Annotated in this window: 50 protein-coding genes and 1 pseudogene (2 of these 51 cut by a window edge); 6 read left to right on the top strand and 45 right to left on the bottom strand. The window is 35.7% G+C overall.

Features of this window, described 5'->3' with window-relative positions:
• Both feoB and B5X47_RS13690 read left to right on the top strand, forming a co-directional pair.
• Positions 1–928, top strand: the 3' portion of a protein-coding gene (feoB, locus tag B5X47_RS05120) for a ferrous iron transport protein B (RefSeq protein ID WP_079589120.1). The gene continues 944 nt to the left of window position 1, outside the view; only the last 928 of its 1,872 coding nucleotides appear in the window; its start codon lies off the left edge, out of view; the stop codon is at positions 926–928.
• A 97-nt stretch (positions 929–1,025) separates the two neighbouring features.
• Entirely contained in the window at positions 1,026–1,199 is a 174-nt protein-coding gene (locus B5X47_RS13690) for a FeoB-associated Cys-rich membrane protein (RefSeq protein WP_143215767.1), read from the top strand.
• A gap of 156 nt (positions 1,200–1,355) precedes the next feature.
• Here B5X47_RS13690 and B5X47_RS14025 read toward each other — a convergent pair whose 3' ends face one another.
• Together B5X47_RS14025 and B5X47_RS05110 are read right to left on the bottom strand one after the other, a co-directional pair.
• Positions 1,356–2,138 carry a methyl-accepting chemotaxis protein gene (locus B5X47_RS14025; protein ID WP_079589119.1) on the bottom strand — a complete coding sequence of 261 codons (783 nt, stop codon included), beginning with the start codon at positions 2,136–2,138 and terminating at the stop codon, positions 1,356–1,358.
• Positions 2,139–2,177: 39 nt separating this feature from the next.
• A complete protein-coding gene (locus B5X47_RS05110; protein WP_079589118.1) occupies positions 2,178–3,098 on the bottom strand; it encodes a hemolysin family protein in 921 nt (306 codons plus the stop codon).
• A 250-nt stretch (positions 3,099–3,348) separates the two neighbouring features.
• Between B5X47_RS05110 and tyrS the strand changes: the two genes are divergently transcribed.
• Entirely contained in the window at positions 3,349–4,575 is a 1,227-nt protein-coding gene (gene tyrS, locus B5X47_RS05105; protein WP_079589117.1) for a tyrosine--tRNA ligase, read from the top strand.
• Positions 4,576–4,772: 197 nt separating this feature from the next.
• Here tyrS and B5X47_RS05100 read toward each other — a convergent pair whose 3' ends face one another.
• The 35 genes and pseudogenes from B5X47_RS05100 to addB all read right to left on the bottom strand — a co-directional run bounded on the left by B5X47_RS05100 (position 4,773) and on the right by addB (position 43,624).
• Entirely contained in the window at positions 4,773–5,321 is a 549-nt protein-coding gene (locus B5X47_RS05100) for a BMC domain-containing protein (RefSeq protein WP_041487067.1), read from the bottom strand.
• Positions 5,314–6,651 (bottom strand): 4Fe-4S dicluster domain-containing protein, encoded by a 1,338-nt coding sequence (locus B5X47_RS05095; protein ID WP_079589116.1) that lies wholly within the window; start codon positions 6,649–6,651, stop codon positions 5,314–5,316. Before B5X47_RS05095 ends, B5X47_RS05100 begins: the two co-directional genes overlap by 8 nt.
• 27 nt (positions 6,652–6,678) lie before the next feature.
• Complete coding sequence (locus B5X47_RS05090) at positions 6,679–6,939, bottom strand: EutN/CcmL family microcompartment protein (protein ID WP_013360482.1); 261 nt, start codon at positions 6,937–6,939, stop codon at positions 6,679–6,681.
• 14 nt (positions 6,940–6,953) lie between these two features.
• Positions 6,954–7,799 (bottom strand): ethanolamine utilization protein EutJ, encoded by an 846-nt coding sequence (gene eutJ, locus B5X47_RS05085; RefSeq protein ID WP_079589115.1) that lies wholly within the window; start codon positions 7,797–7,799, stop codon positions 6,954–6,956.
• A 99-nt stretch (positions 7,800–7,898) separates the two neighbouring features.
• On the bottom strand, positions 7,899–8,348 hold the full coding sequence (locus B5X47_RS05080; RefSeq protein WP_079589114.1) for a cupin domain-containing protein: 450 nt from the start codon (positions 8,346–8,348) through the stop codon (positions 7,899–7,901).
• A gap of 19 nt (positions 8,349–8,367) precedes the next feature.
• Complete coding sequence (gene eutH, locus B5X47_RS05075; protein ID WP_079589113.1) at positions 8,368–9,495, bottom strand: ethanolamine utilization protein EutH; 1,128 nt, start codon at positions 9,493–9,495, stop codon at positions 8,368–8,370.
• Positions 9,496–9,540: 45 nt separating this feature from the next.
• Positions 9,541–9,810, bottom strand: coding sequence for a hypothetical protein (locus tag B5X47_RS05070; RefSeq protein WP_013360478.1), 270 nt, complete (start codon positions 9,808–9,810; stop codon positions 9,541–9,543).
• Positions 9,811–9,845: 35 nt separating this feature from the next.
• Entirely contained in the window at positions 9,846–10,748 is a 903-nt protein-coding gene (pduL, locus tag B5X47_RS05065; protein WP_079589112.1) for a phosphate propanoyltransferase, read from the bottom strand.
• A 17-nt stretch (positions 10,749–10,765) separates the two neighbouring features.
• Positions 10,766–11,530 carry a hypothetical protein gene (locus tag B5X47_RS05060; RefSeq protein WP_079589111.1) on the bottom strand — a complete coding sequence of 255 codons (765 nt, stop codon included), beginning with the start codon at positions 11,528–11,530 and terminating at the stop codon, positions 10,766–10,768.
• Between the two features lie 37 nt (positions 11,531–11,567).
• Entirely contained in the window at positions 11,568–11,861 is a 294-nt protein-coding gene (locus B5X47_RS05055) for a BMC domain-containing protein (RefSeq protein ID WP_013360475.1), read from the bottom strand.
• Positions 11,862–11,894: 33 nt separating this feature from the next.
• Positions 11,895–13,379 carry an acetaldehyde dehydrogenase (acetylating) gene (locus B5X47_RS05050; RefSeq protein WP_079589110.1) on the bottom strand — a complete coding sequence of 495 codons (1,485 nt, stop codon included), beginning with the start codon at positions 13,377–13,379 and terminating at the stop codon, positions 11,895–11,897.
• Between the two features lie 340 nt (positions 13,380–13,719).
• Positions 13,720–13,989 (bottom strand): annotated as a pseudogene (locus tag B5X47_RS14060) (BMC domain-containing protein); the annotation flags it as partial.
• Between the two features lie 25 nt (positions 13,990–14,014).
• On the bottom strand, positions 14,015–14,668 hold the full coding sequence (gene eutL / locus B5X47_RS05040; RefSeq protein ID WP_013360472.1) for an ethanolamine utilization microcompartment protein EutL: 654 nt from the start codon (positions 14,666–14,668) through the stop codon (positions 14,015–14,017).
• Positions 14,669–14,683: 15 nt separating this feature from the next.
• Positions 14,684–15,568, bottom strand: a complete 885-nt coding sequence (gene eutC / locus B5X47_RS05035) for an ethanolamine ammonia-lyase subunit EutC (protein ID WP_079589108.1) — start codon at positions 15,566–15,568, stop codon at positions 14,684–14,686.
• Positions 15,569–15,579: 11 nt separating this feature from the next.
• Positions 15,580–16,947 carry an ethanolamine ammonia-lyase subunit EutB gene (locus B5X47_RS05030; protein ID WP_079589107.1) on the bottom strand — a complete coding sequence of 456 codons (1,368 nt, stop codon included), beginning with the start codon at positions 16,945–16,947 and terminating at the stop codon, positions 15,580–15,582.
• Between the two features lie 15 nt (positions 16,948–16,962).
• Positions 16,963–18,408 carry an ethanolamine ammonia-lyase reactivating factor EutA gene (eutA, locus tag B5X47_RS05025; protein ID WP_079589106.1) on the bottom strand — a complete coding sequence of 482 codons (1,446 nt, stop codon included), beginning with the start codon at positions 18,406–18,408 and terminating at the stop codon, positions 16,963–16,965.
• A gap of 18 nt (positions 18,409–18,426) precedes the next feature.
• Complete coding sequence (locus B5X47_RS05020; RefSeq protein ID WP_079589105.1) at positions 18,427–19,845, bottom strand: sensor histidine kinase; 1,419 nt, start codon at positions 19,843–19,845, stop codon at positions 18,427–18,429.
• Between the two features lie 43 nt (positions 19,846–19,888).
• Positions 19,889–20,491 carry an ANTAR domain-containing response regulator gene (locus B5X47_RS05015; RefSeq protein ID WP_013360467.1) on the bottom strand — a complete coding sequence of 201 codons (603 nt, stop codon included), beginning with the start codon at positions 20,489–20,491 and terminating at the stop codon, positions 19,889–19,891.
• A 3-nt stretch (positions 20,492–20,494) separates the two neighbouring features.
• A complete protein-coding gene (locus tag B5X47_RS05010; protein WP_079589104.1) occupies positions 20,495–20,926 on the bottom strand; it encodes a EutP/PduV family microcompartment system protein in 432 nt (143 codons plus the stop codon).
• Positions 20,927–20,951: 25 nt separating this feature from the next.
• Positions 20,952–21,296 carry an ethanolamine utilization microcompartment protein EutS gene (gene eutS / locus B5X47_RS05005; protein ID WP_079589103.1) on the bottom strand — a complete coding sequence of 115 codons (345 nt, stop codon included), beginning with the start codon at positions 21,294–21,296 and terminating at the stop codon, positions 20,952–20,954.
• Positions 21,297–21,603: 307 nt separating this feature from the next.
• On the bottom strand, positions 21,604–23,007 hold the full coding sequence (locus B5X47_RS05000; RefSeq protein WP_041487066.1) for a sensor histidine kinase: 1,404 nt from the start codon (positions 23,005–23,007) through the stop codon (positions 21,604–21,606).
• Positions 22,997–23,692: a response regulator transcription factor gene (locus B5X47_RS04995; protein ID WP_079589102.1), complete on the bottom strand. Its 696-nt coding sequence runs from the start codon at positions 23,690–23,692 to the stop codon at positions 22,997–22,999. The genes B5X47_RS05000 and B5X47_RS04995 overlap by 11 nt, the downstream gene beginning before the upstream one ends.
• Positions 23,693–23,705: 13 nt before the next feature.
• A complete protein-coding gene (locus B5X47_RS04990; RefSeq protein WP_079589101.1) occupies positions 23,706–25,040 on the bottom strand; it encodes a hypothetical protein in 1,335 nt (444 codons plus the stop codon).
• Between the two features lie 114 nt (positions 25,041–25,154).
• Complete coding sequence (locus B5X47_RS04985; protein ID WP_079589100.1) at positions 25,155–25,493, bottom strand: hypothetical protein; 339 nt, start codon at positions 25,491–25,493, stop codon at positions 25,155–25,157.
• Positions 25,494–25,539: 46 nt separating this feature from the next.
• The gene (locus B5X47_RS04980; RefSeq protein WP_079589099.1) at positions 25,540–26,757 is read right to left on the bottom strand and encodes an MFS transporter; all 1,218 of its coding nucleotides are present in this window, start codon (positions 26,755–26,757) and stop codon (positions 25,540–25,542) included.
• 38 nt (positions 26,758–26,795) lie between these two features.
• Positions 26,796–27,095, bottom strand: a complete 300-nt coding sequence (locus B5X47_RS04975; protein ID WP_079589098.1) for a hypothetical protein — start codon at positions 27,093–27,095, stop codon at positions 26,796–26,798.
• A 39-nt stretch (positions 27,096–27,134) separates the two neighbouring features.
• Positions 27,135–28,106 carry an LCP family protein gene (locus tag B5X47_RS04970; RefSeq protein ID WP_079589097.1) on the bottom strand — a complete coding sequence of 324 codons (972 nt, stop codon included), beginning with the start codon at positions 28,104–28,106 and terminating at the stop codon, positions 27,135–27,137.
• Positions 28,107–28,333: 227 nt separating this feature from the next.
• On the bottom strand, positions 28,334–30,334 hold the full coding sequence (locus tag B5X47_RS04965) for a methyl-accepting chemotaxis protein (protein WP_079589096.1): 2,001 nt from the start codon (positions 30,332–30,334) through the stop codon (positions 28,334–28,336).
• Between the two features lie 471 nt (positions 30,335–30,805).
• The gene (locus tag B5X47_RS04960) at positions 30,806–31,291 is read right to left on the bottom strand and encodes a QueT transporter family protein (protein WP_330395735.1); all 486 of its coding nucleotides are present in this window, start codon (positions 31,289–31,291) and stop codon (positions 30,806–30,808) included.
• A 235-nt stretch (positions 31,292–31,526) separates the two neighbouring features.
• Complete coding sequence (locus tag B5X47_RS04955; protein ID WP_079589095.1) at positions 31,527–33,086, bottom strand: bifunctional GNAT family N-acetyltransferase/carbon-nitrogen hydrolase family protein; 1,560 nt, start codon at positions 33,084–33,086, stop codon at positions 31,527–31,529.
• Positions 33,087–33,249: 163 nt separating this feature from the next.
• The gene (gene hcp, locus B5X47_RS04950; protein ID WP_079589094.1) at positions 33,250–34,881 is read right to left on the bottom strand and encodes a hydroxylamine reductase; all 1,632 of its coding nucleotides are present in this window, start codon (positions 34,879–34,881) and stop codon (positions 33,250–33,252) included.
• A gap of 295 nt (positions 34,882–35,176) precedes the next feature.
• On the bottom strand, positions 35,177–35,605 hold the full coding sequence (locus tag B5X47_RS04945) for a DUF6762 family protein (protein ID WP_143215766.1): 429 nt from the start codon (positions 35,603–35,605) through the stop codon (positions 35,177–35,179).
• A gap of 75 nt (positions 35,606–35,680) precedes the next feature.
• A complete protein-coding gene (locus B5X47_RS04940) occupies positions 35,681–36,565 on the bottom strand; it encodes a DegV family protein (protein WP_079589092.1) in 885 nt (294 codons plus the stop codon).
• A gap of 147 nt (positions 36,566–36,712) precedes the next feature.
• Entirely contained in the window at positions 36,713–40,267 is a 3,555-nt protein-coding gene (gene addA / locus B5X47_RS04935) for a helicase-exonuclease AddAB subunit AddA (protein ID WP_079589091.1), read from the bottom strand.
• Positions 40,268–43,624 carry a helicase-exonuclease AddAB subunit AddB gene (gene addB / locus B5X47_RS04930; protein ID WP_159446402.1) on the bottom strand — a complete coding sequence of 1,119 codons (3,357 nt, stop codon included), beginning with the start codon at positions 43,622–43,624 and terminating at the stop codon, positions 40,268–40,270.
• A gap of 348 nt (positions 43,625–43,972) precedes the next feature.
• Here addB and B5X47_RS04925 point away from each other — a divergent pair, with 348 nt between their 5' ends.
• The 3 genes from B5X47_RS04925 to B5X47_RS04915 are packed head-to-tail and all read left to right on the top strand — an operon-like array spanning position 43,973 to position 46,223.
• Entirely contained in the window at positions 43,973–44,548 is a 576-nt protein-coding gene (locus tag B5X47_RS04925) for a LemA family protein (RefSeq protein WP_079589089.1), read from the top strand.
• 16 nt (positions 44,549–44,564) lie between these two features.
• A complete protein-coding gene (locus B5X47_RS04920; protein ID WP_200805085.1) occupies positions 44,565–45,413 on the top strand; it encodes a TPM domain-containing protein in 849 nt (282 codons plus the stop codon).
• Positions 45,414–46,223, top strand: coding sequence for a metallophosphoesterase (locus tag B5X47_RS04915; RefSeq protein ID WP_079589088.1), 810 nt, complete (start codon positions 45,414–45,416; stop codon positions 46,221–46,223). It abuts the gene before it with no gap.
• A gap of 67 nt (positions 46,224–46,290) precedes the next feature.
• On the opposite strand, the gene B5X47_RS04910 is transcribed toward B5X47_RS04915, so the two are convergent.
• The 8 genes from B5X47_RS04910 to B5X47_RS04875 form a co-directional block, all read right to left on the bottom strand.
• Positions 46,291–47,487, bottom strand: a complete 1,197-nt coding sequence (locus tag B5X47_RS04910; RefSeq protein ID WP_079589087.1) for an ATP-binding protein — start codon at positions 47,485–47,487, stop codon at positions 46,291–46,293.
• Between the two features lie 213 nt (positions 47,488–47,700).
• Positions 47,701–49,296: a sodium:solute symporter family transporter gene (locus B5X47_RS04905; RefSeq protein ID WP_079589086.1), complete on the bottom strand. Its 1,596-nt coding sequence runs from the start codon at positions 49,294–49,296 to the stop codon at positions 47,701–47,703.
• 109 nt (positions 49,297–49,405) lie between these two features.
• Positions 49,406–50,692 (bottom strand): MFS transporter, encoded by a 1,287-nt coding sequence (locus B5X47_RS04900; protein ID WP_079589085.1) that lies wholly within the window; start codon positions 50,690–50,692, stop codon positions 49,406–49,408.
• Positions 50,692–51,900 carry an ester cyclase gene (locus B5X47_RS04895; protein WP_079589084.1) on the bottom strand — a complete coding sequence of 403 codons (1,209 nt, stop codon included), beginning with the start codon at positions 51,898–51,900 and terminating at the stop codon, positions 50,692–50,694. The genes B5X47_RS04900 and B5X47_RS04895 overlap by 1 nt, the downstream gene beginning before the upstream one ends.
• Positions 51,901–51,934: 34 nt before the next feature.
• A complete protein-coding gene (locus tag B5X47_RS04890) occupies positions 51,935–52,945 on the bottom strand; it encodes a nuclear transport factor 2 family protein (RefSeq protein WP_079589083.1) in 1,011 nt (336 codons plus the stop codon).
• Between the two features lie 438 nt (positions 52,946–53,383).
• Positions 53,384–54,625, bottom strand: coding sequence for a tetratricopeptide repeat protein (locus B5X47_RS04885; protein WP_079589082.1), 1,242 nt, complete (start codon positions 54,623–54,625; stop codon positions 53,384–53,386).
• 54 nt (positions 54,626–54,679) lie between these two features.
• Positions 54,680–55,438 carry a prepilin peptidase gene (locus tag B5X47_RS04880; RefSeq protein WP_079589081.1) on the bottom strand — a complete coding sequence of 253 codons (759 nt, stop codon included), beginning with the start codon at positions 55,436–55,438 and terminating at the stop codon, positions 54,680–54,682.
• Positions 55,438–57,671: the 3' portion of a helicase C-terminal domain-containing protein gene (locus B5X47_RS04875; RefSeq protein ID WP_079589080.1), read on the bottom strand. Its footprint extends 136 nt past the window's final position; only the last 2,234 of its 2,370 coding nucleotides appear in the window; its start codon lies beyond the right edge, outside the window; its stop codon occupies positions 55,438–55,440. The genes B5X47_RS04880 and B5X47_RS04875 overlap by 1 nt, the downstream gene beginning before the upstream one ends.

Raw genomic sequence — 57,671 nt, 5'->3', positions numbered from 1 at the left:
TTGCTTGTTTCTGATGATATCTCTTATGGAAGATACAGGCTACATGGCTAGAGTTGCCTTTATTATGGATAGAGCTATGAGGGGCATAGGCTTAAGCGGAAAAGCATTTATTCCTATGGTTCTAGGTCTAGGTTGTAGTGTTCCAGCTATCATGAGTACACGTACCCTTGAAAGTCAAAAGGATAGGCTTACAACTACCCTTATCACTCCATTTGTTTCTTGCTCAGCCAGACTTCCAGTTTATACATTGTTTGCTGCAGCTTTCTTTCCAGGAAATGAAAAATACATAGTGTTTTCGCTTTATGTTCTTGGAGTAGTAGTTGCTATCTTAGTAGGCTTAATATTTAAAAAAACTATATTTAAAGCAGATGAGACCCCTTTTATCATGGAGCTTCCTCCTTATAGATTTCCTAGCATAAAAAACCTAGCTCTTCACGTATGGGATAGAGTAAAGGGATATATAGCAAAAGCTGGTACTCTTATCTTTGGAGCCTCTGTTGTACTTTGGTTCTTATTAGGCTTTAATATGTCAGGCCCTAGTGAAATAAATCAAAGTTTTGGAGCTAGTATAGGTAAATTCTTTGCTCCTATGCTATCTACTGCTGGCTTTGGAAACTGGCAGGCTGCACTTTCCCTATTTACAGGTGTAATTGCAAAAGAAATAGTAATATCAAACATGGCTATAATATATGGAATAGGCGAATCAGCTGGAGATTTTGCTTCTGCTCTTTCTGGAACCTTTAGTACTCTTTCAGCCTATGCCTTTATGGTGTTTGTCCTACTATATACACCTTGCGTTGCTGTAATGGGAGTTGTAAAAAGAGAGACAAATTCCTACAAATGGACTGCTTTTTCAATTTTATATCAGCTATTTGTAGCTTGGCTAGTCGCAACTCTAGTATATCAAGTAGGCTCTTTTTTCATATAAATCTAAACTAAAAATGATAAATTTAAAATAATTTTTATTCAAGTATACAGAAATTGGGTAACAATTACTAATAACCCTTTTGAGAGGCGATGATAAAATGATAATATCGTATTTAATAGGTGCAGTTATAGTTTGCCTAGGCATTTTTCTGCTTGTTAGAAGTGTAAAAAGAGAAGCTACCGATGGTTGCTATGCTTGCTCATCAAAAGGCTCCTGCTCAAAAGCTGGCTGTAATGTAATAAGAGATATAAAAACAGATGAAAAAAAGTAAATGATTATAATTGAATATTAAATTCACTAAAAAATCCCTTGGCTATATCGTTTGATATAAACCAAGGGATTTAGTAATTTATACAATAGTATATTCTCTAGATATTGACTTCTGTGCTTTAAATAATAAGTTATTCTTTTTATTTTTAAATATAAACTATATATTTTTCAGCTCATCTGCTATATTTCTAGCTTTATGAGTTATAGTATCTTGATTTTCTGATAATATACCTAGCTTTGATACCTCAGAAGATATCTTTTCATTTTCTGCTCTTAATGAATTAAGAAGGTCTGAAATTTGAGAAGCAAACTCACTAGTGCTGTCAGACATCTTTTGAACCTCAGTCGCTACAACAGAGAATCCTCTTCCATGCTCTCCTGCACGTGCAGCTTCGATATTTGCGTTTAAGCCTAGTATCTTTATCTGCTGAGTTATTTTATTTACTGCCTTAGTCATTTCATCAGTTTTTTCTATGAACTGATTCGATTGCATGGCAGATTGAGCCAAATCCGTATTTATGCCGTTGAGCTTTTCAGTTATTTTTACCATATTATTCATCTCAAAATGAAGACTTTCACTGGTTTTATTTATCTCCTCCAGTTGAAAATTAAGCCTGTCTCTCATTTCAATTTGTTTATCTACAATAAACATCATAAGCTTTGCAGTAATAGAGTCTACAATATGCTTAGTTGAGCCATATCTTTCTCTCAATGACTCTAACACACTCGCATTTCCTGTAGCCTCAATTATCATTTCACAGGCTGAATCGATTTCACTGATATCCGTAGAACAGCGAATGCCCAGCTTTCTTGCATATTCAATTCCCGCAGATTGCATATTTCTATCTATTACCCCAACTATCTCTGTCTCTTTAATGTCGTTAAATAATTCTATGAGCTTCGTCCCACCTGTTCCAGCTCCAACAATTGCAATTTTCATGGGAACACTCCTAAAAGTTATTTGCGAGCCTTACTCTAGTTAAATATCCAAAAATGACTTTGGCTTGAGTTTAACCAGCAAGGTCTCTATTCTTTTGTCGCTTACTTTGATTGCTTTTAATTCTACATCGTCAAAGAAAGCATTTGTTTCTTCATTTTCTTCTTCAAGATTAGGTATCTTGCCAAGGGTTCCCAGAAGTAGTCCCCCGATTGTGTCATTGACATCTGTAGGCAATTCAATTTCCAATAGCTCATTGACATCCGATATACTAGTTAGTCCATCCACTTTATAAGTGTTTTCACTAATCCTAAATATAGGTTCATCTACCTCGTATTCATCATCCTCATCAGAGATATCTCCTACTATTTCTTCTACCAGATCTTCAATGGTAATAATACCTGAAAATCCACCATATTCGTCGATTACAAGAGCCATATGAGTTCTATTTTTCTGCATTTCAAGAAAAATTTCATCTATACTTTTATACTCATGCACAAAATAAGGCTGCTTCATGATTCCTCTCAGATTAATGCAATCTATGTTTCCCTTTCTCATCTGAGCAAAAAGGTCTTTGATATGCACTACTCCTATGATATTGTCTATATCCTTTTCATATACAGGAACTCTAGAATAACGTTCCTCAATGATTTCATCTATGATATCACAGACATCATCCTCAATATTTACTGCAAACACTGAGGTTCTAGGTATCATAATTTCCTTTGCTTTTGTTTCATAAAGCTTAAGAACACGTTTAATCATTTCTTTTTCAAAAAGATTAACAGCTCCTTTGCCCTCTTCTTCATCCAATATAGTGATAAGCTCCTCTTTTAGCGCTTCTTCAGTTTCTTCAGATTGTTCATTTTTAGAAAAAATTCCTTTGAACCCTCTTCCTCCTGAAATAATGCCAAGTGGTGACTTGAGTAAATTTCTCAAGGTACTCCCGACGCCATCTTCCATTAGTTTTTCCCTCCAGTTTCATTCTTTATAATTTTCAATACTTATTATACCATTTTAATTGTTATAATAACAGAATTTAAGCGAAATTATCAGACAAATCTGCACAAATTCACATATCTTATATCGGCAAACATAAATTTTTTGTGAGTATTTTTATTGAAATACCATGTATTATAGTATTATAATAGGTTTAATGCTAAATCAAGGAAGCTTGCTTTTGGCATAAAAATTAAAACAAAGAGGTGAGAAAATGGAGAATGTATTTGATGTTCTAAAGGAGCGCGGATTTATCGCTCAAGCAACACATGAAGATGAAATCAGAGAGTTATTAGGGAAGGAGAAGGTTGTTTTTTATACAGGCTACGACCCTACAGCTGATAGCCTTCATGTAGGACATTTTCTACAGGCTGTAGCGATGCGTCATCTGCAACTTGCTGGTCATACGCCTATCGTTCTAATAGGCGGCGGCACTACAATGATAGGGGACCCGTCTGGCAGAACAGATATGCGTCAAATGATCACCCCTGAAACTATAAAAGAAAATGGAGAGCGCTTTAAAGCTCAGCTAGGCAGATTTATAGATTTCACAGCAGATAACGCAATCATGGCAAACAACGCTGACTGGCTGATGAATTTGGAATATATCCCTTTTTTAAGAGAAATAGGTATGCATTTTTCAGTTAATAGAATGCTTACTGCAGAATGCTTTAAATCTAGAATGGAAAAAGGTCTATCCTTCTTAGAGTTCAACTACATGATTATGCAAGCATATGACTTTTTAGAACTAAATAGAAGGCATGGATGCGTTATGCAGCTAGGTGGAGACGATCAGTGGTCTAATATCATAGCTGGAACTGACCTTATAAGAAGAAAAGAGGGTAAACAGGCATACGGAATGACCTTTAATCTTCTAACTACATCAGACGGCAAAAAAATGGGCAAGACTATGGCTGGTGCAGTATGGCTAGACAGAGAAAAAACTACTCCATATGAGTTCTTCCAATACTGGAGAAATATAGAAGATGCTTCAGTTGAGAAATGCCTAGCACTGCTTACCTTCCTTCCTATGGATGAGGTAAGAAGACTAGGAGCGCTTGAGGGCTCAGAAATAAACCATGCAAAGGAAGTTCTTGCTTACGAGGTTACTAAGCTAGTTCACAGCAAAGAAGATGCTGATGCTGCTATGGAAGCTGCAAGAGCATTATTTACTAACAACAACGCTTCTGCAAATGCTCCTACTACAGAAGTCGAACTATCTAGACTAGAAAGTGGAATAGCTATATTAGAAGTTCTTAAAGAAACTGGCCTAGTTCCATCTTCAAGCGAAGCAAGAAGACTTATCTCTCAAGGAGGTATCTCTGTTAATGATATCAAGGTTGAATCTATAGATTTTAACGTAACTGCTGATATGTTAAACGACGGGGTACTGATGATTAAAAAAGGCAAAAAAACCTACCATCAAGTAAAAGCAATATAATTCTCATCCGTTATTGCAATACAGATTTCAATATAACGAGATTACCTTGCTTTATTCACAATAAAAAAAGAGTTTTGGTCTTAAACCTCCAAAGCTCTTTTTCTATGCTTAGATTTCTCTTAATATCAATCCCACATTAATTTTTACTTATATTAAACTCTGTACGTTAAAACAAACGGATAGGATTCTTAATAATTTTAAAAAAGAGCCTGCCAAAGTTTTTTTGCAGGGGATGGCATTATTGCTACATCAACCAGCAAGCCTTTTTCCATAGCCATTACTTTTCCTGCTTCTACTGCTTCATTTACAGCCGCAACGTCACCTGTGAATGTAAAATACGCCTTTCCTCCAAGCCCACTGCCAAGTCTAAGCTCAAGCGCTTGTATTTCAGCTGTTTTAAGCGCAGCGTCTGCCGCCATAATCATAGAAGCCATAGAAAAGGATTCCATAACCCCTAGGGCTCCGCTTCCATCTGGAAGTGTAGTTGCTGTTATGGCTGGAAATACAGCCGGATGAACATTTGCTAATATAAAGCTATCTACTAAGTATTCCTCAGATGCTCTTACACCAGCATTTATTGAGCTTTCAACCGCCGCTACATCTCCTTGAATTATCGCTATATACTTTCCTGGGCATACTGGAGTTGCACTTACGACTTCAATATTTGCTGCCTTAATCATCATATCAGTTGCATATATGCCTTTCGCAATGCTGGTAAGCTCTATCATTCCAATTGAGTTACTCATAATCTCCCACCTTTATCGCTATAGATTTTTCATCTACCTTTACTACCACCCCGTCTATACTAGCATGAATAGCTGCCCCTAGTGAATTTTCTGGAATCACAGCTATCAGCTGTCCTTTTTTCACTTGCTCTCCAGCGCTTACTATAGGCTGTGATGGCCTTCCTATATGCTGGCTCATAGGTATTTCAACGTACGACGATTTGTATTCATCAAAATCAAGAGGTGCTGGTCTGTCATAATCATGAAGCCCTAGTTTGAAAATGAGGCGTTTTGTAGGTATCAATCTAAAATCCCTTGCCACCCTCGGAGTAAATTCAGTTTTAATAGGCTCATATCTTATTCCCTGCTCCTGAAGCTTCTTTTTATATATTACGTTTACAGCTCTTGGGTGGATGTTTACTGGGCAAGCAAATAGTTCGCATACATTGCACTCACAGCATAGCTGAGAAATATCCTGCTCACTTATATCCTTAAGCTGATAACCCAGAGTTCTCATCATCTTGTGAGGCTGCATATTATGTCCTAGAAGATATCTAGGGCATAAATCAGTACACATTCTGCACTGCTCACAAGCAGTTCTGCTAACAACACTAGCCCTTTCTAAGCTCACTGTTTTTCTTTTTATTAGAAAATGGTCTTTTTTCAAAAGAATATAGCCCTTGCTTTTTTTATTTACAAAGCCATCTATATTTTCCATCACAGGTCCCATCATAGGACCACCATCTATTACTGCGTAGCTATCTATATCCTTTATGCCTGCTTTTTCAAATAAGGCTCTAATTGGCGTGCCTACTGGAACCTTGAGCGTCACAGGATTTTCTATATCTCCAGCTATAGTCAAATAGGTATCTGTTACTGGAACCTGATTTATGGCATTGTAAATATTTAATGCAGTTTCTGAATTTATAACTACGCACCCTACTCTAAGTGGTATTCCTAGCTCTGGCACTATTTTTTTTGTAAGCTCATATACTAGGACATGCTCATCTCCAGCTGGATATACATCCTCAAGAGGAGTTACCTTGACATAATCAGTTAAGTTCAAAGCTTCTATTGCTTCATTTAAAATTTTTATTACTTTTTTATGCTTATTTTTTATTCCTATGATTGCTTGTGACGCTCCTACTTGTTTTCCTGCCGCTTCAAAGCCCAATATGATTTCCTTTGGATAAATCTCCATAAGCTGCTGATCCACTCTTAGCAGTGGCTCGCATTCAGCTGCGTTTAGAAGGATGTACTCAGCTTTTTCTGTGAGCTTTGCATGAGTTGGAAAGCCAGCTCCTCCTGCTCCTACTATCCCTGCATCTTTTACTATTTGCTGTAAGTCCACTTTTTTCACCTCTGCTTTTTTACCTTACTAAAAAATGCAATCCTCATCTATAATCCCAACTATGACAGCATCTACTGGCACATCGTCTTTGCCTAGCATCTTTCTTGCTGAGCTTCCACCACAAATCAACACTCTCTCTCCTATACCCGCTCCTATAGTATCTGCAGCTATGATATACTTGCCAGATTCCTTGCCCCCTATAGCTTCTATGAGCATGAATTTAAGGCCTTTTAGAGAATCCGATTTTCTCGTAGCCCAAATATTATCAATTACTTTTCCGGCTATCATCTTACCAGCTCCTTTTATTCCATTATTTCCTGAGTACAATTAAGTGCAATTCCAAGTGGTGTTACGAATAAAGGATTTTTAGGTTTTATTGTAGGTATCTTAATATAATTCTCAATCATTTCTTCTATATTATTAAAGCAGCATGTTCCTCCAACAAGATATACTTCACTTACATCGTGGTTTTTAATATGGGTATTTATTATGGATGAGACCTTGTCAACCACTGGCTTAATTACAGGAGTGAGCTCTTTGTGATTTTTCTCATCTCTTTTGTAGGTGTCAGCTTCTTCAAAAGGCATTTTATATGCCCCTGCTATTACTAGGGAAAAATGCGTGCCTCCTGTAGGCTCATCAGCCACATATATAACCTTTGAATCCTTAAGTATAGAAATCCCTGTAGTTCCGCCGCCCACATCAACTATTGCTCCATCGCTTATTTTAAGCACTGCATTTGCAGCTGTAGGCTCATCTAAAAGTGCAGTGAGTTCGAATCCCGCTCCCTGAACTACATGCTTTATCGCTCCAGAGTCAAGACTCGTGGTCCCTGGTGGAAGCGCCGCTGCTGCATAAACAAGATCAGTATCTAGCTTTTCTTCTATTTCTTTTTTTAATTCTCTTACTATTTTTATTGCTCCCATGTAGTCTACTACCATACCATCTTTTACTACGGAAGCTCTTCTATAGGCTCCAGCAACTGGTTTTTTATTTTCATCGAGCACTGCAAGCACTACATATGCCGTACCCAAATCCACTCCTGTGTAGTATACAGAGGATTTTTCTTTTTTAGGACAGCTTATAACTTTTTCAAATTCATCTACTAGCTCATCGCAATAGGAAAATATTTTGAGGCAAGAGCTCATAAGCCCTCCTCCTTCCTGATAGGATTTATGAGAAAAAGGCAGGAATTATCCTTTTAATCAGCTAAACGCCAAACCTTTTACTCTATAAATTTTTAAGCTTTACTGCTCACTCCAATTTGCCGGATAGGTTACATACATAAATCTAACAGTGGAAGGAGTAGCAAATACTATCTCTGAATCCTTTGGAATAAATATAATATCTCCCTTTTCCCCTCTTATGGTTTTATCCTTTAACCTGATTTCAAGAACCCCATCTATCACATAATCTATTTCATCGTATTTAAGCGTCCATTCAAAAGCAGAGTGATCCATTTCCATCATGCCACAGCCTAGTCTTGGGCTTTCATCAAGGCTTAGTACATCCTTTAAATAAACCTTGTCATTAATATGGCCTGTATCAAATTTCTCACATACTACTTTTTCTGCTTTAATAGACATTATCCCTGTCTTAGGATCAATATCCTTTTCAAACTCTGGCATTTTGGCTGCCATAAGCTCTCCTACTACCTTTCTAACTAAAGACTCTAGTACCTTTTCATCTAGATTCATAATACCCTCCTGACAGAGTTTACTCTGAAATCACATTTGGCTGCTCTGCTGTAGGCTCTTCTATTTTGCTTTTAGGAGTAATAAAGCTAGCTAGAATTACAGCTGTTATACCTGCTACTAGTTTTCCTGCTACCATAGGGAAAATCATATCCTTGTTAACTCCAGCAGTAAAGCCCAAGTGATCTCCAAATACAAAGGCAGCACTTACTGCAAATGCAACGTTAAGAACCTTCCCTCTTTCATCCATATCCTTCATAAGTCCAAACATAGGTATATTGTTTGCAAGAGTAGCAACCATACCTGCTGCGGCTACTTCTCCCATGCCAAGAAGCTTTCCAACCTGCATTAGAGGCTTATTGAAAACCTTGGTGATAAAATGCACCAGAGGAAAAGCTCCAGCAAGTGTAATCGCAATTGAACCTACAATTAAAATACCATCTTGAATAGGCGCCATTCCAGGGATAAGCACTAGCTTTCCTCCTGTCAAGGTCTCAACTATAATCGCTGCAGTACCTATAGTTATAACTACTACTACGCCCTGTCCAAATACAGTAAAGCCCTTTATCATTTTTTCTGGTATAAACCACAGTCCAACAGCAAGCAGTGCTGAAACTATGATGATTGGTACAAGATTTTTTAGTATCATAGTCAAATCAAAGCCTGCAACTAGTCCTCCAACAAAACATCCTATAGGTATAGTAATCATACCTGCAAGAACACCCTTTGCTAGATATTTATGATCTTCTTTTTTAATTATTCCTAGAGCTACAGGTATTGTAAATACTATTGTAGGCCCCATCATAGCTCCTAAGATCAGTCCTGCAAACAGACCTGCTTCTTCTGTCTTTGCAAGCTGCATAGCTAGAGGATAGCCTCCCATATCGTTTGCAAGAAGCGTAGTTGCAAACATCGCTGGGTCAGCCCCCAAAAATACATACACTGGCTCTACTATAGGTCTTAGTACATTTGCAAGCACAGGAGCAAGAGAAACTACCCCTACCATTGCAATAGCAAGTGAGCCCATAGCCATAAAGCCTTCGTCAAATTTTTCCCCATAACCAAATTTATTTCCAAAAATCTTATCTACTGCTCCTACTACCATGAAAACAATCATGATATACAGGATGATTTCATTAATGCTTGGCATTGCAAAACCTCCCTTACTCATCCGTTTTTATATCTGGTGTTGAGTTTATTTTGCTCCAATTTTTTTAACCAGTAGCTTTAGTAATGCTTCATCTTCCACGTTATAGTCATTTTTTAGTATACATTTTATTCTGTCCTCTAAAGATATTTCGTCTGAAGATTCAGAAATCTCTTTATAGACTATAGCGTAATTTCTTTCTCTGACCTCATCCTTTGCTCCAGGAGTCAGTATCATATCTGGCCCCATCACTAGGCTACAGGTCTTTGCATCTAGGTACTCATTTATATTTTTCTTAGTAATGAGTATTTTTTTCATTTCATCACTCCTTTGCAGTGCCTTAGGAGACTTGATTACACTCTTTTTAGCTCTATCCTTTTTTCTTTAATAAAATCTGCAGCTAGAGGAGTCAATATGCTAGCTTTAGGAATATTGACTATCTTAGGCTCTGATTTTACTAGCTCCTTAATCATTTCCTCAGATATAAGCTTTTTTTCTATAAAGCACTCTTTAAGCTCACTGCTAGTTTCCTCTTTAACTAGAGGCTTATTTTCCAGCTTGATTCTTTCAGAATCAAACACTATTCTTCCTCTGCTATCTGGTCTATGGCCAACAGCATTTGCCTCATCAAAATCTATATGCATAGCAAGGCTGTATTTATCACTGACTCTCACCAGTACATCATCAAATATCAGAGGTCTATCTCCTTCAACTCTTACCTTTACTAAATCCTTGTCCTTCACTCCTCTTAAGACTGCATCTTTAGGAGTCATATGAATATGCCTCTTAGCAATTATAACTCCTTCAGTAAGCTCAATAGCTCTGCCGTTAGCACTGATTATAACTCCTGCACTTCCCTTTGTATCTCCAGAATCACGAACAGGAGGATTAATCCCAAGAACTCTAGCATCTGTAAGAGATAGCTCTATTTGAGTATTATTTCTAGATGGACCAAGAACTGCTATATTTTGAAGCACTCCCTTTGGTCCTATTAGAGTTACTCTAATATCCGCCTGATACTGTCCTGGCTGAGAAAGCTCCTTTTTTATTCCTATTTCCTGATCCTTGAAAAGTGCCTCAAGATGCTCTTTACTAAGGTGGATATGCCTTGCTGAGACTTCTACTTGAAACGAATCATCAAAAGCTCCAGTTTGGACCTTTTCATCAGGTGATGCTTCAAGAATAGAAGAATCTTTATTAAAATCGAGCTCTTTCATAATTTTTAATATGAGCTCCTTCATCATTTCTTCATTCATCGCTTATCACCTTGCTTTCATTTCTCATAGGTTGCTTTTAGCATTAATACATACACAGCACTGCTAAGTCTATTGAGATTCATCATTATATCTTTTCTATCTACAGTATTTTCTTTTCTAAACGCTCTTAGTCCCTCTATCTCAAGCTCTCTTAGCCTAGTTCTTAGAATATTTAAAAGCAGTACATCCTTATCCTCTTCTCCTGTTAAAATAAAATGGCCATTTCCAAAATATTTCTTAGGATTATGAGATAGCTCCCTTAGCTGAGCCTGATCCATTGAGAGCATAGAGAATTCTTCTAAATGCTCTCCTAAAACCTCTGCACGCATCATTTTTCTAAGATGCAGATATATTTCCTTTAGACCTGCCTTAATCTGCTTTTTTGAATCATCTATAAGGCTAAGTGTATAGAGCGCCTGAGCTTCAGTTGAATCCAGCTTACCTCTAAAAGCGATTCTTTGGTGATCTTTGTATACCAGTTTATTTCCTTCAATTTGAGTCATAAATTCTGGTTTTTCAGAAAACCAAGCCCCTGTATAATAACAGACATATTTTTTGGATATTTTATTTTCATCTGCACTTTTTACAGGAGGTTCATCCCCTTTAGAGGCTACTTTATCATTCACTGCTCTTTCATCATCGGAGTAGATTAATTCTATTCCTTTGGTTTTGAGATATTCTGAAGCTGAGGGAGTGAGTTTATCACCTTTATTTACGGCATAGACCGTAGCAGTTTTACTTTTTAACTGAGTCCTTAAGGCAGATTCTGTAATTACTGCCATAAATCCACACCTCCCTTTAGGCTTACCTTATTAAAAGCTATTCAGCTTGAGGTTTAGTCTGAGGAAGGATAGACTCTACTTCCATATGTGGTCTTGGTATTACGTGTACTGATAGTAGCTCTCCTACTCTATCAGCCGCTGCTGCTCCTGCATCTGTAGCTGCCTTTACAGCTCCTACATCTCCTCTTACCATAACTGTAACTAGTCCTCCACCAACAAGCTCTTTTCCTACCAAGGTAACGTTAGCTGCTTTTACCATTGCATCTGCTGCCTCTATTGCTCCAATAAGACCTTTAGTTTCTATCATTCCTAATGCGTTAGCGTTTGCCATTTTAATTTCCTCCTCATCAATTTAAATATAAAATTAGTGACTAAGCTGTTTCATCAACAAATCCACAACTGTCTTAACAAGCTTTTCAGTATCATTTATTTGGCTTATATTTGGTGTCTGGCATGAGCTATTAACAAGCTCTCTTGGCTTTAGATCCTCTGCTTCACTTTTGCCATATGCTAGGCGCCTTATATTTATTAAGTTCATAGGGCTCACATTGTCTGAGGTAGCACTTCCTCCTACAGCACCGCATCCTAGGGTAAGAGCTGGCGCAAGGTTAGTGGTTGCTCCTATTGCTCCGTGAGTAGTAGGAGAGTTTACAATTATTCTAGATGCTGGCTTTCTAAGTGCAAACTCCATGATTATATCCTTGTCGTTTGAATGGATTCCAAGAGTATGTCCCATTCCTCCATAATCAAGTAGCTCTATGCACTTATCACAGCCTTTTTTCCAATCATCCTCTACATAAAAAGCAAGGATAGGCGATAGCTTTTCTCTAGAAAATGGATAACCCTTTCCTACTCCAGTTTCTTCAGCAATTATTATTTTTGTATCCTCTGGCACTTCTATTTTTGCCATATCTGCGAGCTGGCTTGCAGTTTTACCTACTATCTTTGCATTCAGACTTCCATATGGCGTATCTATTATTTTTTCCATTTTGAGCTTTTCTTCTTCATTTACAAAGTAACAGCCTTGATTTATAAATTCTTTCTTAACTTCCTTGTAAATTTCTCTTTCAACTACTACGGCTTGCTCTGAAGCACATATCACGCCGTTGTCAAAGATTTTTCCAGCTATTATTCTGCTAACAGCCATTTTGATATCAGCAGTTTTTTCAATAAAGGCAGGTACGTTTCCAGGACCTACTCCAAGTGCTGGAGTTCCTGAGCTGTACGCTGCTCTTACCATTGCTGAGCCTCCTGTAGCGAGTATAAGAGATACATCCTGATGCTTCATAAGTGCATCTGTCGCCTCCATAGTCGGAACAGATATACAGGATATCAAATCCTCAGGAAATCCATTTTTCTTAAGAGTCTCTCTTAAAATATCTACCACCTCCATAATGCAGCAAAGCGCTGCTGGATGTGGGCTAAAAATAATGGCATTTCCTGCTTTTAGCGATATCAAAGCCTTGTATATAGCTGTAGAGGTTGGATTAGTGGATGGCACGAGTCCTGCAATTACTCCAAAAGGCACACCTATTTCCACAATACCATGCTGCTCATCTTCATGAATCACGCCTATGGTCTTCATATTTTTGATGTATTCATGTAGTATTCTGCTGGCGAAAACATTTTTTGTAGTTTTATCCTTTACGTTTCCATAGCCAGTTTCAGATACTGCCATTTCTGCTAATTTCACTGAATTTTTTTCAGCTGCTTTTGCAAGCTCATCCACTATGAAATCCACATGAATCTGATCATATTCACGAAACATCTTTTGAGCGATTTTTGCTTTTTTTACGAGGTCTCTTACAATCTGCAAAGAACGTAAATCCTTGTCCATTTCATATTCCAAATGATTGTCCTCCTCTCTTTAGCAATTACTATTCTTTTGTCATAGGTTTGGTTTTATAATATTCTATCAATCCGTCAATCAGCTGTTGCTTATTAGCAAATTTGATTTTTTTATTAGGTATTGGAAAATTATCCAGCTTTCTAACATAGTTTCTAAGCAGTACCACCTTCATTGTGTAAAAATGCTTAGGAAGCTTAAATTCTGGTTCTGAAGTTTCAAGCTTGTCAGCCTTCTCATCTTTTTCAATCTTATCGGCTTTTTCGATTTTTTCATCTTCTTTGGCATTTTCATCCTCAAAAGCTATTATCTCTTTTGGCTTGTCAGTTTCCTCAGAGTTCAGCTTAGGAACTATTTTGTAAAGCTCACTGTCTGGTCGAGCTATTACATGAGAAGATACATAGACTCCCAGAGCCTTGCACTTTTGGACTCCTGCATCAACTGCAGCCTTTACCGCACCTACATCTCCTAGAAGCTGAACAGTCACTAGGCCTCCTTTGACCTTTTCAACTGCGCTCAGCTCTACATAGGCTGCTTTTACTGCTGTATCCGCAGCTTCTATGGCTCCTATATATCCATAGGTTTCTATCAGTCCTAAGGCTTTATTTTTCATGGGCCTTCACCGCCTTAAGTTCTTATTAGAACTTTGTAGGATTCTCAGCTACAAACTTCACAGCCTCTGCAAAAGCATCACAAGCAGCTTTACAAGCAGATTGGCTTCCAGTTAACAGTCCTCCTCCAAAGTTAGTTTCAGATGGCGGTCCATAAAAGGCAGCCATTCTTACATCTGCAGCCTTTAGCGCTGCATCAAGAGCGTACATAGCCTCAAGTGGTGGTGCAATAAGGTAAGCTATTGCTTCGCCTTCTTGTATCCCTGCCACTTCAGAAAGATAGCTTCCTGTTCTTGATATGCAATAAGCATAATAAGCTATGGAATCATCGTCATTTGCACTTGTGAAGGATACTCCACTTTCTATAAAATCCACTATGGCATTAAGTCCGCTTTTTACTTCAGCTGGGTTAGGACCTGAAATTATTCCTATTACTTCACCAGCTAGCTTAGTGTTGGCATTTGCAGCCCCTCCATAGAATGATTTTGCATACACTACCTTTACATCAGCTTTTTTAGTAGCTTCATCCAAAGCAGTATAAGACACATCGTCGCAGTCAGCTGTAAACATACCTATACTTTTATGCCCCTGAGGAAGAGTGAATTCTCTTACCATTGATTCATCTACATTTGATATAACTTTCATGCTCAGTATAGTCGTCTTTAGAGCATCATTTTTCATGGTCTTAGCCTCCTTTTACAATTTTAAATCTACACCACTGGCTTTGTTTTCTAATATTTTTTTCAAAATATCAGCTATATGCGCTCCAGCCTCAGAAGATGGTGTTCCACTTTTATGAATATTTGAAACTACTGTTCTCTTTGCCTCTGGTATACCTGGGTATGCTTTATAGGTCATATAGCAGCTCATACTTTCTCCTGTTGCAAGACCAGGTCTTTCTCCTATAAGCACGCAGGTTAATTCTGCTCCTACTGCCTCAGAGATAGCATCCATAGCTCCTACTCTGCCGTATTTTACAAAGAATGGAGTTCCTACATCTATTCCGTAATCTTTAAGCCCTGCCATAATAGCTGGAAGAGTGTTCTTCACATTGGCTTCTATAGCTGTAGAGCTCAGTCCATCTGATACATAAACCTGAACCTTAGGATTTTTCTTGCATTTTTCTTTGATGATATTTATATTTTCTTCATCAAATACTCTGCCTAAATCAGGTCTTGTAAGATATTCATCCTTATCCTTGCATTTGGTTTTTACAGAAAACAATCCAAGCTCTGCTGGAAAATCATCTGGAACATCATTAAACACTGCATCCATAGCCACAGCATGGTCAGCTCTAAATCTGAGCATGGTCTCTGTTGTGTATCTACATCCCGCTCTCCAAACTCCAACTCTAGCAGGAGTCTTTGCTTTTAATTTCATATATTCTTCTTTGTTTTCTGGGTTTGGTACATAAAATATCTCTTGTATAGGCTTTGCTGTTATATCCTTAATATCTGCATCGTCTATATTATCTTCTATCTTTGGAGAAGCAGAAGACATATCATTCAGGTTAGAATTTTCCTTTGCATATTCAGTCATAACCTTTTCAATCAAGCATTTTAAATCTTTTTCTGAAATCATAGTTCCACCTCCTATTTTTTCAAGAATATCGAAGCATCCCCAGCTCTACTGCTGAGTTTTCCATTTTCAGTGATTCCCATCTTTTCCATCCATGCTGCGAATTCCTTTGTAGGAGAAAGATCGAAAAGTTCTCTAAGACTAGGAGCTTCATGGTAACCTGTACACTGATAATTCAGCATGATATCATCGCCAGCAGGTATTCCCATGAAATAGTTACAGCCTGCAGCTGTCAAAAGCACAGAAAGATTTTCAATATCGTTTTGATCTGCTTTCATGTGATTTGTATAGCAAGCGTCTACTCCCATTGATATTCCTGTAAGCTTGCCCATGAAATGGTCCTCAAGTCCAGCTCTAGTAACCTGCTTACTGTCATAAAGGTATTCAGGGCCTATAAATCCAACAACTGTATTTACTAAAAATGGCTTAAATCTTTTAGCAAGTCCGTAGCATCTAGCTTCCATAGTAACCTGGTCTGCTCCATGATGAGCTTCAGATGAAAGCTCAGAGCCTTGACCTGTTTCAAAATACATCACATTTTCACCTGATGCAGTTCCATATTTAAGCGCCAATTCTCTTGCTTCTTGAAGCATATCTGCTGTGATTCCAAAAGCTTCATTTCCCTTTTGAGATCCTGCTATACTTTGGAAGATAAGGTCAGTAGGCGCACCTTTTTTTACACTTTCCATAACAGTAGTAACATGGGCCAAAACACATATTTGAGTTGGAATTTCCCATTTATTTTTTATATCATTAAAGAGATTGAGTATTCTCGATACATTATCCACAGTGTCGTCAACTGGATTTAGACCTATAACCGCATCCCCAGCTCCATAGCTCAAGCCCTCATAAGTAGAGATTGCTATCCCATCTAGGTTGTCCGTAGTGTGGTTAGGCTGAAGCCTAATTGATAATGTGCCTGGAAGTCCTATAGTGGTGTTACAGTGTGCACTTACTCTTATTTTTTTAGCTCCTAAAACGAGGTCCATATTTGACATAAGCTTTGCTACAGCTGCTACAACTTCGCTTGTTAAGCCCTTGCTGATTCGCTTTATCTGCTCTCCTGTAGTGTTGTTATCGAGGATCCACTCTCTAAGCTCGCTAATCGTCCAGTTTTGGATTTCCTTGTAAATGCTTTCATTTACATCATCTTGGATAATTCTCGTAACCTCGTCCTCTTCATAAGGAACCACAGGATTATTTCTGATGTCAGACACCAGAAGATTGGAAAGTACTTCTTTTGCTGCTACTCTCTCAAGATGGTCTGCTGCAGCTACTCCTGCCAGAACGTCGCCTGACTTTTCTTCATTAGCTTTAGCCAGAAGCTCTTTGATAGAGGCAAACTGATATACGCTTCCAAACAGCTTGGTTTTTAATCTCATGCTTTTCACCTCTCATTAATAGTTAAAAACTAAGGTTTTTATAACAACGGGTAGTACAGAACCATTTCCAATGGGCTTACCTATATCTATGTAATCTCCGCTGGAAACTTTGATTCCATCTATACATACTACCTCACGCTGTTTGTTACTAAGCTTTCTAGATATGGATTGACCAAGCACCTTTGCCATGTCATTTTCGATGACCACTATCACTTCTTCGCCATGAGGATAAAATTCCTCCCAAACCTTGGCAATTACTTTTGAAAGTGAAGTCACCTTTTCGAAACTCACATTCCTCTCGCCTTTGAGAAAAAGTGCCACTTTTTGTTTTTGTGTCTCAAGACAGTACCATTGCAGTTTTGCCATGATAGTCTTTTCCAGTTCTTCCTCGTTTACTCTCTCCTCCTTTTCAGTGATTTCTATGATAGGTATATTTTTTAGCGGCAATGCTGCTGATTGTGAATAGCTTATTGTACTGCCGCTTATGTCCATAGTCTGTGTGCCTGCTCCAACTACTGTAGCCATTATAGTTTCCTCAGGCATTATTACCTTTGAAGCAAACTCATTTAAAATAGCTTTTATCTCATAGCCAAGCAGGATTCCAATATCTCCAAATTTATATAAATCTTTTTCGGATTGGTTGTTGTAAATGTAATCTGCAACTCCACCTGTAAAGCTCACTCTATCTATCTTGTAATCCAGTCTGAGAGCCGTGCTCTTTGGACTTAAGGTGAGCTCAAGTAGTCTCGAACTAGGCCTAACTCCTGAAACTTCGAGTAAAATTTCAGCCATGTATCTGCATATCTTTCTAATTACTTCATCTGAATATCTTTTGCCTTTTTCTAGGCTGACATTTATTTCTTTGCAAATATCAGCAAGCTTTGGACTTATGTACTCTACAAGTCCAGATTTATCAAATCTAAGCAGTCTTCCTCCTAAATCTAGGCAAGTAGTATCAATAGGCTCCCCTTGGCTAAACACAGCTATATTTGTAGTGCCTCCTCCTATATCGAAATTCGCAACTATATCGTTGTTTTCATAGGATAGCTTTGCTGCTCCTGAGCCTTTTCCAGCTATTATTCCTTCTAAATCAGGCCCTGCCGTTGCAACTACAAACTCTCCTGCATATCCAGAAAGCACCTTGCTTATATTTTGAGCATTTTCTTTTCTAGCAGTTTCTCCAGTTATTATTACTGCTCCACTATCTATATCATCTGGATTTATTCCAGCGATTTTATATTCTCTTTCTATTATTTCCTTTAAAGCCGTTTCATCTATTTCTGTATTTGAGCGAAGAGGAGTGAAATGAATCTTGCCTTTGTAGAAAATTTCTTTTCCTACAATTTTGAATTCAGGTACTCTAGCTCCTGATGACATATTTTCTATGGTTATATTAGAAAAAATCACCTGAGTAGTCGTAGTCCCTACATCTATTCCCACACTGATTAAGGTCTCCTTCATAACTCCCCTCCTGCTTTATTATCTACATTTATTGATTATTTCTATTTCAACCTGAGTTCCAAAAGGCGAAGATGAAATTCCAAAGCTTCCATCTAGCTTTTCAACCACTAATCCCTCTACTATATTTAGCCCTAAAGACCCTGCAGGTCTTTCAGTTTTGTCAAATCCTACGCCATCATCAGCTACTATAATTTTCGAATACAGCTCATCCTTTTCTATATGTATTCTGATATTTCCTTCTTTTCTGTTTGGGAAAGCGTATTCCATACAGTTTTGAACGAGCTCATTTACAGCTAGAGCTATTGATGTAGCTTTATCTGAATCTATGCTAAAATTATCTCCAGTAATTTCTACTTTTATATTAGTAGAGGGCTTGGAATTATAATAAATTGTATTTTGAACGAGATTTGTAAGAATATCCTTAATATCTACGTCATCCACACCATTTTGAGCTAAGAGCTCGTGAGTAACAGCAATGCTTAGGACTCTATTTATACTCTCCGAGAAAGCTTTTTTTGCTTGGTCATCGGTGATTCTTCTAGACTGCATCCTAAGAAGCGAGGCTATAGTCTGAAGATTATTTTTTACTCTATGGTGAATTTCTCTTATTGCCACTGATTTTAATATCAGCTCTTTTTCTCTATTTCTAAGCTCTGTCATATCTCTAATAAGAACCACTAGGCGCTGGTCATCATCCTTATTTTTTAATACTGAGTACTGAACATTTAAGTTTAGTTTCCCAATGTGAATTTCAGGGACTTCCATATAGGTAGTCTCAGTGACGTCCTTAAAGGTTTTTTCATCTAAGGCAACATTGTCAAAATGCATTCCTATGATGTCATCCTTATAGCCTATCTTTTTATAAATGGATATAGCCATAGGATTGGCATAGATTACTACTCCCTCTTTATCAAAAATCATAATTCCATCAGTTACGTAGTTTGTGATGTAGTCTATCTTGTGCTCTTCTCCTCTATTGTGAAACATAAGAGCTTGAGTAAGCTGCTGAGCTGTCTCAGATAGAATTTCTATATTTCTTCTTTCCGCAAAATCCTTTGTGGCATCTTTTTCCACAATCAAGGTTCCAACTACCTTGTCGCCATTTTTAATAGCAGTTACACTTTGCTCTATAGGTATGTTTTCCTGACTTATACCCTTTAGCTCTCTTGTGGTGAGTCCCGTATCCATAGTTCTAAGTACAGCAGGCTCGTTTTCTCTCAAAGCAAATTCGCCTACTACGTTTTTCTTGTATAATGATTTTTTCTTTTTCGCTTCAGCCACAACTATAGCTGTATCAGGCTCTCTCGTCATACAATCTATAAATACATCTCCATTTGTAACCTGAGATATAAGAGGCAGAAATTCATTTACATTGTAAAGCAGCTGTATATCGCTTTCGTTAAGGGTCGTGAATTTTTCGCATAATTTTCTTATCAAGTCTCATCATCTCTTTTCATCGAATATAGAAGCTATATGCCTGTTAAACTGCAACTGTCTCAGTTTTTACAATAATTTCTGCTAGTGTCCTTAGACTACAGCGTTTTTTCATGCTCATATTTCTGAGCATACAGTAAGCTTCTTCTTCAGAGATTTTTTCTCTATGCATTATTATGCCTTTCGCTTTTTCTATGATTTTTCTATCTTCTAGCTTTTTCTCCAGTTTTTCTACTTCACTTTTCATAGCTCTCATCTCTTCATTTCTGCTAAGAGCTACTTCAATAGCTGGGATTATAGATTTTTCATCAATAGGCTTTATAAGATAATTCATAACCCCTACTTTTTTTGCCTCTTCTACGTATTCCTTGTCGTTATAAGCAGTCAATAGAACTATGCAACCTGCGATATTTTCCTCCATAATTATCTTGGAAGCCTTTATCCCATCTAGTATAGGCATCTTAATATCCATGATTACGAGATCTGGTCTATGCTTTCTACATAACTCAATACAGTCAAACCCATCTGAAGCTTCTCCCACTACATTGTGCTGTGCTTCCTTGATAATTTCTGCTATGTCCATTCTGGTAATAAGCTCATCTTCGGCGATGAGGATATTTTTGGATATCATTTCAGAACTTTCTTTCATGAGTTACACCCCTTCTTCAAGTAAGTAGTTTTTTAACTCTTCAATTGTCGTAAGATCCTTTGAGCTTGTATAGTAGATTTTCTTAACTCCTGCTTTTTCAAGAAATTCCACGGCTCTACAAAAATCCTTCTTTTTGTCTATCTTTGTTACTACCCCAATTACCTCTCTGTTAAAAGCACTTGCGAATTCAGGTGGAAAAATAGATGAATCCTCTTCTGAATCTATGACGAGCACTACAGAGTCAACATCGTAGGAAGTAAGCAAAATAGCTCTATATAGTCTAGGATTTTCTATATATTCTCCTGGAGTATCGATTAAGTTATGTAGTCTTTCTATTGATTGAGTTTTTTTGGCGTTGCTTTTTCCATATAAAATATTATGAATAAGCGTTGTCTTTCCACTTCCGCTTCGTCCTATTATCATTACTTTTTTCAATTTTAAACAACCCTTCCCATATAAATTACGTTCTGGTTATCGTTGTAGGTGCAAAGTTTAAAATATTAAAAAGACCATTTATAATCTCACTAAGTGCTGATTCCACACTTGCTACATCACCTGTGATCAGCAGTGCTCCACTGAATCTATCTATGAATCCAATATCTATTGATGCTGCCTTACTTGCTATATCAGCAGCTATTATCGTTCCCTCGGCTGGAGTTATGGTAAGGATGCCTATAGCTCCTTTTTGATGCTCATCTAGTCCTAATTTTTTATATACCTCTGGTTTGGGATTTGCTATAACGTGAGCTATAGTTATCTGCTTGCCCGGAACATATTCTTGTATTATTCTCGCTTTATCCTGCATGAAAACCCTCCCGCCTTGTTAAATCACAATAAAAAAAGAGACATAAAAACATAAGCTGTTTTTAGCCTCTTTGCTAGTAAACATTGACTTCATGTGCTACACGCCTATGTGGAGCACTCACAAAATTTTACTTACCTAATTTTACCATCACAAAGTCAATTCATCAATACTTAAAAGAAAAGTTTTTTGAATATTTTGATTTATTATATGCTTTTATGCTCAAATTAATTTCCATGTTTTACTATATAGCTATCATGCTCTTTCTATAGTGAAATTTCGTAGTTCTTCTAACAATCTTATTTCATACTTATTCTGTAACTGCTGGTATTATAACTGTTACAGTGGTTCCTTCTCCTAGCTTACTATCTATATAGAATTTTGCATCGTGAAGCTTTAGTATCTCGTCAACTATAGAAAGTCCCAGTCCACTTCCTGCCATGGTTTGATTTCCTTTATAGAATTTTTGAGTTACATTTGGAAGATCTTCTTTTGAAATACCTAGCCCTGTGTCTATAAATCTTATTATGATTTGCTCATCCTGACCTTCCGCTTCTATCTGAACACTTCCGCCAGCTGGAGTAAACTTAATTGCGTTTGCTAGAAGATTTATAAAGACCTGTCTTAATCTATTTTCATCTCCCATAATCATTGTATCTTTACCTATTTTATTGCAGCTTAAGGTTATATGGGCAGCTCTTGGCTGAAGCTGTCTATATACCTGCTCGAGCACGTGTTTTGGATTAATTTTTCTTTTTACTACTTTCATCCTGCTGGATTCTAGTCTAGAAAAATCCAAGAGCTCTTCAACCATATCCTTTAGTCTATCTGCTTCTCCAGATATGATTCCAAGTCCCATACCTAGAGCTTCATTTTGAGATACAGACTCCTCCATCATCAAGGTCTCACTCCATCCTTTTATAGATGTAAGTGGTGTTCGTAGCTCATGTGATATAGATGAAATGAAATCCTTTTTAATTTTATCTGTTTTTAGAATCTCTTCAGCCATATAGTTCATGGTTTCTGTAAGCTGACCTATTTCGTCATCGTAGATTTTCTTGGCTTTTTGGTCGAAATTACCTTCTGCCATGCTCTTTGCTACTACATTTAGCTTCATTATAGGGTTTACTATAGATTTTGAAATAATCAAAGCTAAAAGCATGAAAAATATTATAACCGTTGCTCCGAGCGCTAGTCCACCGAGAATATAGTTTTTTACTTCCCTATCGACCTTTTCCATAGATACAGTATATCGTATCACTCCATCTATCTGGTTATATTTTAGAAGAGGTCTAGATGCAGAGAGCATTCTTTCTCCTGTCATTTCACTGTAGCTTTCATATATAGTTATTTTGTTGTTAAAGGCATCATTTATATCGTCAGTTTCTAAAACTGAAAACTCAGACAAGCCATTTGAATCCATAACTACTATTTTTTCTTTATTTAAAATTTGAACTAAAAATTTATTGTCATAAGAGGATATATTATTTTCAAATAGGAATTTAGCTTTTTCTTCTACTGATGAATAAGTGAAGTATCTGTTTAAAAATTCTGCAGATATATTAACTCTATCCTTTAGAATCTGCTCCACTCCTCCATAGTAGTAGTTTTGGACAAAGGCAACAAATAACACCTCTAAAACCACTACCGTAGCAATTACTATAGCTCCAAAATTTATAATTATCCTACTTCTGATACTGGATTTAAATCCCATCCTCTTCCCACCTATATCCATATCCCCACACTGTCTTTAAAAATCTAGGCTCAGCTGGGTCATCTTCTATTTTCTTTCTGATTCGTCTCATATTTACATCGACTACCTTTAAATCTCCAAAATAGTTTTTCCCCCAGATTTCGTTTAATATCTGGTCTCTGCTTAGAGATTTCTTTGCATTCTTTAAAAATAGCTCTAATATTTCAAACTCCTTAGGAGTCAGCTCAATTTCTTCTTCAGCTTTGTAAAATTTTCTATCAGATAGATTAAGAGTAAAAGGGCCACTTTTTAATATATCCTGCTTTTCATCTATGTGACTGCTTGTAAGTCTTCTGATCAGAGACCTTATTCTAGCAACTAGCTCTGTAGGACTAAACGGCTTGCTAATATAATCGTCTGCTCCATACTCAAGTCCTAGCACCTTATCCTGTTCATGAGTTCTCGCCGTAAGCATAATCACGCCCATCTGGGGATTTTTCTCTCTAAGATACTTAAGCACCTCAAATCCATCTATCCCAGGAAGCATAACGTCAAGAATAGCCACCTTAATATCTGGATTGGCATTATATAGCTCTATAGCCTGCTCTCCAGATTCTGCTTCTATCACTTCATAGCCTTCTCTTTTTAAGTTAAGAGTAACAAAGCTCCTTATTGCATATTCATCCTCTAATACCATTAATTTCATACTCTATATCCTCCTAAATTCCGCTTGGTTTAGTAACATTCGAAAGATTTAAAATGTCAGACCTCATCTTGATATACTGCTCTTTATCTTTTCCAGTGAGCTGATTTGAAAGGTCTTCTACCTTGCCTCCAGTAATATCGTCATTTGTTTCAGAAATTATTTGAAGCACCTCGTCAGTTTCCTGCCATTTTGTTTTGTTTATCATTTTGATTTCAGCTAATTTATAAGCTTTTTTATTGCTAGCTATAAAATTAATTTCAATCTTATCAGAAGTTTCATTGCCAGTTATGCTGTAGTTGTTTCCAAAGCTGTCTGGAATTTCAAACAAAAAGCTCATCTTGTAATCTTCGTATATCTGCTTGACAAGGCTCATAGTAGAATCCTTATTTATCTTATAATAGCTCTTCACCCATGGCTTTAGAGGATCATATAGCTGGTCGTTGTCAGGAGGAGAAAAAGGTATACCAACCTCCATTATCCCATCAGAGTCTACATCCTTAGTCTGAACTGGAAAGGACTTATCACTGAGCTTAAACCCTTTATAATCTTCGATGTCTTTTATTTTTTTATCCTTAAAGAAGAAAATATCCGTACGTCCTTCGTAAATTCCTGAAAAAGAATCTACAAAGATTACTTCCTCATCATCATAGATATTTCCTATAGCTATAGAGTAGGGATCTACCCCTTGAGGAAATATTTTCTCATCTATTCTAGAGACTTTATTTCCAGACACTCTCATCATTCTAAGTCTATTTTCTATCATCTCTTCGTTTTGATATAAAATGGCTATCTCATAGCTATCGTCCTTATCTAAATCTCCTAGCGCCATACCAGCATAAGGCATTTCTAATATAGAAGTGACCTTATTATCTTTAAAGCTCAGTATTGTGAGCTTTTTCCCATAGCTAATGGACTCATCAGAGTAAGTTCCCAGCACTATTTCTTTATTCTTATCATTGTCTAAATCTAGTACCTTAAACTGAAGTATATCAAAAGAGTTTAGCTTGATATCTGAAATTTTTTCCCATTTATCTCTTTTATTAGATAAAATTAGCATTCCCATAAGCTTAGTATTTTTATCCTTATAAAAAGCTATCATCTCTAATTGACCATCATCATTTAAATCTATAGGTGAAAATGCCATCTCCTTATCTACTCCATCTAGATTTGGAAGAGCTGTAATCGTGCTATCTTCAGGCAAAAACTTTTCAAGAGCTTCCTTCATGGATTGCTTTTCCAGATTAAGTTCAGGCGGCTCTATCAATTCCTCTGGCGTGGCTATATTGGTACAGCCAGTGAACACTAGCGCAACTGCCATTGCCAGTAATACGGGCTTTATTTTTTTCACATTCTTTCCTCCATAACATTCGGGGATTGTTTTATCACTTATACCACTATAAGGTTTTTACAAAAAAATGTATTTACAAAAAAATTAAGTCTAAAATCAGACTTAATTTTGAGTTTACTTTTTTGAATTTACACCTAAAGCAACAAGACCGCAAAAAATAACTGGCCTTAATATTGCTTGTTCTAAAGAAAAATTAGTGCCTTGAAGCAAATATATCACCGGAATAAGAGCAGAGGCTCCTAGAAATATATAATAGCCCATTCTAAAGCCTCTGAGCATCATACCTATGGATATTAAAATCATAAGATAGCAGATAAAAAAGACTGTACCATAAATTCCTAAATGATAAGCAATAGAATTCCAAGCCGTAATATAAGGTATCAACGTCACAGTATACATAATGAACATAATGCAAAGAACTATTTTAAACCACAATGGGTTAGCTAGCTTCATAATTTAATTATCCTGCCTTTCTAATATTTTCAGGAAATAGCAATTACTAGGTTACTTTGTCTGGACAAGGTGATTTTTTTAAAAACTCACTCTGATATAATTTTATGAATAATACAGTGGCAACTAAATAAAGAGCTACTGTAAAGTAATAAGGAGTGTTGTAATCATATCTATGCATTATGTAGCCTCCTATTGCGATTCCTATAGCTCTTGTAAGGTTGCTCGAAAGAGACATAAGGCTAGAAAGGTTGGCTCTATCTAGTGGATGCACTAGGTTCATACCTAGATTTTGGATTATAGGAGTTCCCATATTCATAAGAGACGAGCGCATAAAGAAAGAAATCGCAACAAACATTATGCCTTGAGGAAATGCTATGGATATCAAAAATGGTATGGAAAACAGCTGGCATACCACTACTGACTTATGCTCTCCTAGCTTCTTTGCCATCAACGGTATGAGCATGCCACCTAAAACACATCCAAATTGAGAAAAGGACAGTATCCCACCTACTACTGCATCTTGAATATCTAGAGCATATTTAAGATAGATGCTGAAAAAAGGAACTACCATTCCAGCTCCCATTCCTATTACTGCATTAAATATTAGAAAATCTAAAGCACTGCGATTTTCTAAAATATTTTTATATCCGACTAGGTACTGACCTAGGTTTCTTCTTTTTGTTATCTGGTTTTGTTTTATTGTTAAAATCGGAATGAAGGACACTATTGCAAATGCTCCACCTAGTGCTATAACCGCTAAAATCGCTTCTATATACGGTATCTTTATAGAAAGGTAATTCGCCAGTAGCCCTCCAAAAAAATTTGCACTTGTGAAACCCGCATTCATAACAGTAAAGTTAATACTAAAAACAAGCACCCTTTGAGATGCAGAAGAGTTTTCACTCAGAAACATAGCCTCTCCAGTGCTCTTCATCGAAAAACCTAGACCGCTTAGTATACCTGCAAATATAAGCAGATATGGATTTACTGTATTTCCCATAAGCGCAAAACCCAAAAACACAGCTAAAGAGCCTAGCATGAAGCTTTTTTTGCTTCCAATTTGTCCTATCAGAAAAGCTCCTACTAGAGAAAATAGTGCTGTTGATAAAGTATGCACTGAAAGCATATTCCCTACAAAATCCTCTGTATATCCGCTTTCTTTTAGAAAAATACCCACGTACATGCTGAATACTCCAGCAGAAAATGAAAGCAAAAAATTGGCTGTCAAATAACTTTTTATGTTACTGCTGAGTTTTTCCTTCATCACCGATGTCCCCCGTTTTGCACTAGAACCTGTATAGTCTAGTTATCATCATCAGGCAAAATTTTCATATCAAATTCATCTGCTGGCATTACTTCCTGTGGTACTTCCTCTTCAGGCAATATCTGATCTTCCTCTTTATCTTCTTCTTTTTCATCGTCTTCTAAAATAGGCTGAGTTTCATTGTTGCTTTTGTCATCAAGTATTTCCTCAGCAGCTTTTTCATCAGCAAACCCAGCTTCAGGACTGAGAAGCTTGGCACTTTCTATCAGCGATGGCAAAAATAGCACAAATGCAATTACTAGAGTTGCTATAATAAAAATTTTTACATTTTCATTCATGTGCATCATCCTTCTATCTTATTTATATTGTAAGATTCATTAGTCCTGCTGATCATCTGTTATAGGCTTTATCCCAAGGTAAAGGTTTCGAATTAGCTCCTTGGTAGCCTTAGCATCGTGCTTAAAATACCAGATTCCGTCTATTATTTCATCTTCTCCTACCACGCTGTAGGCATTTATATTTTCATCCTTAAGTCCAGCTAGCTTTGTTCCAAAATACATAGCTTCTTTCAAATCCATACTCGTCTTTGTATTTTTAAGCCCTATAGTAATAGCCTTGGTCAAGTTCGAAGGCTGAATCCCTTTTTTTATTGCAGATATAACAAATTCCTGCTGTCTTTTAATCCTGCCTATATCGCCCTCTGCTCCTAGACTTCCACTGTTATTTTTTCTCCATCTTAAAAACTGAATTGCTTTTTCTCCATCTAGTAACTGCTCGCCTTTTTTAAGATTAATATGAAGCGGTGGCTCTGCGTAAGGGTCATCATATCTCATGTTAAATGGAATATCTACCTCTACTCCTCCTATAGCATCGACCACGTCCTCTACCCCATCGTAATCAACAGTAATATACTCATGAATAGGTACGGATAAAACCTTGGAAACCGCATTTGCAGTCGCTTTGATTCCACCTTTACCGTCCGGATATCCATATACAGCATTTATTTTTCTTCTTCCTGCGTCTTCATAGCCATAATCTACATAGGTATCTCTTGGGACTGATATTATATCTATTATATTGGCTTCTTTGTCGTAGCTGAACACCATCAAGGTATCTGTTCTTTCGCCTTCTATTCCAGCTACCAAAATATTAACTCTCTTTAGCTTTCCGTATTTCTCATCTAATTCACTTTGTTCTTTTTCCTCTTCTGACTGCTCAGTAGTGTCTACTGCTTCAAATTCTTCATATGAAGTCTTGTGGTAATATTGCTGGAACGCAAAAAATCCAGCTGCTGCTATTACGATTAAAATAGTCAAAATAATTATTAGGTATTTCAAGATTTTTTTCAAATTATCACCTTTAAAATTTATTTTATATATTCAGTTATATTCTACCCCTTAGTAAAATATACGTAAAGATAAATAATGATTACAGTAATATAACAAAGCAATGAAAATCTAGCTGATTAATTCAATCAAATCTATTTTATAAGTAAGAGAGCCTTGCTTTAATAACAACAAAGGCGGTTTCTGACTAAATATATATTAGTCAAAAACCGCCTCTCAAATTTCATACTCTAAATCTTAAATCTAGATAGTCTTTCCATAACCTCAGCTGCAAGAGCACTAAGTCCAGATGCACTTTGAGCAACCTGTTCTACAGCGTCTGTCTGTTGCTGCATAGAAGCCGTTACTTCCTCAGATGCTGCTGCAGTTTCTTCAGATACAGCTGAAATATTTTCCATTGTACTTACAATTTTCTCTTTTTCTGTCATTAAGCTTGCTACTTGAGTTGTCATTTCTTCTATTCTTTGAGCCACTTTTCCTATAGAAGAAGATATTTCTCCAAAAGCAGAATTTACTTTTTCAACTGACATCTCTTGCTCTACATATATGCCCTTTACTTCTTGCATAATATTTACAGTGTGCTTACTTTCATTTTGAATCTTATCTAAGATTATTTTAATTTCTTGAGCTGCATTGTCTGAGCCTTCAGCGAGCTTTCTAATCTCGTCAGCAACTACGGCAAACCCTCTTCCTGCTTCTCCTGCTCTAGCCGCCTCTATAGATGCATTAAGTGCAAGTAGATTAGTCTGACTAGCTATAGATGTTATGGTCTCAAGAATTGCATTGATAGAAGTTGCACTCTTATCTAAGTCCACAATAGCCTTTTCAACTCTGTCATTAGATTCTAGGCTGACTTTACTTGCTTGCTTTAACTCTTCTAATGTCTTAATTCCCTCTTCATTAACCTCTAAAGTGCTTTGAGCATTAAGGTTCATTTCTTTACTATTTTCAGCTAGATTTTCAAATTTTTCGGATAGCGAATTTGCTATTTGAACACCAGTTTCAGTTTCTTCTGCTTGGTCTGATGCTCCTCTAGCTATTTCATCAACAGTATTTGCAACATCTGTAGATGCCGCGCTAGTCTGCTCAGCAAAAGCTGCTAAGTTCTCAGATGCTTTTAGAACCTCTTGACTTACCCCTACTGTGGCAGTCATAAGATCTTTAACCTCAGCAATCATTATATTAAAGCTTTTACTTAGACTTCCTATCTCATCATTACTCTTAACATCCATAGTAACAGTAAAATCCCCAGCTGCTACTAGCTTCATTTTTTGTTCTATATTCTTAACCGCTTTAGTTACAAAACCAGTAGCAAATATCCCTATTAGAATTGCAACTATTAGAGAAATCACTCCTATAGTTATAATATTTAGAGTCATTTGGTCTGTTACTGCAGTAATTTCTTTATACGAAACTGTATTTACTAGTATCCAGTCAGCAGTTGTAAATTTCTGATAAACTATAAATCTTTCATCCTTAGTAGCCTCATCAGTGTAGTCTAAGGTTCCACTTCCTGTTTCAAAATAGGTGTTTAGAGTTTCATCAGTAAAACCAATATCCTTGATATTTTTTCCTATCATTTCTGGATTAGGATGGGCAAATATCATACCATCTTTTGCTATTATATAAGCCTCGCCTGTTTCACCTATTTTAACTTGACTTATTAACTCAGAAAAATAGCTAAGTTGTAAATCTATTCCTGTAATTCCAGGAGATGTTCCATCAGTTGATTCAGGAATTTTTATAGCCGCTGTAATTACAGTTTCTCCCGTTCCAGCGTCCACATATGGGTCAGTCCAAATAACCTCATCAGTTACATCTGCAGCCTGATACCATCCTCTTGTAGTAGGATCATAGTCAGCTGGAAGCTCAATATATGGGCTTATATACATCTTCTTTTCTCTAGTTCCTACAAATGAGTTTAGTACATTTGGATTCACGTCTCTATATGCAGCTATCGCATCTACTAAATACGGCTCCGTAGTTGGATCCACTAATATATTTCTAAGATTATAATTCCCCGCATGTAATTGAAGCGATTTCGCATTCCCTTCTAGCACATTTTCTAGGGAAGTTGTAGTAGCTTTATTTATCTCTTGCATAGAAGCTAGATATTGTTCTAACATTTTTTCCTCTGCTAATCTAGTACTTCTTAAGCCCATAACAAACATTGGCAAAGTGATAAGAATAATTAGCATGATTACGATTTTGGTTTTAAGATTCATTTTCATTTTGACACCCCTCCACAATTGAATTCCATAACTACTCTTCTTGCTAAAATTGAATAAAAACTATATTCTTTTATCGTCACATAAATAGAAAAGATTAGAGTTTTTATTGAAATTAATATATATACGCTATTTATAACCATTTTTGGAATATTAAAACATTTGCAGTAATATTTCTGTAACTATTTTACTACTTGTAAATAGTTTTTACAATACTATAGCCTATTATTTTATATATTTATTTTTAATTAAGTAAAATTCTAAGTTAAAATTAATTCTATAGCTAAATACCGTAATTATTAATATCTATAACTTTTCTATTGAAATTAAATATTTAGAAAACTTTTAAAAAATCTTACTAATTTTTTCTTTAAAACTAAAAAAGCCGCCTTTCATATAAATAAAAAGCGGCAAGTTGATTGATTAACTTATAAACACTGTTTTATATAGGAAAATTATAAAACAATCTACTTTTTAATCTGTCACTTGAGTCAAGTTCTGTATAGTCTTATTTTTCATAACTACTTTAAACACAGGATACCCTAGCACTGTAACTACTAAAAATTCTCCAAGTGCTACATAAAGCGCTGTAGATACAAAAGGTGCTCCTGTAAATATAGCAAGCTCTAGACCAATTATAAGTCCGTTTGCAATTGTAGGCCAAAAAGAAGCAATAAACATAGACTTCATCTTTGACATCATGAACACTGCTATAAAGGTAGCTAGAGTTCCAAAAACAACATCTGGAAGTCCAAATGGACTAAATAAGTTGGCGATAAAGTTTCCAAGCACTAGTCCTGGAATAAACACTGGATCTACAAATGCCAGTAGGGTCATTACTTCTGAAAGTCTAAGCTGAACAGCTCCATAGCTTATAGGTGCCATAGCGACTGTCAGTACTGCGTAGATAGCAGCTGTTGCTCCTATCATTGCCATTTTCTTTGAATTTAACTTTTGCAAAATATTTACCTCCCTTGATTTTTATTTTTTAGAAGTGGGTGCCAAGTAAACACTTCTTTTTTAATATATTGCAAAGCTAGGATATTGTATCACACCTTAAGATATTTTGCTACATCACATATGAAAAATTCTACGATTATATATATCCTCATATATTATTTGTAAGCTTTACATAACCTTTTTAAAAATTTTAATTAGAACTAGAAAACTATTTTTATTCACCAATCGATAACTATCACTTAGAAATTCTTGGATTTTTTCCTTCTTTTACAGTTATTTCATAAAGGTCAGTTCTTCTGTTGTTAAACTGCATCACACTTCCCGTGCTTCTGCTTCTTCTTAGAATTTCCAAATCTAGATCTCCAACTATAACCATCTCAATATTTGGAGTACATTCAGCCACTATCCCATCTCTAGGGAATCCAAAATCAGAAGGCGTAAATATAGCAGACTGAGCATACTGAATATCCATATTTTCTGCTTCAGTTAGGTTTCCAACTGTGCCTGCAATAACTGTATATACTTGATTTTCAACAGCTCTTGCTTGTGCGCAGTATCTCACTCTTAGATAACCTTGTCTATCATCAGTACAAAATGGAGAAAATATTATATTTGCTCCTTTTTCAGCAACTATTCTAGAAAGCTCAGGAAACTCCATATCATAGCAGATGAGTATAGATATTTTGCCACAGTCAGTATCAAAAATCTTAATTTCGTGACCAGGCTGAATCCCCCACCAGCGTTCTTCATTTGGCGTAATATGAAGCTTGTACTGTTTGTCTATAGTTCCATCACGTCTGAATAGATATGCAATGTTGTATATATCTCCATCTTCTTCTACAAAGTGAGAGCCTCCTATGATATTTACGTTGTACTTGACAGCTAGCTCTGTAAACAGCTTGATATAGTCCTCTGTATATCTAGTAAGCCTTCTAATTGCAAGGCTAGGAGTTTTTTCTTCTATAAAAGAAAGTAGCTGAGTGGTAAATATCTCAGGAAATACTATAAAGTCTGATTTATAATCAGAGCTTATATCCACATAATATTCACACTGATGAGCAAAATCATGAAATGAGTTTATTTGCTTCATCATGTACTGAACTACAAAAACTCTAACTGGAAACGAAGTCTTATAGGTTCTTTTAGTCATAGGTCTATAATCTATGTTTGACCATTCCATAAGAGTTGCATACTTCATGGAATTAAAGTCATCCTTGAGATAGTTGTTATTTATACGCTTTAGTACAAATCCATTCATAAGCTGAAAAGTAAGCACTGGGTCATAGATGTTTTGAGCCATTACCTCTTCCACATACTCTCTAGGTGTCATATCCTCAGAATATTTATGATAGTTTGGAATTCTGCCACCTATTACTATGCTCTTGAGATTCAGCCTCACAGCCAAATCCTTTCTAGCATCGTAAAGACGCCTTCCTATTTTCATTCTTCTGTATTCTGGATGGACCATAACTTCTATTCCGTATAGGTTGTATCCCTTTGGATCGTGGTTTCTGATATAGCCCTTGTCAGTGATTTCATCCCAGGTATGCTGGACATCGTACTCGTCAAAATTCACGATAAGGCTAGAGCACGAGCCTATGATTTTATCCTCATACTCTATACAAAACTGCCCCTCTGGAAAATATCTAAGATGACTTCGAAGCTGTTCTTTAGTCCAAGGCTTCATATTTGGAAAACAAACGAGGGCAAGCTCTATTATTTCATCTATATCCTTTTCTTCTATATTCCTAAGTACTATCTTTTTCTCAAATTTTGATAAATCCATATCTGCCATACATATTTCCTCCTCAAAACACTTCATGTCTATTTTATCTAATATACCCTAAAGTCTGCGATTGAAAAAGATAAAATGCAAAAAAGATGCCGTAGGTCTAATTAAAGACTTACAGCACCTTTTTAGTTAAAATGAGAATAATTTATGTTTTAGGATAGGGGAATTATCCTAGGAAAACCTTCATATCGTCTTCTACAGTTCCGATTCCAGCTATACCAAAGTTATTTACTAATACATTAGCAACATTTGGTGATAAGAAAGCAGGAAGTGTAGGTCCAAGATGGATGTTCTTAACTCCAAGATATAATAGAGCAAGTAGAACGATAACAGCTTTTTGCTCATACCAAGCTATATTGTACGCTATTGGAAGCTCATTGATATCTTCAAGTCCAAATACTTCTTTAAGTTTTAGAGCAATAACTGCTAGTGAGTAAGAGTCGTTACACTGTCCAGCATCAAGTACTCTAGGAATTCCACCGATATCGCCAAGGTTAAGCTTGTTGTAACGATATTTTGCGCATCCAGCAGTAAGGATAACTGTATCCTGAGGAAGTGCCTCAGCAAAATCAGTATAGTAGCTTCTTTCTTTAAATCTTCCGTCGCATCCAGCCATAACAAAGAACTTTTTGATAGCTCCAGTTTTAACTGCATCTACAACCTTGTCAGCAAGAGCGATAACTTGATTATGTGCAAAGCCTCCAACGATTTGTCCTTCTTCGATTTGAACTGGAGGAGCACATTTTTTAGCTTGCTCTATAATAGCTGAGAAATCTTTAGCTTTTCCATCTTCTCTATCTGGAATATGAACTGCTCCTGGATATCCAGATGCTCCTGTAGTGTACATTCTATTTAAATAAGTGTTGTTTGATTTTAGAGGAACTATACAGTTAGTAGTAAATAGGATAGGTCCGTTGAAAGATTCAAACTCTGGGTTTTGGCTCCACCAAGATCCACCATAGTTCCCAACAAAGTGCTCATATTTCTTGAATGCTGGATAGTAGTTAGCTGGAAGCATTTCACCGTGAGTATATACATCTACACCAGTTCCCTCAGTTTGCTTTAATAACTCTTCCATATCTTTTAGGTCGTGACCAGAGATTAGGATACCTGGGTTATTTCTAGTTCCAAGGTTAACAGTAGTAATTTCTGGATTTCCGTAAGTTGAAGTATTAGCAGCATCTAGAAGTGCCATTGCAGTTACTCCAAACTCACCAGTCTTAAGTACATAAGCTGTAAGCTCGTCTGCAGACATATCTTCTCTAGTCATTACAACTAGTGCTTCTTCCATAAAGTTATCAAGTTTTTCGTCGTTATGTCCTAGGTTATGTGCATGATGGTAGTAAGCAGCAAGTCCCTTAAGTCCAAATAGGATAAGTGATTTAAGCGCTCTAACATCTTCATTTTCTATTGAAAGGAATCCAACTTTTTGAGCTAATGAGTTCATTTCATCTAAAGTTGCAGCTGTAAATGTAGCTGTAGGATGATTGATTTCTGCTCCTAATTGCTTTTTAAGTTCTTCTCTTATAACAAGTGCATCTTTTACTCTTTTAATGATAACTTCATCATCAAAGTTAGCATTAGTAATAGTAGCAAATAGTGACTCCATTATGAATAAATCCACTTTAGGGTCAATCTTTTGACCTTTTGCTCTTAATTCTTGAGCATAAAGTGAAATACCTTCCGTTGAATAAATAAGTAAGTCCATCATGTTAGCTAAGTCGTTCTTCTTTCCACATACTCCAACTGATGTACATGCATATCCTTTTGCAGCTTCTTGACATTGATTACAATACATAAAGACACCTCCATGGTTTTTTAAAATATTTTTTAGCTGTGACAAAAACCACAACCTACTATCCTAGTGCTAGTTGATAAGTACCCAATATTTTGAATATAAACACAAAATATTAAAATTTTACGAATATTTATCAATTTATAACCAAAATTTAAAACTAATTATATTTTCTACTAAAATAGTATACTTTTTAAGCAGAAAATAAATTTTATAAAACTTATGCTCTTAATTTACATCATATAAACAAAGAATACCGTAACAAATGTTACGGTATTCTAAAATTAATAATTTATTTTTATTTATATTCTTCCTCTTTATCTTCTATCTCTTGCATTACCTCTTGTAGCTCTATATGATGAGTCTCTAGAATTTTTTGAATCTGCTCCTCTGTTTCTTCTATATTGTCTAGAAGTTTAAATGTAACTTCCCATAGAGGATCGTAATCATCTTCTATCGGTTCAACTTTTATGACAAAATCAAGAGCTGACACTCTATCTTCATCATAGTAATCGTATATAGCTGAGTATTCCCAGTCTTTTACTGGAGTTGCAGTAGTGATTCTAAGATGAACCATGTCCTCTTCCTCTTTGTCTATCACAAAAATACTCTCTAAATACTCTCCCATGCTAGGAATATTGTAACTTCCTACTTCCGACTCGAAAAAACCTGTTTCTCTATCTTTTCTCATCAATATCACTGCAAATGGCTCCATTATTTTCATCATTCCTATCTATTATTGTTAAAATAACAAGGTTCCAGCACCTATCAGCAATCTTTGATTGCTATATGGCCATGGCTCTTATTTGTCTTCTTTTATATTATCCATTCCACTGTCACATTTTACTGAAAGTGCCAAAAGTCCAGGTCCTGTATGCACACCTATAACAGGGCTTACAGAAGTCTCTAACACATATTTACAGTTTGGCATAGCTTTGAATTTTTCAGCTATTTCCGTAGATTCTTCAGGTGCGTTACCACTTAGAACTATAACCTCAAAGGCTTCTTTGTCCTTTACAAGGTTGTGAATTACATTAAATAATTCTGTAAGAGATTTTTTTCTTCCTCTTACTTTTTTGATTGTAAAGTACTGGCCGTCTCCTGCTTCATCTACGCCTACTATAGGCTTGATGTTTAGTAAATCTCCCACTGTACCTTCTACTCTTCCCATTCTTCCACCTTTTTTAAGGTAGTAAAGCGTAGGAAGTACGAATATAGATCTAGTGTTCTTTATAGCTTTCTTTGCAATAGCCACTATTTCTTCAAAATTAGAGCCTGCTTCTCTTGCTTTAGCTGCTTCTACTATTCCAAAGCCAGAACCCCATGAAATGCTTTTTGAGTCAAGAAGCTCAATTACGAAATCATCTTTGTAGTCATTCGCCATATTTCTAACCATATTGTAGGTACCGCTCAGTCCAGATGAAATAAAAGCACCTAGAATATGAGTGTATCCCTCTTGTTTAAGCTGTTCAAAGGTCTTTACCACATCAGCCGTAAGAGGAAGCGAAGTCTTAGGAACTTCTCTTTCCATACCAGAGTAAATCTGTTCTGGTGTGATGTCTACCTTGTCTCTATATATTTTGCTTTGATAAATTATCTGAAGTGGCATTACCTTTATATCATATTTGTCTATGATGTCCTGAGTAAGGTCAGATGTGGAATCCGTAATGATAGCTATTTTTTCCATATTCTCTCTCCTTCATAAGGGATTTAAATTAATTATAAACTATAATCCTAAACTATCCCATATTTGATTCACAGTTTACCATATATATTTTACCCTATTTTACTTTTATCTCACACAATTATAAAATTTTAGAGCTTAAATTGCTCTTTAGATTACTTTAACAGCCTCTTGAATATCAAATAAATAAATATAAGCTTCCTTTACAGCCTTATCTGTGCTTGATTCTAAAGCTTCTTTATAAAGCTCTAGCTGAGGTCTGTACATTTCAGCTTTATCTTTCTTTGAGCCAGCACCTAGATAGTCTGTTTTGTAATCTACTAGCACCCACTTACCATCTTCTTCAAAGTAAGAGTCTATTACTCCGCTTACTAGAACCTCGTCTTTTTTTAGCATAAATGAATTTTCTCTTATTACATTTTTAGACCTACGCATCCTTTTTCCTAGCTCGGAGCAGAAAAATTCATAAAGCATCTCAGAATCTAAAGAAGCTCTCTCTTCTGAGGTAAGAAGCTCATTTACATGCATCATATCCAGCTGGTCTTCTATTTCGCTAGGACTTGATACTTGATTTAGGTTTATATTTTGCATAGCAAAATGCATAAGAGTTCCTCTTTGTGAAGCACTAAAGGTTTTTACTTTCTGCATGAACCTCGGCATGCTTTGGATTGCTACTGAGATTTTCGAAGCATCTAGTACTGATTTTGCAAGCATAGTTGCGCTCGTTTTGGACACCTGCATAGTCTGCTCTTTATATGGATATTCATAGCTGAATCTAGAGTTTATCACAGATATCACTTCAGGATTTAGGCTTTCACTAGAGTCAGCTTTATAGTCTCTTAAAATAGCCTCCATATTGTCTATATCCTCTCGCTCTCTTTGAGACAGCTTAAGCAGGTCGTATTTTGCTACTAATGAAAGCTTGAAGCTCGATTTATAAGATGTATCGTCTTCTATTACTTCTCTTACAGCGTAGTCTCTAAGAGCTGATGCATCCCTATGTTTATACAGGGCGATGAGCATCCATGAAAGATAGTTGCTCTGTGACAGTAGATAGCTAGTGCTAGTTGATTTACTTGCCTTTGTAGCTAGCTTTTCTATATCCTTTACACTTCCCACCATTATCAAAGTATCTACTGCTCTAGTAAGAGCAACATAAAGGATTCTCAGTTCCTCAGATAGCATTTCTTTATTCGACTGAATTTTTATGGCCGTCTTTGGCAGAGATTCTCTGTAGACGTTTTTGTCGAGGTCTACGTATTTCGGCCCTATGCCTAGGGAGTTGTGAAGCATAATATCTTGCTTAAAATCAGCTTTATTAAAGCCCTTGCTCAGTCCACATACAAAAACAACAGGAAACTCAAGTCCCTTACTTTTGTGTATGCTCATGATTCGAACTCTATCCTCGCTCTCACTGAGAGCTTTGGCTTCCTGAGTATCTCCCTTGTCCTTTAGAAGCTTGTCTATATAATGCAGGAAGTTGAAAAGTCCATTTGTAGTGTTTGACTGAAATTCCGAGGCTTTATCGAGCAGAGCTTTTAGATTTTCCTGCCTCATCTGCCCTCCTGGCATAGCAGCCAAATCGCTATAATAGCCTGTGTCATTCATCAGATACCATAAAAATTCATCTAGTCTTTGGAGCTTTTCCTTAAAGCGATAGGTTTTAATTCTATCTAGGAAAGCTTTTATTTTTATTGAAAGCTCATTATCATTGTCAGCCATATAAGAAAGCAAGGCCTCATATATTGCGCCTCTTTTATAAGCTACTCTTATCTCGATTATTTCATCTAAGCTAAAACCTCCTATAGAGGAATTCATAACAGCTAGAAGAGCTTCGTCCTGCTCTATATTGTCTATGATTTTAAGCAAATCTATAAACAGCTTTACCTCTAGCACATCGTAGTATGAAGCACTGTAATCCACATAGCAAGGTATCCTGTCGTCCTTAAGGACCTTTTCAAAAGCTGCAATACTGCTTTTTGGTGAGCGCATGAGAATAACAATATCTCTATAGGTTATTTTTTGAAATTCCTTAGCTTTTGGATTATAATGCTCCTTGCCAAGAAGTTCCTTGATTCTAGATGATACATACATAGCCTCTAGCTCTGAGTTATCCATATCTGCATCCTCAGCTAGCTCATCGTCTTCCTCTAGCTTATGGTTTTCAAGCACTACAAGCTCTACCTTGTTTTTCTCAACAGGAAAATCCATCCCCGGAATTAGCTTGGCCGAATCGTCATAGTCTACTTCTCCTAAGTCTTCATTCATAATAGCTGAAAATATATCGTTGATAAATTCCAGTATTGCAGGCCTACTTCTAAAGTTGTTTGATAAATCAATTCTTTTATTTGGTCTATCGTCAGCTTTTGCATAGGAGTGGTATTTATCTATGAACAAAGTAGGGTCAGCTAATCTAAATCTATATATGGACTGCTTTACGTCTCCTACTAAAAATAGATTATCTTCTCTTTTGATTGCTGAGATTATAGTTTCCTGAACGATATTACTGTCTTGATATTCATCAAAGAAAATATAGGTGTATTTAGCTCTTAAATCCTCTCTTACAGCTTCATTTTCCAGCAATCTAAGAGCATAATGCTCCAAATCTGAGAAATCTAAGACTGAATTTGCTAACTTTATCTCAGAATATAGCTCGTCATATCTTGCTACAGTTTTGTAAAGAGCTTTCATAAGAGGATAGAGATTTTTAATATCTTCCAGTTGAAATCCTTGTGATATATTTTTTATTGATTTTTGGATGGCTTTGATACCGCTAGCTTTTATATCCGTATCTCTTATAGCCTTTACTTCATCAACTAAAGCAACATCTAGCTCTTCCTTCATTTTTTTAGAAATTGCTGCAAATCTGCTGTGCTTCACTTCTGCTATAGCCTGTATAAAGTCTGCAAAGGACTGCTCTAGCTTGGATTTCAAATCATCTATAAGTAGCAAATCATCTTCAATAGCCGCTAAATAAGGAAGGGGCCCTCCTTCTAATTTACAAAGCTCTATAGCTTTCTTGCCTGCATCATTGGCTGCATCTAGCTTGATTCTTATGTCGTCTTTAATTACCTGCATCCACTTACTAGTAGAAAGCTCATCAAAGCTCGATATATTAAAGCTTTCAGCTTCACTTTCGAGCCATTTTAGTGGATAGGGCTGGCTCTGGATGAAATTGTATACCTTATCTATGAGGTCGCTTAGCTTCTTGTCGTCCTTTGTTCCGCCATAGCTATCAACCAAGGATAAAAACAAAGCATCATCTGAGTCATAGGCTTCATCAAACAAGCTCTCCATAGCTTGAGTTTTCATAATAGAAACAAGGGCATTGTTTGCTATTTTAAAAGAAGGATCTAAGTCTAGCATATGAAAGTTTCGCCTTAATATATCTATACAAAATGAATGCATAGTGCTAATAGAGGCTCTAGGCAGATTTTGAATTTGTTTCGTTAGGTAGTGGCTCTCCTTTGGATTATCTAGCATCCTCTGCATGAGCATCTTTTGTATTCTATCTTTCATTTCAGCCGCCGCTGCATTTGTAAAAGTAACTATGAGGAGGTTTTGAACATCTACTTTTTCATTTAGCACTATATCTATGATTCTTTGAACCAGTACGGCTGTTTTTCCTGAGCCTGCCGCCGCTGACACTAGAAGATTTTCTCCTCTACTGTCTATTGCACTTTGCTGAGCATCTGTCCATGCCATTTAGTTTCCCTCCTTCTTCATTAATAATTCTTTTACTTCCTTATCCTTTAATGCCTTTACAGTTTTGTGAGTATTTCCTTCAAATAAAGTATCGAATTTACACATACTAGAATACTCACAGTAGCTACACTGAGCTTTTTGTTTATCGCTGTAAGGATGTATAGATATATTTCCAGCTAGTATCTCCTTTGACATATCCTTTACAAGCTCCATAACATGGTCTAATAAAGCTGTAAATTCTTCCTCGCTAAGAGCATTTTCACTTTTTATATCCTCATCCTTTACTCTTACATCTATTACGCTACCTTCGTTTTCTATATCCGCATCTATGGCTTTGATTATATTTATATCCTTTAGAACTATGCCTTGCATCTTGAGCTTGCCTGCAATTTGCTTTTCTATTTCCTCTACATCTGTTAAGTCAGACTCTATGAGCTTATCCACTATAGGGAAATAAAAGGCTCCTGCTGGATAGGCTTTGGTCTTTTTAAGGCTAGGCAGATGCTCTAGCACCGATTCCAAATACACTATGAGCTGAATATCTAGCCCATTGTAAGCATCTGAAAGACTAAATTTCTTTTCTCTGGATTTATAATCTATGATTTTGACATAGGTTTTTTCATTTTCATCTAAAATATCTACCCTGTCTATTTGACCTGTGAGCTCTATAGTGCCATACTCACCTAAATCCAGCACTATAGGTGGCAATTTCATCTCAAAATCATAAGGCTCAAACCTACCCTTGCTCATTTGGTTTACCATAGTCCAAGCGGCACGTCTTCCTACTTTTTTTATCTTCTTCATCATATAGGCATTTCGTTTTGAGTTATCCATGAGTATCTTGATATGACTAGATAAGCAGTTTTCTATTAGCTTATCAATTTGCTCGTCACAGGTTTTTTTATCTAGCAGAAGTGGCAGGCTAGCCTTGTTATTGGCAAGCTTTGCAAAATCCTCTATAGCACTGTGAAATATAGTCCCTAGCTCTGGTGGTCCTATTTCATGAACTTTTCTAGGCTCTGGCTTTAGACCATACTGCACAAAATGGTCAAACGGACATTTTGCAAACCTTTCTAGCCTACTTACGCTCGCTTTAAACGGAGCCTCGTAAAGCTGCTTTGCTTGAGTAGGAGTGATGTATTCCTGCTGATTTTTATAAAACAAATTATCGAGAAGTCTTTGCCTTCTAGCTTCCCAGCCATCGTTATCTATATACCAGCTATATAGTGATAGCCAATCCTTATCAAGGAGCTTTTCTTCTACTAAATCTCTCAGCTCCCCTGCTAGCTTTACAAAGCTGTAGTCAGGAGTTGATATATAGCTAAAAACACTAGTATCTGATAAAGATGAGCGTTCATGTAAATTTGGAAATAAAGTCTTAAGCCTGTTTATTATAGTGGAAGGTCTAAGAGCTTTATTATCCTCTCCTCCTGATAGACTGTAGCTTAGGAACAGCTTGTCATTTGGCTTTGATAGTGCGCTGTATATGGATAGAGTCTCATCTGACATGGCATTGTCTAGCTCTGATGGTAGATTTACTCCGAGGTCTTTTAGCTTTTTCTTGTCATCATCTAGAAGTATAGGGCTGTCCTTTCCCACATGAGGTACATAGGTGTCGTTAAGTCCCATAAAAAACAGAGCTTTAATAGCTGTGCTTCTGCTTCTATCTAGAGTTGCAACTATAACCTGATCTAAGGCAGGTGGAATTATGCCTATCTCATGCTGCTTGATGCCTTCGTAAAGTATATTTCTAAATTCCTCTAGGCTCATAGGTTTTTCACCCATAATTTCTACAAGCTGGTCTAGAGTATCTAGGATTATATTCCATATTTGGGCGTTTTCATTTGCATAGTCAAAAGCATTTTCTTCTCTTAATCTATTTACGAATATCTCAAGCTGGTCCTGAGCTTTTATTTCAGTCAAAAATCCAAATAAAGCCTTGGAATAGCTAGGTCCAGTTGCCGAGCCTTTAAAGCTTTTTTTGTTTAAATCAAATAAGCTCACAAGATAATCTCTAGCTATTTTGATTTTTTCTTTATACTCAATAGAATCATACTGGTCAAAAAATCTTTCTTCACTGAATCTATTTTCATCTAGCCACATTTTGCCTTTGATGCCCCACTTTAGGACAAAGTTTTCAAGGGGCATATACTGGCTTTCATCTAGCTGAGTAAAGCCTGATTTGAGAAAACTAAATACATCTTCATAGCGAAGATTTTTGATATGCATATCCAGATAGGAAAAAATAAGTGTGATAAGAGGACTGCTCATTATATCTCTTTTTACATCGACAAAATGAGGTATCTCAAGCCTGGTGAATACTCTGCTGATAGGACCTGCATAGAGGTGAGGCATCGGAGTGATGATTAAGATATCCTTAAATCTATAGCCAAAGTCCCTAACTAATGAAAGTACCTCAAGAGCGCAGTGCTCTGCTTCTTTTCCCATATCAAGAGCCTCAAACAGCTTCACATCGTTAATTTCCTCTTTATATGAAGGCGCTTTATAATCGTAAAGAGCCTTTTCTATATATCTTATTTCCTTAGACTTAGTGCTTTCGTTCACTAAAGCTTCGATTTCAAATTCACTGCCTGTAGCTTTTGCTATAGTCTTTAGCTGATTTATAGTTAGGCTAGTAGGAGAAAATACATCTTTGTCAGCTGAAGTTTCATCATAAGTCAGGGCAAAGCAAAGAGAAGTGCCCATTTGAGCTAGCTGCTCTATCACTGATAGCTCCAAAGCTGTAAAGCCAGTAAAGCTATCGAAATAAAAACTTGAATTTGAGATTTCTTTATAGAGATTGATTTTTTCAGCTAGCAGACTTATTCTGTCTTCATTATCTATATACTGGTCCTGCATGTAATTCAAAAACTCATTGTAAATAAAGCCTATCTCAAACAATTTTTGCTTTAAAAGGGCATTGTTTTCTATTTGATTTGATTTATCTAGTAATAGAGAAGGCGGTACAGCCATCTTTTTTAGCTCTGACAGGGTATGTGATAGCTCACTTAAAAAACCCTCTTTTTTATAGGCTGTTTTATACATAGGAAGGCTCTCCTCATGCTTATCAAATATAAGTCTAAGAGCCATGTGCTTTCCTATTTCATCTATATATGGTCTTTTTAGTCCGCCTACCCTCGATAGTACTAATCTAGACAAACGCTCAAAGCTCATAACCTGTGCGTAGATTAGCCCTTTTGAGTCCACTTTATCCATAAGAGCTAGCTCACTTTGAAGCGTAAACTGCTCAGGTACCATAAGATAAGCTATCTCTGCATTTTTATCCTTTTCTAGTATCTCTTTATATAAGCTGCTGGTCTTTCCATAGCCAGCTCTTGAAGTTATTATTTTAATCATAATCTTCCTCCTATGGCTCATAAGCAAAACATTTGTTTCTTCTATTTATTATATCATAGCTGCTTAAGATATATTTGAGACTAATAATCTTATAAGCTATATTTTAAATCTCAAGTTTAAAACTAAACCATGTTATTTGTATTATAAAAGTATATACAAGCTAATAGTTTCATATTTGTAATATTTTGTTAATAATTTTTAAACATTTCAAATACTCACAGTGCTATAATCGCATTCTAGGCAGCTTAGCAGTAAGCTGTTAGTTTTACTAAGTAATGGATATATTTATAAGGTAAGTGTAACCATTATAAAGGTGAATATCACCTATTCTTTTAGGAGGAATGACTGATGAAAAAAGGTATATTAGGAGTAATTATTGCTCTAGTTGTGATAGCGGGGCTTTTAGTAATGCCACTGATTGGCTCATACAACAATCTTGTGACGCTCTCAGAAAATGCTGACCAGCAATGGGCTAATGTGGAGACTGTGCTTCAAAGACGTTATGACTTGATTCCAAATCTAGTAGAATCTGTAAAGGGAGCTATGGCTCAGGAGCAAGAGGTATTTGGAAAAATTGCTGATGCAAGAGCTGCTATGGCTGGAGCATCTACTGTAGATGAGCAAGTAGAAGCTTCTAATCAGCTTGAAGGAGCCTTAGGAAGATTGTTAGTGGTTATGGAAAATTATCCTGAGCTTCGTTCTAACGACAACGTTACTAGACTTATGGATGAGCTTGCAGGCACTGAAAATCGTATCAGTGTAGAAAGAGGAAGGTATAACGAAACAGTTGCTGACTACAACAGAAAAATCAAAAGATTTCCAACTGTAATAATAGCTGGAATGATGGGCTTTGACGAGCGTGCATACTTTGAAGCAGCTGATGGAGCGGAAACAGCACCAAAAGTTGATTTAACTAATCCATAAATTGGAGTGAGAAGCCTTGAATGAAATTGATTATAAAGCCATATATAAAAGTGATTTGTATAAAAAACTAATATTAAGACTTCTAAGCCTAACAGCTGCTATACTTTTAGTTTTTACTAGTACTAGCTATGCTCAGATGCCCTCTCCTACTACAGAGTTTTATCATGCAGACTATGCAGGGCTATTAAGTGAGGATACAAAAACCTTCATACGCTCAGTGAACTTAAACTATGAAGCACTGGAAGAAAAACCTCAGGTAGTGGTAGCTACAGTCCCTGACATGGGAGGCCTAGATATAGAAACCTACGCTGTAGAGCTATTTGAAAAATGGAAAATAGGTGATGCCAAGCTCGATAACGGCGTCCTTATTGTTCTGGCTTTAGAAGAAAGAAAAATAAGAATCGAAGTAGGCTATGGACTAGAGGGCGCTATCACCGATGGAACCGTCGGACAGATACTAGATAGAGCCACTCCATTTTTATCAGAGGGTGACTACAACAAAGGAATCCTTCAAATATTTTACGATGTAACTGATAGAGTCAATCTAGAATACGGATATGACAGCGAAAAAATATACACAAATATCGTCGAAAGACCAATAGCCGAGCCTATGTCAGATGATGATGACAGCAGTTTTTTATCTACTGGGATAATCCTTTTCATTCTCTTTTTAATTATAGTCGGTAACGGCGGCGGAAGAGGTGGAAGACGCAAATCCTACAGAAACTCAAGCCCATTTGGTGGGGGAGGCTTTGGAGGCTTTCCTGGTGGTTTTGGAGGTGGCGGCTCTGGCGGTGGTTTTGGCGGCGGAAGCTTCGGTGGTGGTGGAAGCTCCGGCGGTGGCGGAGGAAGCAGAGGTTTTTAAATGAAAAAGAAAAAAAGGCTATACCCCTTACTTTCATTGATGCTATTATTGCCTTTTCTACTTTATCATGGTAATAATGCCCTTGATATAACTACATTTGAAATACCATCTGATGAGTTATCAGGGCTTAGGATACTTCATCTGAGTGATTTGCACAATAAAAGCTTTGGAAAGAACCAAGAAAAAATTATTGAAAAAATAAATGAGATTAAACCAGATTTGATAGTATTTACAGGAGATTTAGTAGACGGCAGAAGAAAAGGCCATCAAAACGCCCTAACTCTTATGGACATACTATCCAGAAACTATACTGTCTATAGAGTAAATGGAAACCATGATTTTGGTGATAACGGCTATGCCTTAAAGCCAAAGCTAGATGAGCTTCACATCGTCACATTAGAAAATGCTTGCGATACCTACTATTATAACGATATCCCTGTTCAGATAAAAGGAGTGGACGACCCTATATCCTATGACAGAGCAAATAGAGAACCTGAATTTAAAAACAGCTTAGAAATTCTAGATGACACAGTATACAACATCTTGCTATCTCATAGACCTGAACATTTTAATGACTACGTAGAATCTGGCTATGACCTAGTTTTAACTGGACATGCCCACGGCGGTCAGCTAAGACTCCCTATGCTAGGTGGTGTAATAGCTCCACATCAAGGCATCCTGCCTGCTTACGATGCAGGTGCTTATACCTCAGGGCCAACTACAATGATAGTCAGTAGAGGACTTGGAAACAGTTTGTTTCCTTTTAGACTGTTCAACAATCCAGAGCTTGTAGTTATAGATTTTAAATAAGTGCATGCTTAAATTTAAAAAGCCTCACTCATCACACATTCAAATTTGTGGATGAGCAAGGCTTTTTTTAATCCTCTAAAAGAAAATCCAGAATATTTTTATGTACTATTCCATCTCTTGAAAAATCTAGTTTATCCATAGAAAGCACATATTTAGGAAAGTTGTCTCTTACTGATTCATATGCTCCAAATTCTCTATCTATTACCTTTTCATCTGCAAGCAAATATAAAGCCTGATAGTAACTTTTTTCTCCATCATTCATAACTATAAAATCTATTTCACCTTTTACAGTTTTGCCTACATAAACTTCGTAGCCTCTATTTATAAGCTCATTGTAAACTACATTTTCAATCAATGCTCCAATTTCAGTTTTAAATCCAGTATTATTAATTTTAGCAAAGCCTAAGTCCGATAAATAAAATTTATCAGATCTAGTAAGGATTTTTTTTCCTCTTATGTCATATCTCATTACTTTATTAAATATAAGCGAATTTGTAATATGCTCTAAATATTGGTAAATAGTATCCATGGATACTTTTCTGCTAATACTTTCAAAATAAGCCGATATCGATTTTGCCGAAAAGGTTTGAGAAGTATTCATAACCATATACTCTACTATTCTATTTAAAATATCCACATCACTTACTTTACTTCTAAGTACTATATCTCTAAGCACTATAGAATCATATAAGTCACGAAGATAAATCTTTACCTGAGATTCCGTTTCCATTAAAAAACGCTGAGGCATTCCGCCAAAATTTAGGTATTCCATAAAATCTTTTTCGCTTACTCTATCTTTGCTTATATCCTTAACCTTGCACATCTCTTTAAATGAAAAAGGCATAATTCTAAAGCTTACATACCTACCTGAAAGATGAGTAGCAAGTTCTCCAGATAGCAATTTCCCATTTGAGCCTGTCAAAAATATGCTGCAATTTAAAGTTGCTCGAAACGAATTTATAGCTTTTTCGAAATTATTAACATTTTGTATTTCATCAAATAGTAGATAATACTTTCCTTCATCTTGTATTTTATCTTTAATACATCTATATAAGTCCATTTCATTTTCAATAAATGAAAACTGAAGATCTTCAAAATTAAGATATATAATATGTGCATCATCTACATGCTTCTCTTTAATTTCAGATATTATTTGCTTCATAAGAACCGATTTGCCGCAGCGACGAATACCTATGATGACTTTAATTAGGTCAGAATCAATAAAAGGTCTAATTTTATTTAAATAAAGCTCTCTTTTAATCATAAAATCCCTCCTTTGATTCCATTATACCCTATAGTGTTATATTTTAATAAATTTTATTTTGTTCTGTCGTAATATTTTTTTATTTCTTGATTTTATTTCGTTTCATCGTAATAATTTTTATTTTTTTAATCTTATTTCATTATTACGAAATAATTTTTAATTTATTAATCTTATTCTTTTTGGTTGGAATAACTTTTATTTTTTCTATTTATACTAGCTCAATAAAGCGAGTATCACAAATTGAAGTAAAAAGAATCCTAAAATTATTATCCCGTATTTATCTAGTTTAAAAGGAACTATAGATGCTCCATCTTCTTGAAGGTCGTTATTTTTAATCAAATATTTCCTCATACCCATTGCTGTATAATTAGAAATTTCTTCTAGCGTTTTATCATTTTTAAATATAAAACTAAACCCATAGCCTAATATAAATGTTATCAAGCATCCTATAGCCGAATTCCATAGCCAAAAGGTCTTTAATTGATTAATAAGAAAATAACTAGATATAAAGCCTAGAACAAATCCAGAAGCCACACCTTTATCATTTGCTTTTTTAGTGAACATCGCCAAAATAAATGCAGCACACGCTGGTCCTGTAAAATACGATATATATTTACCAACTATGTCTAATACCGATTTTACCGTATTTCCAAATGCAAATATAACTATAAAAATTATTATTATTCCTAGTATCGATGAAATCGTCATCGTTGTTTTTAGTGAAACTTCATCTTTTTCTTTATAAAAGTATTTTTCATATATGTCCTTTATAAACACAGTAGTCATGGAGTTAAGAAGTGAATCTACGCTAGACATAGCCGCTGCAAATGTTCCTGCAATTATTAGCCCTGTAATGCCTACTGGCACTTTATCTATTATAAAATTAATCATAACCTGATTTGAATTTTCAAATGGCTTTCCATCATAAAAAACCCATAAAAAAAGTCCAATTAAAAGCATAAAATAATACATTACATTCATGAGTATCGCGCTACTTGTAAGTGAACGTTTAACTCCTTTTATAGATTTTGCTGTTAGTATTCTTTGAATTTGAGCTTGATCAAAGCAAAAGTACCTACTCCACATAATAGTTCCACCGAAGATAGCCGCATAAAATGTATTTTCTGTGTTTAAATCAAAAGTGAAATCTAGCGTATTAAATTTTCCAGCAGCTTTTGCAATATCTAACGTATCGAAAAAACTTAAATTTAAATATTTCAAAGGTATATATATAGATAAAATCACAGCCGAAATTACTACTAAGGTCTGGACTGTATCTGTCCAAATTACAGCCTTAATCCCGCCTAATAGTGTATATATAATTGAGATTAGTACAATAATAGGAACTATAACCACAATAGACCATCCAGTTATAGTTTGAAGAATTAAAGATGGAATGAAAACCATGGAGCTAACTTGAATTAATGAGTTTATAAAAAATTGAGCAACAGTAAGATTTCTTGTAAATCCACCTAGTCTAAACTCCATATACTCGTATATAGAGGTCACTCTCAAATGATAAATAACCGGTGCAGTTACATATACCGCAAAAAATACAGCCAGCGGAACTGTGATATTAACCATAAAAGGCTTCATTCCAGATGTATACGCCCATCCAGGTCCACCTATTAATGCATTAGCACTAATCATGGTAGCTGTTATAGATAGAGAAATCGGAAGCCAAGGCATAGAACGTCCAGCTAGTAAATAATCTTCTTGGGTTTCGTTATCTTTTCCTGAAACATAACCAATAACTAACATGCCGATTAAATATACAATTATTACAACTATGTCTATCAAAGGTAACATTTTCTCTCTCCTTTCAAAAAATCCATAAAATACAAATTGCATAGTAAGGTTAGCTACTTGAAATTTACAAATAGCTAGCCGCACTATGCCTTAAATTAAACTATATTTTTTAGTTTGTTGCCTCAGCCTCATTAGATTTATTTATTGTTTCTGGAAGGAAGGCCCAAACAACTGCTCCAATAACAAACACTCCTATAGCTATCTGGAAAATCTTAACTATTTCATCAGCATTTGTAGCTAAGCCAGCTATAGCAGGAATTGCAAACATTGAGATTATTCTACCACCATTAAATGATATCCCTGCTGATATAGAGCGATATTTTGCTGGGAAAAGCTCAGAATAATAAGCTCCCCAAGCTCCAGAGAATCCTACTCCAAATCCTATAGCTATTGAAACCAATCTAAACTTACTTATATCATTAGGGCCTAGTTGCATATACATAAATACTAAAATTGCGCTTAGAACCATTCCAACAAGAGGAATCTTTCTTCCAAATTTGTCTGAAATAAATCCCCAAACATTGTATCCTATAAGCTGTCCTATACCTTGAAGGCTGTATATTCCACCAGCAACTGCTGCACTTAAGCCAACAGAATTTCTAAGATAAGTAGTTGCGTTGTTTGCAAATGCTGAGTATGCAGTGAAGTTAGCCCCTGATAGCAATATTACTCCTATACCAATAAAAAGATATTTTCCTTTATACATATTGAAGTAATTGATTTTTTCTCCTGATTTTTCAGCATCGGCATTATATTTCTTTGTAAGCTCATAGTCACTAGGTACGAAAAGAAATACCATAACTGCGCCTATTGCTATTGGAACTATAGCTGTATACATAAGTAGGTTCCAGTTTGCATCACCTAGAAGTCCATAAATTTGACCTCCAAATATCATTGCTAATGAAAATAAACTTGTAAGTATTGCTGCTAATTTACCTCTGTATTTTGCTTGGAAAAGCTCTGCAACAAGTGGCATTGCTGAGCCAAATACTCCACCTAATGTAGCTCCAGTTAAAAATCTTGAAAATCTCCATAAGTTATAGCTAGATGGATTAGTCATAGGTAAAAAAGTAGTAAGTGCAATTAATCCAGCTACTACAACTAAAGTGTTTTTCTTACCAATTTTGGAAGCTAGTATTCCAAAAAGAATTGTTCCTGGAATTGTACCAAAAGACATAACTGCAAATATAGCTTCTGTCTGCTGGATTGTAAATGCAAATCCCCCTGCTGCTATCTCATTAATCATAGTTGGCTTAACAAAAGTCCCAACCATAAAATTATAGCAATAAAAAAAGTAAACTACCATTATTGAAAAAAATGCAAGCAATCTTCTTGCCATTGATAAATCTTTGCCTAAAAGTATTTCTTCGCCCTTATTTACTACAGCATTTTCCATTATTTATCCTCCCTAATATATGAATCTTCTGTTTCTAAATAGATTTGCCTCAAAACATCTAATCCGTCGTATGTAATCCACTCTTCTGCGATTTTATTGTCAACTACTTTGTAATGACTTATCCCTAAGAATTCAACAGGCTTCATGCTAGGTGCTCCGAAAGTTCCAAATCCTTCATGAAGACCTCTTAGCCTCCATCTGACAGCAACATCATACTCATTTGTGCCTCTTCTTTTATTGCATGTTACTCTATCAACTCCATAATGAGCATTTGGAAACGATGATAAAAGACTAATCATCATACCCTGAATTTCCTCATGACCAAATAATCTTTTATCGCATATATAATGAACAAGTGCATTATCCATATAATATTTTTTAACATCAGATATCATTTTATAGTTGTAAATATGACTATGCATCTGAAGCATCATTTCTCCTACAGAATCGTCTTTTGCCATATATTTTTCTGGCATAAATTGACCTTGCATAGCTTCACCTAGTCCATATCTGGTTTGAAGAGCTGGAGTTTTTATTGCTGTCGCTTTAGCCATATTTTTTGCTACTTCATGTACATCAAAACCCAGCTGCTTTACTAGCCATAGATTATCTCTAACAAGCCACTCTTCATAAATTCTATTGTTTTCAATAGCGCAATCTATAACAGTTCTAAAATTTACGCGTTTTCCAGTAGCTTTTCCAAAAGGGCTATCTCCTAAATTCGTCGCTGTAGATAAAACCCTATGAGAAGATAAAAAGCCATTTGTATCATGCTCTGACCAAATCACATTTTCTCCTATCAACCTTCTGTCTGGAAATGAATGAAGGGTTTGCAGTGTATTTGCAACAACATCTTTAATCCCTACCAATGTAGTTGATGAAAGATGCATAGTTACATCATTATGATAAGTATCATATATTATTCCTATCCCTTTTTCTTCCCAAATTCTATGTGTGATTTTAAGTATATAATCCACTATGTCATTGTATTGTTCATCAAAGCCTGGAAGCTCTTGCTTCTTTTCATTATTTTTCACATAGTCATTGTAATCACTGTGACCAACTGGAAATACTTTACTTGTATCTCCATAGTAAATTTTATGATTCTTTGGAGTTTCACTTATGCTTTCCTTTTTGTTAACTTCTGGATTATAGATTTTTTCTTCTGATATCTTTTGCTCACTGCTTTTAGATTTTAAATCAGCCATTACATCCTCCTTCTTTTTCCATAAATAAAGTCCATTATTTTTTGTTGTAAATACTTTCTGTACGCTCTAAAATGTCCAGCCCTTGCTGCTTTAGCCAATATGGAATATCAATCAACACCCAGTTTTCACATAGCTTGTCATCTTGTCTGTAATATACGTCAACAACTTGCATATCTGCTCTTATTTCTCCTCCTGGAAGCCCTAAAAACCCTCCAATAGGTGTATTCGAAAGATTTGGCCATCCAAAGAAGCAAGCAAAATTTCCTTCTGCAAATCTGCAAACATGCCCATTAAATTTTTTATCCTTTAAATTATTTCTAAATGGAAGCTGATGCTGCTCTTGATATCTTGGGATTGTGTAGCTTGCTCCTATACCTGCTGGGCCATACCAAATCATATCTTTTGACCACGTTTTCTCCAGTACTTCAGGCGGACATCCCATAGCTCCACTTTCGTTTAGAGCAGTCAAATCATCCACCATTTTATTTACTAAAGCTAAAGTAGCTTTGCCTTCTTCTTCTGGCGCATCCTGGAATAGTAGTCCATCGTGATTTCTTGGTCCTGGATATACAAAATAATTTCCTGTTTGAGGTGGAAGAGGATTCACCCCAGCTTGTTGCATAAAACCTATAATATCTATAAAAACTCCTGTTTGAGATATTTTTCCGTTTTCGACACAATTAAATTCAGCATATCTTAGACTTATCATTTTTCTCGTAGCTCTTATACCTAGCCAATCCTCATCAAACAATCCCATAAAATGCCCCATACTCATTACCCATTGCTCACCACTGATTTCATTGGTCCCGCCTATAAAAACATCCTGTCTTCTTTGCATTCTTTTTAGGGATTTTTTTAATGGAATCCAAAAATTCTCACTTACATTCTTTACTGTGTTTTGTTCTCTAAATGGATACACGCCTCTCCATAAGTATCCATCATTTACGTGCTTCTTAAGAACGTTTTCCACTTCATCAACTGAAGCGTTTTCTAAATCATCGAAGTAATCTAAAACTACTTTTTTAGTATCTGTGTATTTTCCCATCTTAATCTTTCCTCCTAAAAACTTCTCTTTTCTTGATTCAATATTAATAATTTGAATTATTCCTATAGATTTTTATTATTTCCATAATATTATCTTTGTTTGAACAAATCATCAAATTACATTTTTTACTTTTTTTTACATTTTTATATAGTAAGACTTATACTTTTAAAAATAAAATTTATAAATTAAAAAAAACATTCAAATTCAAGCTTATTTCTTTTTATTAATTTCAATAATGAAAATTTATACTAGCTTGATAAAATTTTAATAAGTATAACTTCGAAGTAAATTTATTATAAATATAGCGAATTATTTTTTCCTTTTATTTACAATTTTGTATATTTTTTAAAAATTTCAAATTTGCAAAAAATAAAAAGAGCTTTCACTGACCTATTTTATTAGATCAATAGAAAACTCTCTGTAATTTGTCTATATCTTTTATTTTAGATATGCGAGATGAATAAAAACATTTCCTATAGTCATTTTTAATATTCTCTTTATTTCACTACTCAGCTTTTTTTCATTCAATTTATAATGTTTTATTAGAATACCTGAAATAATATCTAGAAACTGTCTATTATCTTTTTGCCAATCTATCAAATTATCTAATTTCAATAGATGATTCTCTAGATAAATATACTCACCTTCAATTTCTGACAAAAGCTGTTCTATATAGTATAAAGCTTCTTTTACTTTATTTTGCTGAAGCTTTATTTTGCAAAAAGTAACTAGAAAATCATTATCTGTTGATGCAATTAGCAGCTTTTCACCCTTGAAAACTAAATCAATGTAGTTCTCTGCTTTTATCATATCCCCTATTTCATAATAATATAGAGCATACTCATGATAGACATAGCTAAGAGAATCATCACTATCATCAAGTAAAGCTTCAGCACTTTTATAACTTTGCAGAGCTTCTTGCCTTAGTCCCATCTCTTTTTGCATATCTCCATAGCTCATATAGATAAAGGCTCTGATTTTAGGAGCTTCGTGATATTTAAGGGATTTCAAATAATAGTATTTGCTCTTATCGTAGTTTTTGATAGAAGAAAAGGCATTTGCTAAATTATAGTACATATATCCAGTAGTAAGAGGGCCTTGTACTTTTTCTATTGCTTTATCAAATTCATTTAGCTCTTTACTTTGGATACTTTTTTTAAAGTATGCCACTTTCATCCATAAATATTCAGATAAGTAAAGTCCAAACCTATCTATATTGTCCTTATTTCTCATTATATTCGCAGCTACTTCAATATATGCAAGACCTCTATCTCTTTTGCCTTGATTCCAATAAAAATGAGCAAAGCATCTGCACACTATAGCATAGTCTTCCATAAGCTCCTTTTCAAGACAGATTTTTTTTAATCTCTCGAATATATTTATATCTTGGTATTGATTGTAGTCTTGGATGTACCATGATACAGTGCTTGTCATTATGCGTATTTGTTCACTTTCTGAAAGAAATAGCTTATTAAAATCTTGATTAAATGCATAGGCTGTTCTAATTTTGAAAGTAGAAGATCCTAAATCTTTATTAAAAAGATACTGATTGATAGATGATTCATATAAATTTATTTCATTTGCAAAATTACTAATACTTCCATATTTATCAATTATTTTGTCTCTTAACTGTAATCCTGGAGTCTTGATTTCTATGTCCTTTAGAGAATATTTTTTCATTTTTACCTCCAATGGATTATTTTATAATACATTTATTATAACTAATTAGACTTTTTACATAAGTAAATTTAGATAAAGATTTACTATCTCCTTCCCATAAAGTGAAACCAAGAACGCAGCTATACATATATATGGTCCAAAAGGAATCTCCTGCCTAAGCCCTGTTTTCTTTCCAAATATTTTCATTATTACTATTATGATAAGAGCTACATAAAAGCTAAGTATACTCGTTAAAACAGTATCTCTAAATCCCATAAATATGCCTAGTGCTCCCATAAGCATGACATCCCCAAAGCCAAAGGCCTCTTTTTTATAAATTAGCTTTGCTACATAATAAATGGCAAAGTAAAAGCCAAATCCAAAGGCAAGTCCATAGACTCTAGTAAGTAGTCCTGCTTTCATCACTAAAATCGAAACTAAACCAATTGCCGTGAATACAAGAAGTACCGCATCAGAAATTATCATTTCATCGTAATCTATCATGGCTGTAATAAGTAGCATGGACCAAAGGCTAGCATAAAATAAAAACTCCCATATAGAGCCTGAGCTGGTATAGGCAAGATAAAATAATAGTCCTGTAACTAGCTCTATTATAGGATATCTCATAGATATCTTTGAACCGCAGTAGCGACATCTTGCTTTTAAAAATACCCAGCTAAGTACAGGAACCAAATCCTTTGCAGCTAACGTATGGTTGCAGCTGCCACACATCGACCTGCCTTTTGCTATGCTTTTATCTGCAGGTATCCTATATATTACAACATTATAAAAGCTCCCAAATATCAGTCCATACAAAAACGCTATTATCCCCATTAGCTCTCCTCCCAAAATTGTTCCAAGGTATTTTTAATTTCCAAAGGACTGCTTACTCTTTCAAAATCCAGCCACTCTCTAGGCATGAGATTCTGATAGCTCGCTTCTAAAAATCTATCATCAAGCAGAAGTATAAAACCTTTGTCCGATGAAGTCCTAATCACTCTGCCTGCGCTTTGCATTACTTTGTTCATGCCTTGATATCTATATGCATAATCAAAGCCATTTTTTCCCTCGTTATTAAAATACTCCATAATCAAGTCTAGCTCATATGAAATCCCTGGAAGCCCTACAGTTGCAATTATTGCTCCGGAGAGTCTATCTCCTTTTAAATCGATTCCCTCAGAAAAAGCTCCTCCCATAACTGCAAAGCCTACCATTACGTGAGTATTTTGGTCTACAAACTGCTTTAAAAAGTCTTCTCTTTGAAGCTCAGTAAAGCTTCTTTCTTGAACTATGCACTCAATATCTTCATAGGTTTTTGAAAATTCTTCATAAATTTGATTCATGTATTCATAGGAAGGAAAAAAAGCTATGTAATTCCCATTTTTAGAGCTTACGGCTGAGTGAATCCTCTGCACTACCCTATCAATAGAGCGCTGTCTATGGGAGTACCTAGTAGATACGCTTGAATCTATCATAACCTTTAATCTCTCAGGATTAAATGGACTGTCTAGCATAAGATATACTGCGTCCTCTAGCCCTCCCATCATACTTATATAGTAAGACGCTGGAATAAGAGTGGCAGAAAATGCAATAAGGCTAGTGCATCTGCTAAGTGCATCCTTAACAAGAGCTGAAGGGTCTATGCAAAACAGCTTTATTCTCAAATTCTTATCATGCTGATATCCTAGCATAGTGTATCTTTCATCGTAAAGCTCAGCAATTCTTATAAATGCATGGGCTTCAAAATATAAATTAAGTAAATCCTGATAAAAAGCCTCTTCATTTGCATTTGGATACTCACTAAAATAGTAATCTGAGCTTTCTATAAAGCCTCTTATTGCCTTTACTAAATTCTCTGGCAAAGCTTTTTGTGAGAACTCAATCTCAGCTTGCTCTGGCTTAAGCTTTAAAAACCCTGCATTGACATGTCCTATTGATTTTAAAACATCAGAAAGCTCCTTAGGAATCATCGTATGATCTTTAATCGCTGATTTTATAAGCTTTCTAAGCTCTAGAAAGGCTGTTTTTTCTATAGAAGCTGAAAACATATCTCTAGCTCTATCTATGAAATTATGAGCTTCATCCATAAGAAATATATATTTTCCCATCTGCTCGGCAAAAAACCTCTTGAGGTAAACAGCTGGGTCAAAGGCATAGTTGTAATCCCCTATAATTACATCGCAAAATAGCGAGATATCAAGGGCAAATTCAAAGGGACATACCTTATGTGACTCGCTGTAGCTCAGTATCACATCCCTAGTTATGATATCCTGCGTTTCCAAAATATCATAGATAGCCGAGTTTATCCTATCAAAATGCCCTCTTGCATAATCACAGGCATTTAAATCACAGCTTCCATAAGGACAGATTTTGTCCTTTGCCGTAAGGGCTATGGCTCTTACGCTTAGCCCTGCATCTTTTAAGAGCATCAAGGTATCCGATGCCGCCTCGCGATTTATGGTCTTTGAGGTAAGATAAAATATCTTTTCATTGTCTTCATATATTAAGCTTTTAAGTGCAGGATAAATGGTTGATATTGTTTTTCCTATGCCTGTAGGTGCTTTTACGAACAGTCTCTTTTTCTGGCTGATAGCTCTATATACGTCGTTTATCATTTTCTTTTGACCCTTTCTATATGAGTCAAAAGGAAATTCTAAAGTAAGTATGCTTTCATCTCTTTCGTCCTTTAGCCTTTCAAGTAGCATGCAAAACAAGCTATAGCTATGTAGGATATGAGTCACATAGGTTTCCAGCTCTTCTCTTTCGTATTCGTGCTCAAAGGTTCTTATATCCTCATCATGGAGGCTGTAATAGGTTACATTTGCACCTATATTATCTAGCTTGTTATCTAAAGCATAAATATAGGCATAGAATTTAGCCTGAGCCAAGTGAACCTCTTCCTCTTCACAATTGCTCAGGCTTTTAGCCGTGCTTTTGATTTCATCTATGATATAAAAACCCTCATCCAGCATCAAGCCATCAGCTCTCCCAGATATGCGAAAGTCTATATCGTTTACTTTGATATCCAGTCTAAGAGGGAGCTCTTTTTCAATGTATCTCCCCTTAA

Origin of the sequence: Acetoanaerobium noterae (genome assembly GCF_900168025.1) — a bacterium.
GTDB lineage: Bacteria > Bacillota > Clostridia > Peptostreptococcales > Filifactoraceae > Acetoanaerobium > Acetoanaerobium noterae.
The sequence above is the reverse complement of the archived record's forward strand: the minus strand, read 5'-3'. Positions and strand labels throughout refer to the sequence as shown.

Bases quoted from the DNA above. Each gene is read 5' to 3' on its own strand.
- hcp (WP_079589094.1), bottom strand. From the start codon at position 34,881: ATGTATTGTAATCAATGTCAAGAAGCTGCAAAAGGATATGCATGTACA.
- B5X47_RS04965 (WP_079589096.1), bottom strand. From the start codon at position 30,334: ATGAAAATGAATCTTAAAACCAAAATCGTAATCATGCTAATTATTCTT.
- eutH (WP_079589113.1), bottom strand. From the start codon at position 9,495: ATGCCAAGCATTAATGAAATCATCCTGTATATCATGATTGTTTTCATG.
- B5X47_RS05055 (WP_013360475.1), bottom strand. From the start codon at position 11,861: ATGGCAAACGCTAACGCATTAGGAATGATAGAAACTAAAGGTCTTATT.
- addA (WP_079589091.1), bottom strand. From the start codon at position 40,267: ATGGCATGGACAGATGCTCAGCAAAGTGCAATAGACAGTAGAGGAGAA.
- B5X47_RS05080 (WP_079589114.1), bottom strand. From the start codon at position 8,348: ATGAATCTAGATGAAAAGGTACTAGAGTCTTTAGTTAGAAAGGTAGTA.
- B5X47_RS04925 (WP_079589089.1), top strand. From the start codon at position 43,973: ATGAAAAAAGGTATATTAGGAGTAATTATTGCTCTAGTTGTGATAGCG.
- B5X47_RS05110 (WP_079589118.1), bottom strand. From the start codon at position 3,098: ATGGAAGATGGCGTCGGGAGTACCTTGAGAAATTTACTCAAGTCACCA.
- eutJ (WP_079589115.1), bottom strand. From the start codon at position 7,799: ATGAGCTCTTGCCTCAAAATATTTTCCTATTGCGATGAGCTAGTAGAT.
- B5X47_RS05070 (WP_013360478.1), bottom strand. From the start codon at position 9,810: ATGAAAAAAATACTCATTACTAAGAAAAATATAAATGAGTACCTAGAT.
- eutC (WP_079589108.1), bottom strand. From the start codon at position 15,568: ATGATTTCAGAAAAAGATTTAAAATGCTTGATTGAAAAGGTTATGACT.
- B5X47_RS04885 (WP_079589082.1), bottom strand. From the start codon at position 54,625: ATGAAAAAATATTCTCTAAAGGACATAGAAATCAAGACTCCAGGATTA.
- eutS (WP_079589103.1), bottom strand. From the start codon at position 21,296: ATGCAGGATAAAGCGAGAATAATACAAGAATATGTTCCGGGCAAGCAG.
- B5X47_RS04880 (WP_079589081.1), bottom strand. From the start codon at position 55,438: ATGGGGATAATAGCGTTTTTGTATGGACTGATATTTGGGAGCTTTTAT.
- B5X47_RS05090 (WP_013360482.1), bottom strand. From the start codon at position 6,939: ATGATAGCCGGAAAAGTAATTGATAATATTTGGGCTACGAGAAAATCG.
- B5X47_RS04985 (WP_079589100.1), bottom strand. From the start codon at position 25,493: ATGAAGCTAGCTAACCCATTGTGGTTTAAAATAGTTCTTTGCATTATG.
- pduL (WP_079589112.1), bottom strand. From the start codon at position 10,748: ATGAATGAAGAAATGATGAAGGAGCTCATATTAAAAATTATGAAAGAG.
- B5X47_RS04940 (WP_079589092.1), bottom strand. From the start codon at position 36,565: ATGGAAAAAATAGCTATCATTACGGATTCCACATCTGACCTTACTCAG.
- B5X47_RS04915 (WP_079589088.1), top strand. From the start codon at position 45,414: ATGAAAAAGAAAAAAAGGCTATACCCCTTACTTTCATTGATGCTATTA.
- B5X47_RS04890 (WP_079589083.1), bottom strand. From the start codon at position 52,945: ATGGGAAAATACACAGATACTAAAAAAGTAGTTTTAGATTACTTCGAT.
- eutA (WP_079589106.1), bottom strand. From the start codon at position 18,408: ATGAAGGAGACCTTAATCAGTGTGGGAATAGATGTAGGGACTACGACT.
- B5X47_RS04895 (WP_079589084.1), bottom strand. From the start codon at position 51,900: ATGGCTGATTTAAAATCTAAAAGCAGTGAGCAAAAGATATCAGAAGAA.
- B5X47_RS05100 (WP_041487067.1), bottom strand. From the start codon at position 5,321: ATGAGTAACTCAATTGGAATGATAGAGCTTACCAGCATTGCGAAAGGC.
- B5X47_RS05030 (WP_079589107.1), bottom strand. From the start codon at position 16,947: ATGAGATTAAAAACCAAGCTGTTTGGAAGCGTATATCAGTTTGCCTCT.
- B5X47_RS04910 (WP_079589087.1), bottom strand. From the start codon at position 47,487: ATGATTAAAAGAGAGCTTTATTTAAATAAAATTAGACCTTTTATTGAT.
- tyrS (WP_079589117.1), top strand. From the start codon at position 3,349: ATGGAGAATGTATTTGATGTTCTAAAGGAGCGCGGATTTATCGCTCAA.
- B5X47_RS14025 (WP_079589119.1), bottom strand. From the start codon at position 2,138: ATGAAAATTGCAATTGTTGGAGCTGGAACAGGTGGGACGAAGCTCATA.
- B5X47_RS13690 (WP_143215767.1), top strand. From the start codon at position 1,026: ATGATAATATCGTATTTAATAGGTGCAGTTATAGTTTGCCTAGGCATT.
- B5X47_RS05060 (WP_079589111.1), bottom strand. From the start codon at position 11,530: ATGGCAGTAATTACAGAATCTGCCTTAAGGACTCAGTTAAAAAGTAAA.
- B5X47_RS04980 (WP_079589099.1), bottom strand. From the start codon at position 26,757: ATGAAGGAAAAACTCAGCAGTAACATAAAAAGTTATTTGACAGCCAAT.
- B5X47_RS04995 (WP_079589102.1), bottom strand. From the start codon at position 23,692: ATGAAATTAATGGTATTAGAGGATGAATATGCAATAAGGAGCTTTGTT.
- B5X47_RS04955 (WP_079589095.1), bottom strand. From the start codon at position 33,086: ATGGCAGATATGGATTTATCAAAATTTGAGAAAAAGATAGTACTTAGG.
- eutL (WP_013360472.1), bottom strand. From the start codon at position 14,668: ATGAAAAATGATGCTCTAAAGACGACTATACTGAGCATGAAAGTTATA.
- B5X47_RS04975 (WP_079589098.1), bottom strand. From the start codon at position 27,095: ATGAATGAAAATGTAAAAATTTTTATTATAGCAACTCTAGTAATTGCA.
- B5X47_RS04900 (WP_079589085.1), bottom strand. From the start codon at position 50,692: ATGGAAAATGCTGTAGTAAATAAGGGCGAAGAAATACTTTTAGGCAAA.
- B5X47_RS04945 (WP_143215766.1), bottom strand. From the start codon at position 35,605: ATGATGAAAATAATGGAGCCATTTGCAGTGATATTGATGAGAAAAGAT.
- B5X47_RS04905 (WP_079589086.1), bottom strand. From the start codon at position 49,296: ATGTTACCTTTGATAGACATAGTTGTAATAATTGTATATTTAATCGGC.
- B5X47_RS05015 (WP_013360467.1), bottom strand. From the start codon at position 20,491: ATGAAAGAAAGTTCTGAAATGATATCCAAAAATATCCTCATCGCCGAA.
- addB (WP_159446402.1), bottom strand. From the start codon at position 43,624: ATGATTAAAATAATAACTTCAAGAGCTGGCTATGGAAAGACCAGCAGC.
- B5X47_RS05000 (WP_041487066.1), bottom strand. From the start codon at position 23,007: ATGGGATTTAAATCCAGTATCAGAAGTAGGATAATTATAAATTTTGGA.